This window comes from Litorilinea aerophila, from assembly GCF_006569185.2.
Lineage (GTDB): Bacteria > Chloroflexota > Anaerolineae > Caldilineales > Caldilineaceae > Litorilinea > Litorilinea aerophila.
The window spans coordinates 1-57,671 of sequence record NZ_VIGC02000032.1; the positions used below are offsets into that span (position 1 = coordinate 1).

Annotated in this window: 46 protein-coding genes and 1 pseudogene (1 of these 47 running past the window's edge); 22 read left to right on the plus strand and 25 right to left on the minus strand. The window is 64.3% G+C overall.

Features of this window, described 5'->3' with window-relative positions; translation table 11 throughout:
• Positions 1-251 precede the first annotated feature (251 nt).
• The gene (locus FKZ61_RS19550) at positions 252-899 is read left to right on the plus strand and encodes a 50S ribosomal protein L25 (protein ID WP_141611830.1); all 648 of its coding nucleotides are present in this window, start codon (positions 252-254) and stop codon (positions 897-899) included.
• Between the two features lie 129 nt (positions 900-1,028).
• On the opposite strand, the gene FKZ61_RS19555 is transcribed toward FKZ61_RS19550, so the two are convergent.
• The 7 genes from FKZ61_RS19555 to tilS form a co-directional block, all read right to left on the minus strand.
• Complete coding sequence (locus FKZ61_RS19555; RefSeq protein ID WP_141611831.1) at positions 1,029-2,336, minus strand: peptidoglycan DD-metalloendopeptidase family protein; 1,308 nt, start codon at positions 2,334-2,336, stop codon at positions 1,029-1,031.
• 32 nt (positions 2,337-2,368) lie between these two features.
• Positions 2,369-2,908, minus strand: a complete 540-nt coding sequence (hpt, locus tag FKZ61_RS19560) for a hypoxanthine phosphoribosyltransferase (RefSeq protein WP_141611880.1) — start codon at positions 2,906-2,908, stop codon at positions 2,369-2,371.
• A gap of 179 nt (positions 2,909-3,087) precedes the next feature.
• Positions 3,088-4,605 carry an endo-1,3-alpha-glucanase family glycosylhydrolase gene (locus FKZ61_RS19565; RefSeq protein WP_170200050.1) on the minus strand — a complete coding sequence of 506 codons (1,518 nt, stop codon included), beginning with the start codon at positions 4,603-4,605 and terminating at the stop codon, positions 3,088-3,090.
• 108 nt (positions 4,606-4,713) lie between these two features.
• Positions 4,714-5,370: an NUDIX hydrolase gene (locus FKZ61_RS19570; RefSeq protein ID WP_141611833.1), complete on the minus strand. Its 657-nt coding sequence runs from the start codon at positions 5,368-5,370 to the stop codon at positions 4,714-4,716.
• Between the two features lie 43 nt (positions 5,371-5,413).
• Complete coding sequence (locus tag FKZ61_RS19575; protein WP_141611834.1) at positions 5,414-6,652, minus strand: class I SAM-dependent rRNA methyltransferase; 1,239 nt, start codon at positions 6,650-6,652, stop codon at positions 5,414-5,416.
• Positions 6,642-6,920, minus strand: a complete 279-nt coding sequence (locus FKZ61_RS19580; RefSeq protein ID WP_141611835.1) for a hypothetical protein — start codon at positions 6,918-6,920, stop codon at positions 6,642-6,644. Before FKZ61_RS19580 ends, FKZ61_RS19575 begins: the two co-directional genes overlap by 11 nt.
• Positions 6,917-8,467 carry a tRNA lysidine(34) synthetase TilS gene (gene tilS / locus FKZ61_RS19585; protein ID WP_141611836.1) on the minus strand — a complete coding sequence of 517 codons (1,551 nt, stop codon included), beginning with the start codon at positions 8,465-8,467 and terminating at the stop codon, positions 6,917-6,919. Before tilS ends, FKZ61_RS19580 begins: the two co-directional genes overlap by 4 nt.
• A 265-nt stretch (positions 8,468-8,732) precedes the next feature.
• On the opposite strand from tilS, the gene FKZ61_RS19590 reads away from it, so the two are divergent.
• From FKZ61_RS19590 to FKZ61_RS19630, 9 genes are all read left to right on the plus strand, one after another.
• A complete protein-coding gene (locus FKZ61_RS19590) occupies positions 8,733-9,803 on the plus strand; it encodes a rod shape-determining protein (RefSeq protein WP_326838576.1) in 1,071 nt (356 codons plus the stop codon).
• Positions 9,804-9,951: 148 nt separating this feature from the next.
• The gene (mreC, locus tag FKZ61_RS19595; RefSeq protein WP_141611837.1) at positions 9,952-10,911 is read left to right on the plus strand and encodes a rod shape-determining protein MreC; all 960 of its coding nucleotides are present in this window, start codon (positions 9,952-9,954) and stop codon (positions 10,909-10,911) included.
• A complete protein-coding gene (gene mreD, locus FKZ61_RS19600; protein WP_141611838.1) occupies positions 10,908-11,423 on the plus strand; it encodes a rod shape-determining protein MreD in 516 nt (171 codons plus the stop codon). Before mreC ends, mreD begins: the two co-directional genes overlap by 4 nt.
• Before the next feature lie 64 nt (positions 11,424-11,487).
• A complete protein-coding gene (mrdA, locus tag FKZ61_RS19605; RefSeq protein WP_141611839.1) occupies positions 11,488-13,647 on the plus strand; it encodes a penicillin-binding protein 2 in 2,160 nt (719 codons plus the stop codon).
• Positions 13,648-13,819: 172 nt separating this feature from the next.
• Positions 13,820-14,911, plus strand: coding sequence for a septum site-determining protein MinC (gene minC / locus FKZ61_RS19610; RefSeq protein WP_141611840.1), 1,092 nt, complete (start codon positions 13,820-13,822; stop codon positions 14,909-14,911).
• Positions 14,912-15,044: 133 nt separating this feature from the next.
• The gene (gene minD, locus FKZ61_RS19615; RefSeq protein ID WP_141611841.1) at positions 15,045-15,836 is read left to right on the plus strand and encodes a septum site-determining protein MinD; all 792 of its coding nucleotides are present in this window, start codon (positions 15,045-15,047) and stop codon (positions 15,834-15,836) included.
• A gap of 63 nt (positions 15,837-15,899) precedes the next feature.
• Complete coding sequence (locus FKZ61_RS19620) at positions 15,900-17,060, plus strand: FtsW/RodA/SpoVE family cell cycle protein (RefSeq protein WP_141611842.1); 1,161 nt, start codon at positions 15,900-15,902, stop codon at positions 17,058-17,060.
• 222 nt (positions 17,061-17,282) lie between these two features.
• A complete protein-coding gene (locus FKZ61_RS19625; protein ID WP_141611843.1) occupies positions 17,283-17,507 on the plus strand; it encodes a hypothetical protein in 225 nt (74 codons plus the stop codon).
• Entirely contained in the window at positions 17,497-17,925 is a 429-nt protein-coding gene (locus FKZ61_RS19630) for a putative toxin-antitoxin system toxin component, PIN family (protein ID WP_141611844.1), read from the plus strand. Before FKZ61_RS19625 ends, FKZ61_RS19630 begins: the two co-directional genes overlap by 11 nt.
• Positions 17,926-18,147: 222 nt before the next feature.
• On the opposite strand, the gene FKZ61_RS19635 is transcribed toward FKZ61_RS19630, so the two are convergent.
• The 13 genes and pseudogenes from FKZ61_RS19635 to FKZ61_RS19690 form a co-directional block, all read right to left on the minus strand.
• Positions 18,148-19,611, minus strand: a complete 1,464-nt coding sequence (locus tag FKZ61_RS19635; RefSeq protein WP_141611845.1) for an NADH-quinone oxidoreductase subunit N — start codon at positions 19,609-19,611, stop codon at positions 18,148-18,150.
• Between the two features lies 1 nt (position 19,612).
• Positions 19,613-21,106, minus strand: coding sequence for a complex I subunit 4 family protein (locus FKZ61_RS19640; protein WP_229964326.1), 1,494 nt, complete (start codon positions 21,104-21,106; stop codon positions 19,613-19,615).
• 77 nt (positions 21,107-21,183) lie between these two features.
• Positions 21,184-23,076 carry an NADH-quinone oxidoreductase subunit L gene (gene nuoL / locus FKZ61_RS19645; protein WP_141611846.1) on the minus strand — a complete coding sequence of 631 codons (1,893 nt, stop codon included), beginning with the start codon at positions 23,074-23,076 and terminating at the stop codon, positions 21,184-21,186.
• Between the two features lie 131 nt (positions 23,077-23,207).
• On the minus strand, positions 23,208-23,510 hold the full coding sequence (gene nuoK, locus FKZ61_RS19650) for an NADH-quinone oxidoreductase subunit NuoK (RefSeq protein WP_141611847.1): 303 nt from the start codon (positions 23,508-23,510) through the stop codon (positions 23,208-23,210).
• 33 nt (positions 23,511-23,543) lie between these two features.
• Positions 23,544-24,062, minus strand: coding sequence for an NADH-quinone oxidoreductase subunit J family protein (locus tag FKZ61_RS19655; protein ID WP_141611848.1), 519 nt, complete (start codon positions 24,060-24,062; stop codon positions 23,544-23,546).
• 6 nt (positions 24,063-24,068) lie between these two features.
• Positions 24,069-24,539, minus strand: a complete 471-nt coding sequence (nuoI, locus tag FKZ61_RS19660) for an NADH-quinone oxidoreductase subunit NuoI (RefSeq protein WP_141611849.1) — start codon at positions 24,537-24,539, stop codon at positions 24,069-24,071.
• A 54-nt stretch (positions 24,540-24,593) separates the two neighbouring features.
• The gene (gene nuoH / locus FKZ61_RS19665) at positions 24,594-25,583 is read right to left on the minus strand and encodes an NADH-quinone oxidoreductase subunit NuoH (RefSeq protein ID WP_141611850.1); all 990 of its coding nucleotides are present in this window, start codon (positions 25,581-25,583) and stop codon (positions 24,594-24,596) included.
• Between the two features lie 113 nt (positions 25,584-25,696).
• Entirely contained in the window at positions 25,697-28,246 is a 2,550-nt protein-coding gene (gene nuoG / locus FKZ61_RS19670) for an NADH-quinone oxidoreductase subunit NuoG (RefSeq protein WP_141611851.1), read from the minus strand.
• A 181-nt stretch (positions 28,247-28,427) separates the two neighbouring features.
• The gene (gene nuoF / locus FKZ61_RS19675) at positions 28,428-30,398 is read right to left on the minus strand and encodes an NADH-quinone oxidoreductase subunit NuoF (RefSeq protein WP_141611852.1); all 1,971 of its coding nucleotides are present in this window, start codon (positions 30,396-30,398) and stop codon (positions 28,428-28,430) included.
• A 41-nt stretch (positions 30,399-30,439) separates the two neighbouring features.
• A complete protein-coding gene (gene nuoD, locus FKZ61_RS24530) occupies positions 30,440-31,615 on the minus strand; it encodes an NADH dehydrogenase (quinone) subunit D (RefSeq protein ID WP_407659961.1) in 1,176 nt (391 codons plus the stop codon).
• 111 nt (positions 31,616-31,726) lie between these two features.
• A pseudogene (locus tag FKZ61_RS24535) lies at positions 31,727-32,278 on the minus strand (NADH-quinone oxidoreductase subunit C); the annotation flags it as partial.
• A 49-nt stretch (positions 32,279-32,327) separates the two neighbouring features.
• Positions 32,328-32,885: an NADH-quinone oxidoreductase subunit B gene (locus tag FKZ61_RS19685; protein ID WP_141611854.1), complete on the minus strand. Its 558-nt coding sequence runs from the start codon at positions 32,883-32,885 to the stop codon at positions 32,328-32,330.
• Between the two features lie 485 nt (positions 32,886-33,370).
• The gene (locus FKZ61_RS19690) at positions 33,371-33,748 is read right to left on the minus strand and encodes an NADH-quinone oxidoreductase subunit A (protein WP_141611855.1); all 378 of its coding nucleotides are present in this window, start codon (positions 33,746-33,748) and stop codon (positions 33,371-33,373) included.
• 855 nt (positions 33,749-34,603) lie between these two features.
• Here FKZ61_RS19690 and FKZ61_RS19695 point away from each other — a divergent pair.
• From FKZ61_RS19695 to FKZ61_RS19745, 11 genes are all read left to right on the plus strand, one after another.
• Positions 34,604-34,960, plus strand: coding sequence for an NADH-quinone oxidoreductase subunit A (locus tag FKZ61_RS19695; RefSeq protein WP_141611856.1), 357 nt, complete (start codon positions 34,604-34,606; stop codon positions 34,958-34,960).
• Between the two features lie 139 nt (positions 34,961-35,099).
• On the plus strand, positions 35,100-36,323 hold the full coding sequence (gene nuoH / locus FKZ61_RS19700; protein ID WP_141611857.1) for an NADH-quinone oxidoreductase subunit NuoH: 1,224 nt from the start codon (positions 35,100-35,102) through the stop codon (positions 36,321-36,323).
• Positions 36,324-36,422: 99 nt separating this feature from the next.
• The gene (locus FKZ61_RS19705; RefSeq protein ID WP_141611858.1) at positions 36,423-36,944 is read left to right on the plus strand and encodes an NADH-quinone oxidoreductase subunit J family protein; all 522 of its coding nucleotides are present in this window, start codon (positions 36,423-36,425) and stop codon (positions 36,942-36,944) included.
• Positions 36,945-37,010: 66 nt separating this feature from the next.
• Positions 37,011-37,322: an NADH-quinone oxidoreductase subunit NuoK gene (gene nuoK, locus FKZ61_RS19710; RefSeq protein WP_141611859.1), complete on the plus strand. Its 312-nt coding sequence runs from the start codon at positions 37,011-37,013 to the stop codon at positions 37,320-37,322.
• 139 nt (positions 37,323-37,461) lie between these two features.
• Complete coding sequence (locus FKZ61_RS19715; protein ID WP_141611860.1) at positions 37,462-37,815, plus strand: outer membrane protein assembly factor BamD; 354 nt, start codon at positions 37,462-37,464, stop codon at positions 37,813-37,815.
• Between the two features lie 60 nt (positions 37,816-37,875).
• Complete coding sequence (locus FKZ61_RS19720) at positions 37,876-40,107, plus strand: NADH-quinone oxidoreductase subunit 5 family protein (RefSeq protein WP_141611861.1); 2,232 nt, start codon at positions 37,876-37,878, stop codon at positions 40,105-40,107.
• An 83-nt stretch (positions 40,108-40,190) separates the two neighbouring features.
• Entirely contained in the window at positions 40,191-41,801 is a 1,611-nt protein-coding gene (locus FKZ61_RS19725) for a complex I subunit 4 family protein (RefSeq protein ID WP_141611862.1), read from the plus strand.
• A gap of 100 nt (positions 41,802-41,901) precedes the next feature.
• Complete coding sequence (locus FKZ61_RS19730) at positions 41,902-43,401, plus strand: NADH-quinone oxidoreductase subunit N (RefSeq protein WP_141611863.1); 1,500 nt, start codon at positions 41,902-41,904, stop codon at positions 43,399-43,401.
• Between the two features lie 139 nt (positions 43,402-43,540).
• Positions 43,541-45,256, plus strand: coding sequence for a hypothetical protein (locus FKZ61_RS19735; protein WP_170200047.1), 1,716 nt, complete (start codon positions 43,541-43,543; stop codon positions 45,254-45,256).
• Between the two features lie 76 nt (positions 45,257-45,332).
• The gene (locus FKZ61_RS19740; RefSeq protein WP_170200052.1) at positions 45,333-47,012 is read left to right on the plus strand and encodes a UDP-N-acetylmuramoyl-L-alanyl-D-glutamate--2,6-diaminopimelate ligase; all 1,680 of its coding nucleotides are present in this window, start codon (positions 45,333-45,335) and stop codon (positions 47,010-47,012) included.
• Between the two features lie 382 nt (positions 47,013-47,394).
• The gene (locus tag FKZ61_RS19745; protein WP_141611865.1) at positions 47,395-49,077 is read left to right on the plus strand and encodes a hypothetical protein; all 1,683 of its coding nucleotides are present in this window, start codon (positions 47,395-47,397) and stop codon (positions 49,075-49,077) included.
• Between the two features lie 70 nt (positions 49,078-49,147).
• Here the strand turns inward: FKZ61_RS19745 and FKZ61_RS19750 are convergent, their stop codons facing one another.
• Together FKZ61_RS19750 and FKZ61_RS19755 are read right to left on the minus strand one after the other, a co-directional pair.
• Entirely contained in the window at positions 49,148-51,817 is a 2,670-nt protein-coding gene (locus tag FKZ61_RS19750) for an O-antigen ligase family protein (RefSeq protein WP_141611866.1), read from the minus strand.
• Positions 51,786-53,186, minus strand: coding sequence for a CHAT domain-containing protein (locus FKZ61_RS19755; protein WP_170200054.1), 1,401 nt, complete (start codon positions 53,184-53,186; stop codon positions 51,786-51,788). Before FKZ61_RS19755 ends, FKZ61_RS19750 begins: the two co-directional genes overlap by 32 nt.
• 52 nt (positions 53,187-53,238) lie before the next feature.
• Here FKZ61_RS19755 and FKZ61_RS19760 point away from each other — a divergent pair, with 52 nt between their 5' ends.
• Positions 53,239-54,210, plus strand: a complete 972-nt coding sequence (locus FKZ61_RS19760; protein ID WP_141611868.1) for a DUF5656 family protein — start codon at positions 53,239-53,241, stop codon at positions 54,208-54,210.
• On the opposite strand, the gene FKZ61_RS19765 is transcribed toward FKZ61_RS19760, so the two are convergent.
• The 3 genes in view from FKZ61_RS19765 to glpB are tightly spaced (at most 60 nt apart) and all read right to left on the minus strand, a layout consistent with a single transcriptional unit that may run on beyond the window.
• Complete coding sequence (locus FKZ61_RS19765; RefSeq protein WP_170200056.1) at positions 54,200-55,309, minus strand: ketopantoate reductase family protein; 1,110 nt, start codon at positions 55,307-55,309, stop codon at positions 54,200-54,202. The genes FKZ61_RS19760 and FKZ61_RS19765 overlap by 11 nt on opposite strands.
• The gene (locus FKZ61_RS19770; protein ID WP_141611870.1) at positions 55,306-56,598 is read right to left on the minus strand and encodes an anaerobic glycerol-3-phosphate dehydrogenase subunit C; all 1,293 of its coding nucleotides are present in this window, start codon (positions 56,596-56,598) and stop codon (positions 55,306-55,308) included. The genes FKZ61_RS19765 and FKZ61_RS19770 overlap by 4 nt, the downstream gene beginning before the upstream one ends.
• Positions 56,599-56,658: 60 nt before the next feature.
• Positions 56,659-57,671: the 3' portion of an anaerobic glycerol-3-phosphate dehydrogenase subunit GlpB gene (gene glpB, locus FKZ61_RS19775; RefSeq protein ID WP_141611871.1), read on the minus strand. The gene runs 241 nt beyond the window's last position; 1,013 of the gene's 1,254 nt are visible here — the last part of the coding sequence; its start codon lies off the right edge, out of view — the gene reads right to left on this strand; the stop codon is at positions 56,659-56,661.

Consider the following 57,671-nt stretch of genomic DNA (forward strand, 5'->3'; position numbering starts at 1 on the left):
GCGCACGGTCTTCCTGGCGGCCGGCCGGGTGGAGGGACGGATCTCCACTTTCCTGACTCCGTGGACAGCTTTTGCCGCGGGTGCAGGCCTGGGTGTTGCCCTCCTTTCCGGCAAAAGCCTGTTGGCCAGGCTATTCGCCCTGATTTTTAAGCGACGAAATGCATGACCGTTGGTGGTCGGCAGCAGTTGGCCGTTGGCAGAGGCCCATTTCAGGAATTTTTAGAAGAAACGTTGTTTAGAGGAGCCATTCCATGTCCGATTTAAAGTTAGATGCCCAACCTCGCACCGTGACCGGGCGTAAGGTACGGCAACTGCGCAACCGGGGGTTGGTGCCCGTGGTGGTCTACGGCAAACAGCAGAAGCCCATGAACTTGCAGGTCCAGGCCCGAAGTCTGGAGCGGGTGTTGCACCACGGTGGCACCTCTCAGCTGGTGCAGGTGCAGGTGGAGGGTGGCGAGTCCCTGAACATCCTGATTCGGGATGTGCAGCGGCATCCGGTCAACCACCAGTACCTCCACGCGGATTTCTACGCCGTGAACATGGCCGAGAAGCAGCAGGTGGAAGTGCCTGTGGTGGCTGTGGGGCGTCCGGAAAGCCTGGTCACCGGCCTGATGATGCTCCAGGCCCTGGACTCGGTTGAGGTGGAAGCCCTCCCGGCGGACATCCCCGCATCCATTGAGGTGGACGTGACCGGCCTCACCCCGGAAGAGCCCATCACCGTGGCCGACCTGCCCCGGCTGCCTGGCGTGGAGTACCTCAACGATCCGGAAGAGGTGGTCTTCACCATGATTGCCACCCGGGTTGAGGAAGAAGAGGAAGCCGAGGAGGAAGAGGCTGCCGAGCCCGAGGTGGTCGCCAGGGGCAAGCAGGAAGAGGAAGGCGAGGAAGACGAAGAGTAATCCTCTCGACCTGCCGTGTCCCCTGCCGTGGCAGGCCATGGACAACGCCTTTCCCGGGCCCTGGATCCAGCATCCGGGGCCTTTTGTTTTTCGCCCTCATTCACATCTCTGCCACATCTCCAATCGTCTTCAAGGGGACAGCCCGGCCAGGGGCTCCTCCACAAACTGCATGGGATCGACGGCCACGCCGTAGATGCGGAGTTCCCAGTGGAGGTGGGCACCGGTGCTCAGGCCGGAATTGCCCACCAGCCCCAGCAGATCTCCCTGCCGCACCATCTGGCCAGGGGTCACGTCGATCTGGCTCAGGTGCCAGTATCCGGTGAAAATGCCCCGCCCGTGATCTAGCAGAACGGCATTTCCCCGCACATCCAGGGGTTCGGCCAGGGCCACCACCCCATCCCCTGGGGCCACCACCGGCACCCCCTCGGGCGCGGCGAAGTCCTGGCCCGCGTGATAGCTGGCCACTGGCCCGCTGTTGTAGCTGCGGCGGGTGCCGAAGGGGCTGCTGGTCACATACTCCAGGGAGACAGGCCGGCTGAAGACATCCCGCCACAGGAGGGTCGGACTGACCTGGGACCAGACCGCCGTGACCTTCTCCAGCTCTGCCTGAACCAGGGTCGGCTCCAGCAGCTCTCCCCGATCGGGCGGCAGGACGATGTCCTGGGTCTCATAGTCGCCTGCCACCACCGGGATCTGCCATGTCCGGCTCAGGGGGAAGCCGTTGCGGGCCTGGTAGGTGATGATGAGGGGGTAGGGTTGAGGGGCCAGCAGGGCCGGCACGGGCAACAGAGCAAACTGCCGCAAGGGATCGGCGTCGGTGGGGGTGAAGACCACCGGCAAGCCGTTCCAGGTGGCGGTCAGGCTGAGGGGGCGCCGGGTGGTCACCCACAGCCGGCCGGTGCGCCCCTGGACCAGCGCGTCGGGCAGGGACATTGTGGCCACGGCGCCGAAGCGCAGGGGCGAAGGTGGCAACGTCTCCCGAGGGACCAGAACTGGCTGGCCGGGGAAGAGGGAAGTGTGCTCCTCCTGGCCATTCAAGGTCGCGAGCACAGCCGCATCCTGTCCATAGCGCAGGGCCACGGCTCGCAGACTTTCGCCCGGCCGGGCATAGACCACCGCCAGGTCCACGGCGGCGGTCCCCTCGCCGCCTCCAGGAATCAGGAGCACCTGCCCCACCTGAATCAGGTCCGGGTTTTGAATGCCGTTGAGCTGGATGAGGGATTCCAGGGAAACGCCGAAGCGCTCGGCGATGCCGGCCAGGGTATCCCCGGCCACCACGGTGTAGGTGCCCGCGTTCCCCTGGGCTGCGGCGCTTTCTGGGCGCCACCGAAAGGCTCCGGTCAGGCCCATCCACAGGGCCAGGGCCAGGACCAATGCCTGGAGCAGACCATACCACGGCCAGGTATGGCGAATGCCAGATTGTACCTCGTCCTTCACGGCTTCCCTCCGGAGCGGCTCCCCTTGCCGGCTTACGAGCGGTAAATGTCCGGCTTCAGGATGCCGATGTAGGGCAGATTGCGAAATACCTCGTTGTAGTCTAACCCATAGCCGACCACAAAGTCGTTGGGGATGGAAAAGCCGATCCAGTCCACGTGGATATCGACTTCCCGGCGGTCTGGCTTGTCCAACAGGGTGACGATGCGCAGGCTCGCGGGGCGTCGTTCCCGCAGGATGCGCACCAGGTAGTCCAGGGTGTTGCCGCTGTCGATGATGTCTTCCACGATGAGGATGTTGCGGCCTTCGATGGGGTGGTTCAGGTCTTTCAAAATGCGCACCACGCCGCTGCTCTGGGTCCCGGCGCCGTAGCTGCTGGTGGCCATGAAGTCAATTTCGTGGGGGATGTCAATGGCCCGAATCAGGTCGGCCATGAAGACGATGCTCCCCTTCAGCACGGAGACCAGCAGCAGATCCTGGCCCCGGTAGGCGTCGCTGATGCGCTGGCCCAGCTCACACACCCGCTGCTGCAGAGTCTGTTCATCCACCAGGACCCGCTCGATGGCGTCGTCCAGTGAACGGTGGTGGAGCGCGGCCATCAGGCTCTGGGAGCTGTGGGGTGGCGACATGTTTAAATCCTCCTCTTTGCCTTCAGAGAACGGTTGCAGATGATCCTCCGGGGGCATTCTGTACCGGCGGCTGTCGCGTCCAGCGCCGCTCGCCGGGGTAGCTGGACGGCGTCCATTGCCGGAAATCAGTGGGATAGCACCGGCTTCACCGGCGCCATGTCCGCAGCGTGTACCGGTGACATCTGGAATGCTAGCTGGAATGACGTCTGAGATGTGGTCTGAGCTAACGGCTGGGAGGGAAGCGCCTCGGTCGCCGGTTCAGGCGTTGCCGTCGGCGTTGGGGCCTGGGGCACCGCCTCTACTGGCAGGAGGGGTACCTGTTCCAGGGGGCCGGCCGTCTGCACCATGGGCGCGTAAACCCAGCCCGTTTGCCCTCCATATTCCACCTGCCACCACTCTGGCCAGGTGGGATGATGCCCGGTGATGGGCAGGGCTGTTCCCTGGGCCAGCTGGTCCAGGATGGGATAGTCGGTGCCGGGGCCGGCCCGCAGGTTGAGCAGGAAGACAGTCACGTAGGCGGTAGGCACAGCCGGCGTGGGAAGCGGTGTGGGGGTGGGTGGGGGTGGGGCCGGCACCTGGGCCGCAGCCACGGCGACGCCACCGCCTGCCTTGAATTGCCCGCTCCACTGTCCGGCGAGGGCCAGGTACTGCTCGCCGAAGGCTGCGCTGGGCTCGATGTAGGTGCCTTCGGGCCACTCGTTAAAGCTGTTAATGACGATCCAGTTGGGGTTGCTGGCCATGGCTGCCTGCCAACTGCGGGCGAAATAGTTGCCGCCCTCCCGATCCTGCACAAAGCCCACGCCCGGCCGAATGCGCACATCGTTGTAGCCGGGCATCACTGTGGCCACCCAAAATTTGTAGCTCCCAAATCGTTCTCGGGCCGCGGCCACCTGGCCGGCAAACTTCTGGTTGACACTGTACAGATCGGCTGGGGGATTCCAGGTGTTGCTGTAGAGGTGATGGCCATCAAAGACGGCCAGGTAGCTGGTGTCCACCCCTTCGCCGATCCAGATGCTGGTGTGTCCGGGATCCACCTGCTGGCGGATGGCCTGCCAGGTGTCGACGCTGTAGAGGGTCGGTCGCCAGAAAAAGAGGACCGGCCGTCCGTCGACCCGGAGATACGCCGGGTGGCTGGCATGGCGACTCAGCGCCTGCTGGAGGGCATCGGTCACGGCTCCCACGTTGCCCAGAAAGGGCGAATCTGTCTCGAAGAGGATGCCGATCCGAAAGCCTCGTGCGGCCGCTTCGTCCAGCATGGCAGCCAGGTTGGGCTCCGTCTGGTTGCTGTCGCCGTGGGGACCGTACCAGGCCACCAGGAAGGCGTCGATGCCTGCGCCTTGTGCCTGCTGGATATGACGCCCCATGACTTCCCGATCCCGGCTGGCATAGGGCTGGGCTGGCAGGTCGCTCAGGCGGTCATAGGTCCAGGTCTGCTCGTCGAACCAGGTGTAGTAGAAGGCCAGCACCAGGGGATCACCGCTGCTCTGGGCGGCGGGCCGGCTGGACGGCGCAGCCTTCAGCGTGTCGGGGGAAAGCCACAGGCCTAGCAGGGCCAGCAGACTCAACAGCACCAGGGTGAGGAAGATGCGCCAGCCGAGCCGTAGCTGGATGGGCGCATCGGGTGTCGAGCTTGCCAGGGGCAACGATGCCCCGAACGTGTTAGATGGGTGATTTGATTGCGTATCCACGAAGGCGGATCCTAACATGTCTGCTTCCATCCCGCCAAATCAGGATGGCCGCCTGGGTGGAGCTCAGTTGACCGCTTGCTTCAGCGCCTGGACTGCGGGCAGGGCCAGGAATTCCCCCAGGATCATGGCCGTGGCTCCCCATACCGTTTGCCCTTCTATATCGAAAAAGGGTACCAGGGCCACCCGATCCCGCAGTTGCCACTCCTCCTGGCGCAGGCGGCTCGGATCCAGGAAGGTCAACAGGGGGACTTCCAGCAGCCGGGCCACTTCGTACGGGTCGATGTGGAAGGCGGGCCGGTAGCCGATCCAGCCGACCGTAGGCTGGACCAAAAAGTTGCTGGCGTGGATGTAGAGGGGGCTCAGCCGGCCCAGCACCTCCACCTCCTCGGGCGGCACGCCGATCTCCTCGTGGGCCTCCCGCAGGGCCGTCTGGGTGAGATCGCCATCAGCCTCTTCATAGCCGCCGCCGGGCAGCCCCACTTGCCCACTGTGGACGCCGTCGTAGGTCTGGCGCAGGATCAGGGGCAGGTAGATCTGCCCTTCGCGCGGGTAGAGCAGGAGGAGTACCCCGCCCCGGCGAACGTGGGCGCCGGCCTGTTCAGGGATAATGTCCCCGGGACGAGGCCGCGGGGCCATCCGGTTTTGGGCCGGCCGTCCAGGGAGCGGGCCCTGCAGGTCGGCCCGGAGCTGTGCGAGAAACGAGCTGTGCGTTGGATCCATGGCTTCCTGGTTTCTCATACGCTGGGCTACGGAGCCCATGATGTCATCCGCTTGCGGCCATGGTGGCCTGCCCAACCCGGCAGAGAAATCCCTGCAGGTACTCCCCTTCGGGGAAGTGGAGGGCGACCGGGTGATCCGGCGCCTGGTGCAGCCATTCCAGGATCTGGACCTCCCGGCCCACGTCCAGGCTGGCGCCAAAGAGCACTTTCTGGAAGAGATCCAGGCTCACCAGGCCGCTGCAACTGAAGGTTACCAGAATCCCGCCGGGCCGGACCATCTGCATGCCCAGCATGTTGATGTCCTTGTAGCCCCGCAGCCCTCGTTCCAGGTTGCGTCGGCTCTGGACGAACTTGGGCGGGTCCAGAATGACCACGTCGAAGGCCGGCCGCCCGGGCTGATCGCGCCAGTCCCGCAGGATCTGGAAGACGTCGCCGGCGATGCTCTCTGCCTGTGCATCCGGGTCGAAGCCGTTGAGCCGCAGGTTAGCCTCGCCCAGTTCCAGGGCAGCCACGCTGCTGTCGATGTTGACCACGTGGGTTGCGCCGGCCGCCAGGGCGTGAACGGCGAAGGCTCCCGTGTAGCTGAAGGCGTTCAGCACCCTCGCCCCCTGGCAGTACAAGGCTACCCGTCGTCGGTTCTCACGCTGATCCGTGTAAAATCCGGTCTTCTGGCCGCCCAGGAGATCCACCAGAAAACGGAGCGGACCTTCGTGGACTTCCACCGGGCCGGTGGGGGCGGTGCCGGCCAGGAGGCCCGTGGCGTCGGGCAGCCCCTCCTGCCGCCGGGCGGCCATCTCACTCCGTTCCAGCACCCCCTGGCAGCCGGTCAGCGTCAGCAACATCTGTGCCAGGGCCTCTTTGCGCCGGTCGATGGCCAGGGTGCCGGCCTGGAGCACCAGGAACGGCCCGTAGCGGTCCACAATCAGCCCTGGCAGGCCATCGCTTTCACCGTTGACCAGGCGATAGGCGTCTGTCTGCCCCTGGATGGTGGGGTGTTGCCGTTGTCGCACCGCTTCCGCCAGGCGACGCTGCCAGAAGCGATCATCGATGGTTTCCCCGGGATCCCAGGTGAGGAGGCGAACCTGGATCTGGCTGGCGCGGTTCAGATACCCCCGAGCCAGCCAGTTTCCCTGGGCGTCCACCACATCCACCGGTTCGCCATCCACGGCTTCGCCGGCAATATGGGCGATGGCGCCGCTGAAGATCCAGGGGTGAAACTGGCGCACCGGTTTTTCCCGGCCCGGCTTGAGGCGGACCTGGGGCAGGGGACGATCAGTGGCCATGGTTCTTGTCTCCGGCAGCATCGTGGTCTTCGGCGGAAGGGGTGGCGGCCTCCGGATCATCCTCGTCCACTTCCCAGCCGTAGGCATTGATGAGAATCCGCTGGTCGGGCAGGTGGATGACCCGGCGCTGGGGATCGTACTGAAATGGGACCTGGCCTTCCGGCGTGGTCAGTACGCCGGTGACCTGTTCTGGGCGGCGCTCCTGGAAGCGGACTGTGTACCCTTTGTAGATGAGCCAGTGGGTGAGGGGTTTGACATTGGGTCTCATGGAAGTCGTTGCCATTGGAGTTGTAACACCTGTCGGGTTTGGTCGGTAATGCGCACCTGGTGGCTGATGGCCTGGCCGCAGATCCACACCGGCCGGCGCTCTGCCCGCTCGATGACCACGGGCCAGCCGGCGCGCAGGGCGGCGGGCACCTTGCGGTCGGTGAAGAAGTCCCCCAGGCTCTTGTGGCGGCCGCCCATGCCCAGGGGGGCAAAACGGGCCCCAGGCCAGGGCGTGGTCAGGGCCAGGGTGTGGACTCGATCCGCGTCCAGGAAGGCCCGCCAGGGCTCCCCGGGGGTGCGCCAGTCTGGGGGGAGATGCTGGATGGGGTAGCAGCGGCACAGGAGCTGCCAGTGCCTGCCCGCCTGGAGCTGGCCCGGGCAGGGGATCGGCGCCTCGCCCACCGTCTGGCGCCAGCCAGTCCCCAGGAAGGGGTGTTGGGGGGCGAAAGGCAGCTCATCGTCCCGGTGCAGGCTGAGCCGTGCCGGCGTCCTGTCCGTAGCGCCGGCCACGGTCCACACCAGGTGGTCGAGCAGGGGGTACGGGCCGCCGGCATGGGTGCTCTGTTCCAGCCGGGCCAGGATGTTGTCGATGTGGTGAAAGCCGACGGCCCGCAGGTCGGCCTGCATCTCGGCCAGGGCCTGGCGCAGCACCCCCCGCTGGGTGGCCGGGTCCTGGGCCAGGAGGCCGGTCAGATCCAGCACCACGCGCTCCGCTGGCGTCCGCTCCAGGGTCAGCTGGTCCAGCGCCTTTCGATCCCAGCGTTCGGCCCGCCGGGCTTCCTGGGCCAGGAGGTCGGCGGTGCGGGCCAGGGTTTCCACCACCCGGGGGTTGATGGTGGCCAGCTCCGGCAGCAGCTGGTGGCGGATGCGGTTGCGCAGGAAGGAGAGGTCGTGGTTGCTTGGATCCTCGCGCCAGGGCAGGCCAAAGGCCTCCAGATAGGCCCGGATGGCCGCCCGACGCACGCCCAGCAGGGGCCGAACCAGGTAAACCGGGGAGCGTGATGGATTCGTGGGGGAATCGTCAGGAAGTGGACCGACCCACGCCATGGCGCCCAGCCCGGCCAGGCCGCTGCCCCGGAGGAGGTTCATGAGCAGGGTTTCGGCCTGGTCGTCCTGGTGGTGGGCCACGGCCACCACCGGAGGTTGCCCCGGCGGCGTAATGGCCCGGGCCACCTCTCCCAGGAAGCGGTAGCGAAGCCGGCGGGCTGCGGCCTCTGGCCCTTCGGGGCGATGGGTCAGCTCCTGGGGGGAGAGGCGACGGCTGTGGCAGGGGAGTCCCAACTGGTCCGCCAGCCCGGCCACAAAGGCGGCATCCTCGGCAGAGTCCGGGCGCAGGCTGTGGTCCAGGTGGGCGACGTGGAGGTGAAGTTGCCAGAGGTCGGCCACCTGGTGCAGGGCGTGGAGCAGGCAGACGCTGTCTCCGCCGCCGCTGACGCCCACCAGGACCGTGGTCCCCGCGGAGGTGGCGGCGGGGAACAGTTGAAAGCGGGTTTGGGCGTCCATCAGCGCCGCGATCAGCGGGCGCGCCCCTGGTGGCCATGTGGCCATCCGCTGCTGAAACTCGGTCTTCACAGCCGCATTATACCACAGGAAACGCTGTCGGGGCCGGGTTGGAATGGTATGGGGAAATCGGGCTGCCCTTTTTTCACGGAAATTTGCTTGTGGTATAATGCGCTATGGTCTGCAATTTCAACGCAGAGGGACGGAGCGGCATCTGCGGGTGTTCGCTCCGCCAGCAGGCAGCACAAGTAAGCAACAATCATCAAGGACTGAGTGCGGGTGATTTTGTGACAATGGGGGCGATGGTACGTCTGTGATTAACCCGTTGGATTGGCTGTTAGGCCTTTTTTCATTGGACATCGGCATCGATCTGGGTACTGCCAATACCCTGGTTCACGTCAAAAACCGCGGTATCGTCATCAACGAACCTTCAATCGTCGCCATTGACCGATCCTCCCGCCGGCGGAACGCCGTCAAGGCCATCGGCAACGAGGCGAAGGAGATGGTGGGCCGCACCCCGGCCCACATTGTCGCCATCCGGCCCTTACAGGATGGTGTGATCTCGGACTTTGACGTCACCGAGCAGATGATCCACCACTTCATCGGCAAGGTCCACGGCAACCGGGCCTTTGGCGCTGCCCGTCCCCGGGTGGTGATCGGGATCCCTTCGGGGGTCACCGAAGTGGAAAAACGGGCTGTGCGGGACGCAGCCATCAGCGCCGGCGCCCGGGAAGCCGGCCTGGTGGAGGAGCCCATGGCCGCGGCCATTGGTGCCGGCCTGCCTGTCACCGAATCGGTGGGTTCCATGATCGTGGACATCGGCGGTGGAACCACGGAAGTGGCGGTGATTTCCCTGGGCGGCATCGTGGTCTCTCGCTCCATCCGGGTGGCCGGCGACGAGATGAACGAGGACATTGTCAACTACGCCCGGCAGAAGTACAATTTGCTCATCGGCCTGCGCATGGCCGAACGGACCAAGATCGAAATCGGCTCGGCCTACCCCATGGAACGGGAGCGGACCATGATCCTGCGGGGGCGGAACCTGGTGACGGGCCTGCCCGAGGCGGTGGAGGTCAGCTCGGTGGAGATTCGGGAGGCCCTGGCCGGCTCGGTGCAGGTGATCGTGGACGCAGTCAAGGCCACCCTGGACGAGACGCCGCCCGAGCTGGTGGCCGATCTCATGGAGTATGGCATCGTGCTGGCCGGGGGCGGGGCCCTGCTCCATGGCCTGGCCCAGCGCCTGCAGGATGAGACCCGCATGCACGTCTACGTGGCCGACAACCCCCTCACCGCGGTGGTGATGGGCACGGGCATGATCCTGGAAAAGCCAGAGTTCTATAAAGAGACGCTGACCAGCATGCAGCGCAAGAGCACGATTCGCTAGTAAATCCCGGCAGAAATTCGCCGATCGGGCCTCTGGCCCGCGGCTTCGCCGATCGTATCCACCAGAGCTAATGCCGCCGAATTTCTGCCGTGGTATTTACGCCAGACTGTACTAGGATTGGGAGGCGTCATTCGCCTTTACTGCCACCATGCGTAACACCGACAGAAGGCCCTGGACCCTGGGCGATGTGGCCATCCGGCTGGTGATCTTTGGCCTGGCCGCCGTTTTGTTGATGGCCCTGCAGTTGGGCGGCCATATCTCCACCTTGCAGAGCGGGATGACCCAGCTCACCTCTCCCGCGCAGCTGGGCACTGCCAGCCTGACAGAATCCATCGCCGATGCCATCGACTTCCTGGTGGAGCTGCGCACCCTGCGCCAGCGCAACGCCGAGCTGGAGCAGATCAACGGCGCGCTGCTGGTGGAGAATTTCCGCCTGCGGGAGGTGGAGCGGGAAAACCAGACCCTCCGCGCCTTCCTGGCCTTCGCCCAGACTCGGCCAGCCCTGGAGCTGCGTGGCGCTCAGATCGTGGCCCGGGTCATCGGCCAGGAAAGCAGCAATTTCCTGGACTACATCATGCTGGATTTGGGGCAGGCCCATGGCATCGCCGTGGGGATGCCTGTGGTCACCGACCAGGGCCTGGTGGGGCGCATCAGCGAGGTGACCGAAAACACCTCCAAAGTCCTCCTGATCACCGACGCCAGCAGCGCTGTGAACGCCATCCTTCAAAGCAGCCGCCTCCCCGGCGTGGTTCGGGGGTCACCAGGTGGCGACCTGGTGATGGACTACATTCCCCAGGGTGCCATCTTCAGCGTGGGCGAAGTGGTACTCACGTCGGGGCTGGGCGGGCGCTTCCCGAAAGGCATCCCCCTGGGCCAGGTGGTGGAGATCCGCCAGCGAGATATCGACGTCTTCCAGCAGGCGCTGGTCCGCCCGACGGTGGATTTCAGCCGCCTGGAGCTGGTTATGGTGATCACCAATTTTGAGCCGCTGGAGGATGTGTTGTCGGAGCCGGCCCTGGCGCCGGCCGCGCCTGCCGGGGAGGCCCCGGCTGCGCCTGCTGAGGGGGCCCCGTCAGAGGTGCCGGTGTCCCCTGAAAGTGGCCCATGAATCGCGGTGCCTTGTATTACTTGATGATCCCGCTGTTGGTGGTGGCCGGCCTGTTCCAGTCCTCCGCCGCTCCCCACATCAGCATCCGGGGGATCAAGCCTGACCTGGTGCTGCTGGTGGTCCTGGTGGGGACCCTGCTCTACGGCCACCGGCCCGGCATCACCTGGGCCTTCATCGGCGGCATCATCCTGGATCTCTTCAGCGGCGGCCCCATGGGCAGCTCCAGCCTGTCCCTGATGTTGGCGGCGCTGGTGGCCGGCATGGGGCATCGCACCCTGTCCCGGTTCAACCTGTTCGTTCCCCTGGGCGCGTGCCTGCTCGGCACCCTGGTCTACGCCACGGCCTACCTGTCCATCCTGGGCCTGTTGCGAAGCTTCAACCTGGCCAACTACTATCTTCCCTTCTGGACGACCCTGCAGCATGTGGTGGCGCCGGCCATGCTGTACAACGCTACCCTGATGTTGCTGCTGTTGCCTTTTCTGAACCGTGTTCCCGAAAGCCAGGACCTGTAGGAAGCCTGTGTCCGGGACGCCGACGATGGCCACGCCTGGTTGAGGTACCCTGTGATGAACCGCTATGTTTGAGCAACGCAGTCGAGACACATCCACCCTCGCCATGACCCTCTTCCGGCTGGGCCTGATCCTGGCCTTTTTGATCATGGTCGCACGCCTCTACCGGCTGCAGATTGTGGAGGGGCAGGACTTCCGGCAGCGGGCCGACGATAACCGTTTTGAGCTGGTGGAGTTGCCGGCGCCCCGTGGGGTGATCTACGACCGCACGGGTACCATCCTGGCCCGCAACCGCCCCAGCTTCGAGGTGGCCGTTGTGCCCGAGGATCTGCCCTTCGACGACCCCGAGACGCCGGAAGATGAGGAAGGGCTGGAAATTGTGAAAATCCTCCAGCTCCTGCGGGCCGATACCGACGAAGATGTGGCCCTGCGCATCGCCGAGCTGATGTTTTTGCGCCTGGGGCGGGCGGACTTCGCGGAAACGGTGGGCGAAGCCGGTGTGAAACTGAACTACATCACCGTGCCAGGCCCGGTACAGCTGGTGACCCCAGAGGATGGAGGTCCTCCCCAGGAAGTGGCGGTGCCCGTCCTGGTGCCGGATATCTCCCAGCCGTTGCCCATGCCAGGGCTGGTGGCCCTGGTGAAGCGGGTGGTGGCCCTGAGTGGCCAGGGTAGCGCTTCCCGCCCCGTGCCCATCCTGGACCTGGTCGACCGGATTCGTGCGGTGGAGCTAGCCGAGGAGAGCTACCGCATTCCCAGCGTGCGCATCCATGAAGTGCCCGTGCGGGACTACGTCTACGGTCCCTACATGAGCCACGTGCTGGGATTCATGGGGCCGATCCCTGCGGCTGCTGCCGAGGATTACCGGGCCCGGGGGTATACCAACCCCAACGAGAAGGTCGGCCTCAACGGCCTGGAGTATTCCTACCAGCAGGAACTGCGGGGCATCCCGGGGTATCGCAATGTGGAGGTGGACATCCTGGGCCGGGAGGTGCGCACCGTGGGCCAGGTGCTGGAGCCGGTGCCGGGTTCCAACCTGATCTTGAACATCGACCTGCGCCTGCAGCAGGTGATGTACGACACGCTGCAGGCCAAGCTGGAGGAAAAGAACACCCCCTGGGGCGTCGCCATCGCCATGAACCCCATGAACGGCGCCATCCTGGGCATGGTGAGCCTCCCTTCCTACGACAACAACGTCTTCGCCGAGCGGATCAATGAGGACTACCTGGCCCTGCAGAACGACGAGCATCGGCCCCTGATCAACTACGCCATCGGCGGCCTCTACCCGCCGGGCTCCACCTTCAAGCTGGTCACGGCCACCGCCGCGCTGGCCGAAGGGATCATCACCCCCCAGACCACCATTGTGGACAGTGGCCCCATCTACCTGCCCAACCGCTTCTTCCCAGACGACCCCAGCCAGGCCCAGGAATTTGTGAGCTGGAACCATGCCCGGGGCATCGTCCACGGGCCCCTCAACGTGGTCCAGGCCATGGCCCTCTCCAACGACATCTTCTTTTACTACCTGGGCGGTGGTTATCCGCCGGCCCAGTTTGTGGGGCTGGGCCAGCGCCGGCTGGCCGAATGGACCGAGCTCTTCGGCTATGGCGATCCCACCGGCATCGACATCCCCGGCGAAGTGGGTGCTCCCGTCCCCAATGACCGCTGGAAACGGCAGCTCTACGCCGAAAGTTGGACCACCGGTGACAGCTACAACATGGCCATCGGCCAGGGCTACCTCCTGGCCACGCCCTTGCAGGTGTTGGTGAGCACGGCTGCTGTGGCCAACGGTGGCACCATCTACCGCCCTCAGATTGTCTACCAGATTGTGGACGCCAAGGGCGGCCTGCAGCGGGATTTCACGCCCCAGGTGGTGCGCCAGCTTCCGGTGCCGCCGGGGACGATAGAATTCGTGCAGCAGGGCATGTGGGCAGCGGTGAACGCGCCGGGCGGTACGGCCTACGCCGCCAAGCTGGATAACGACATCACCGTGGCTGGCAAAACGGGGACGGCCGAGTTCTGCGAGTACATCCCCGAGGAGAACGACTGCCGCCGGGACGACAAGGGGCACCTGCCCACCCACGCCTGGTTTGTGGCCTACGCCCCCTATGAAGCGCCGGAGATCGCCCTGGTGGTCTTCATTTATGATGGCGGCGAAGGTTCGGAGGCCGCGGTCCCTGTGGCCCGCCAGATTCTGGAAGCCTATTTCAATGAGATTCACCCCCGCTAAATTTGAGCCGGTGTGGTAAGATATGGCGTATCCCATGTTGGGGCAGATGACCTCTGGACATGGATGACGGTTGACCGGCCCTTTCTCCCCCGGCTGCGGGGCCAGCCAACCGCCGTCTACTTCCTGTCACATAACACCTGCGGCCTGGGATGGATAGAGGTGGAGCGTACCTATGTCGGCCCGGCAAAACGATCGACGACAACCGGATATCACGTCCGACAATGGGGTGGCGGCAGAGGACTCCATGGTAGACACCGAGAACCATGGCGCAGCACCGGACGCGCCCGAGGCAGCGAATTCCCCAGGACAGGCCGTGGAGCAGCCGGCCAGCCCTGCCGCGCCAGGGGGGGAGGAGACCCGGTCCCAGGATGGTCGGACCATCGGCCCGGCTGATTTGCCCGACGTGGAAGCGGCGCCGGAAGCGGGGACTACCCCCGCAGAGGATAAAGAGTCGGCGCGATCCTCGGACGATGTAATGGCCCTGGATGTCATCGGCCATCTGCCTTCGCCCCCGCCCAGCGCCGTCAAGATCAAGGGGCGGGCCGGCGGCATTTTCGTGGAGATCGGGGAAGGCGTCTGGGCCGATTTGCTGGACACCCTGGGCGATCGGCTGAAATCGGCCGCCGGCTTCTTCCGGGGCGCATCGGTGATCCTGGATGTGGGGCACCGCTCCCTCACTTCCGAAGAGCTGCGCTACTTCATCAGCCTGCTGAAGGCCCATGAGATGGCCCTGGGCGTTGTCCTCTCGTCGGATGAGGGCACCCTCCAGCACGCGGCCGAGTTGGGCATCTCTACCAGTTCGACCCAGGAAGCCGCCCATCCCGGCCCCGTGGCCCCGGTTCAGGAGGCGGCACCGGCGAAGCCAGATTTTTATGTGCACCAGGGAAGTCTCCGGGCCGGCCAGGCGCTCCATCGCCAGGAAAGCATCTTCATCATCGGCGATGTCAACCCCGGGGCCCAGGTGAGTAGCGCTGGAGATGTCTACGTATGGGGGCGCATGCGGGGCGTGGCCCATGCCGGCGTTGAGGGCGATCAGACGGCCGTTGTGGCTGCCCTGGAGCTGACCCCCACCCAGCTGCGCATTGGGGATGTCATTGCTGTTCCGCCGGAGTCCAAAGGGGAGAACGGCAGCAACTGGTTTTGGAAGCGGCCGCCACCGCCCCGGGCCGAAGTGGCCCATGTGGTGGATGGGCGCATCCTGATCGAGCCCTGGGATGAAATTCGTACCGGCGGATGGAAAGCTTTCTCCCCGCCCACGGCCTGAAGCCCCAGGCCAGCACCCCCGCCATCAACCAACCGGGGACGTCCCGTTGGTGGGCCATTGGGCTATGAACCTGGTATGAGCCCGGGGGCGTACCCCATCAGCAAGGGAGCTTTCACAGGAGCGAGCATTCAAGATGCCCGGAACGGTCATTACCGTGACCTCTGGTAAGGGGGGCGTAGGAAAGACAACCACGGTGGCCAATGTGGCCTCGGCCCTGGCCATGTGCGGACAGCGCGTGGTGGTGGTGGATGCCGATATCGGGCTGCGCAACCTGGATCTGGTGATGGGGCTGGAAAGCCGCATCATCTACGACCTGGTGGATGTGGTGGAAGGTCGCTGTTCCCTGCAGGATGCTCTGGTGCGGGATCCCCGCCAGGAATCCCTCTACCTGTTGCCGGCAGCCCAAACCCGGGACAAGTCGGACGTAGGCGTGGACCAGATGGTAGCCATCTGCAAGAGCCTGGCCAAGGTAGCCGACTACGTGCTGGTGGACTCACCGGCCGGTATCGAACACGGCTTCAACAGCGCCGTCGCCCCGGCCGACCGGGTTTTGATCGTCACCACGTCGGATGTCAGCGCCCTGCGGGACGCCGACAAGGTGATCTACCTCCTGGAGCGGGACTGGAACAAGCCGCCTGGCCTGGTGGTGAACCGGTATAACGCCCGCCTGGCCCGGGATGGCGAGTTGCGGGATATTGACGATATTTTGGATATTCTGGCGGTGGATCTGTTGGGCGTGGTGCCCGACGACCATCGCATCATGTTGGCGACGGACCGGGGGATGCCGGTGGTCCTGGACACCAAGTTGCGGGTGAGCCAGGCCTACCGCAACATCGCCCAGCGCATCATGGGCAACAATGTGCCGCTGATGCGCTTTGACAGTGCTGGACCGCTTGCCTGGCTGATGAGGTTGATGGGCCGATGACGGGGCGCTCGTCCCGCCGGCATCCCTGGCCCGGGTGGGCGGCCTGGCGGAGTAAGCCAATCCATGGGTGAACGACAATACTGGCGTTATTTTGACTGGTCCCTATTGCTAGCGGTGTTGGCCCTGTGTGCCATTGGCGTGGCCATGATCTACAGCGCCACTTACAACACCGTGGACCTCAGCGACTACTGGTACCGGCAGGCCATCTTTGCCGGGGTGGGCCTGGTGGCCTTGCTGATCGTGGCCATGGTGGACTACCGCCACCTGGAACTGCTGGCGCCGCCGGCCTTTCTCATCTTCGTGGCCCTCCTGGTGGCCGTTCGTCTTTTCGGCGTCACCCAGGGGACCGGCTCCCAGCGCTGGATTGCTGTGGGCGGCACCCTGGTGCAACCCACCGAAGCCGGCAAGTTCCTCCTGATCGTTTTCATGGCCTGGTATCTGAGCTGGTATCATGACCAGCTACACCGGCTCCCCTATCTGTTGGGCGCCCTCTTTCTCCTCTTCGCCCCGCTGGTGTTGGTCTACCTCCAGCCCGATCTGGGTATGAGCATCACCTACGCCTTCATTGGTGGCGTGCTCATCCTGGTGGCAGGCATTCGCTTCTGGCAGCTGGGGATGATGGCCGGCGGCATGCTGGCGGCCCTGCCCTTTATGGGCAATACCTTGCAGGGCTACATGCTGGCCCGCATTTGCATCTACCTGGACGAGGACGGATTGGGCATGGTGCGACGCCTCTTCGACAACCTGCCGGAGGAGTGCATCAATCCCCAGGCGGCCCAGGCGGCCTCCTACAACGTGACCCAGGCCCTGATCGCCATCGGCTCGGGCAGCTGGCTGGGGCGGGGCTGGGCCCACGGGAGCCAGAACCAGCTGCACTTCCTGCGGGTGCGCCATACGGACTTTATTTTCAGCGTCATCGCCGAGGAGTTGGGCCTGGTAGGTGCCGTCCTGGTGTTGTTGCTGCTCTTTTTTGTCGTCTGGCGTCTGCTGCGCATCGCGGACCTGGCCCAGGATCACTTCGGCCGGTTACTGGCAGCCGGGGTGGCCTCGCTAGTCTTTTTCCAGACGGTGGTCAACGTGGGCATGAACATGGGGCTTCTCCCGGTGACAGGCCTGACCCTGCCCTTTATCAGCTACGGCGGTAGCAGTCTGATCTCCATGTTGCTGGCCATTGGCCTGGCCGAGAGCGTGGTCATGCGCCACCGCAAAATTGAGTTTCAATAGCAGGATCAAGCGACGTTGCCAAGAGCCTTACCTGATTCATCGGCGGTCTCTAGGGCATAAGGCCACATGGCGGGCATTGCTTGCTGCGCTTCTGCGGCGACATCCGATGGTGGGTTTCGGTGGGCGTGAGCTATACTTCTATTGCAACCACACCAGAGGCTCGCTGTTAGTTTGCGCCACATCACTCCAAGAGTGTGGTATTATCTCGTCTGGAGGTGTGAAATGACCACGACCATAACGATTTCTTTGGATACAGATACAGCAAGGCTTTATCGTCAGGCCCCTGCTGACCTGCAAAGAAAGGTTCAGCTGTTACTCAACATTTGGCTGCGGGAACTGATGGTATCACCGCGTCCCTTGCAGGTAATCATGGATGAAATCAGTCAAAAGGCCGAGGAGCGCGGCCTCACCTCCGAGGTTCTGGAGTCATTGTTGAATGCCGAATGAACCGCGCTTTGTTTTTGACACCAATGTTGTTATCAGCGCACTCCTGCTGAAGCACTCTGTCGCTCGTCAGGCCTTTGATAAAGCAACCCAGCAGGGAAAATTACTCATCTCGTATGCTACCATTGAAGAATTGAACGATGTTTTACATCGTAAGGGATTCGAAAAGTATGTGACCGAAGAAGAGCGGTTGGAATTCCTGGGCGCTTTTGTCAGGGACGGCATCCTGGTGGAGATCATGGAGCGCGTGGTTGCGTGTCGTGACCCTAAAGATGACAAGTTTTTGGAACTCGCTATTAACGGTGATGCAATCTGTATCGTGAGCGGTGACGAAGACCTGCTGATTTTGCATCCATTTCGTGGGATAGCCATCATGACACCTCGGCAATTTTTGGAAGAGCCGGTACAAGGCGATGGTTAACCCGGCACCGAAGTCGATAAACCCTCGTTTCCGTTTAGGGACGCCTTCTGGCTCCCAGGTCTCTGCGTTGTTTTTGCTGTTTCGGCGGATGGGTCGAAATATAGAAAGAAAAGCGAGCAGTTTTAATAGCCCCAAACAAAACACCGGGGCCAGCGCTACTCCAGGATAGCGCTGGCCCCGGTGCGTTATGCGGACAATAATCCCCTGTGTTCACCCCTCAGCTTAACTGCCAAGGCCGTTCCCGAAGAGGCCGGTCCAGAGGCTGGGATAGATGCCGATGAGAATGGTGAAGAGGGCCGCCAGGGCCACCCCTAGCTGGAGCGGGGCCCACTGTTTGCCCTGGGCGGCTGTCTCAGCGCCAGGCCGCTCGAAGTACATGGCCACGGTGACCCGCAGGTAGTAGTAGGCGGCGATGGCACTGTTCAACATGCCGATGGCCGCCAGCCACGTCCAGCCCCCGTCCACTGCTGCCTTAAAGACGAACAGCTTGCCGAAGAATCCGGCCAGGGGCGGAATGCCGCTCAGGCTGAACATGAAGATGGCCATGGCCATGGCCAGCAAGGGCCAGCGGTCGGCGATGCCGGCCGCCCGGTTCTGCAGCGCGTCGTCCTCCTCGGCCTGTTCCAGGGCAATCACGATGGCGAAGGCACCGATGTTCATGAAGGCATAGGTGAAGAGGTAGAAGAGGGCTGCATCGGCGCCGGCCGGGGTGCCGGGGGCCAGCCCCACCAGGATGTATCCGGCATGGGCGATGCTGGAGTAGGCCAGCATCCGCTTCAGGCTGGTCTGACGCAGGGCGGCCAGGTTGCCCAGGGTCATGGTGAGCACTGCCAGGATGGCCAGCGCCCAGCCCCAGCTCTCCTGCTGGCCGGGTACCGCTTCCAGCAGAAACCGGATGAAGGCGGCGAAGGCGGCAGCCTTGGTGCCCACGCTCATAAAGGCGGTGATGGGTGTGGGCGCCCCCTGGTAGACGTCGGGCGTCCACATGTGGAAGGGCACCAGCGAGACCTTGAAGCCGAAGCCAGCAATGAGCAGGGCAATCCCCGGATAGAGCAGGAAGAGGGAACCCTGGCCGCTGTTGAGCACTTCGGCGATGGCCGAGAGCTGGGTGCTGCCCGCCGCGCCGTAGACCAGCGCCGCGCCATAGGCAAAAAAGGAGCTGGCAAACGCCCCCAACAAGAAGTACTTCATGCTGGCTTCTGTGCTGCGGGGGTTCTGCTGGTGCAGACCGCTGAGGATGTAGAGGGCCAGGGACAAGATCTCCAGGGCCAGGAAGATGGCGATCAGATCCGTGGCGCTGCCCATCATCACCATGCCCGAGGCCGCCAGCAGCAACAGGGCATAGTATTCCCCCATCTGTTTGTTGACCAGGGGGATGTAGTGGACGCTCAGCAGAATGCCCAGGGCCGTGGCTACCAGCACAATCAGGCCGGTGCCCAGCGCGAAATGGTCGGTCACCGCCATGTTCTGGAAGGTGGCGGCAGGCTGATTCCAGAGCCAGGCACAGGCGGCTCCGGCCAGGATGACACCGACCAGGGCCAGCCAGGGCAACACCTGGCGCAGGGGCGACTGCTCCTCGTCGGCGAACATGTCCACCATCATGATGGCCATGGCCGTGACGACCAGGAGTAGTTCCGGGAGCAGGACGCTCCAGTTCAAGTCGGAGAGTTCCATGAGTGGCTGCATACTAACGCTCAACCTTCATGACAATGGCTGTGTTTTGGACCAGCGCCTCGACAGATGGGTTGATCTTCTCCAGGAACAGGTTGGGGAAGAGGCCGATTACGAAGAACAGGATTACCAGCGGCAATAACATGGCCACCTCGTTGGGACGGAGATCCTGCAGCCTGCCCACCTGGTTTTCCTCGTGGGTGATGGGCCCCTGGGCCACCTTGCGGAAGGCGGTCAGCAGATACCAGGCGGCCAGGATCACCCCCACACCGCCCAGCACGGCAAAGAAGGGCGTGTGTTGATACATCCCCAGGAGGATGGTGAATTCCCCCACGAAGCCATTCAGCCCGGGCAACCCCGCGCTGCTCATGGCCACCACCAGCAGGAAACCGCAGTAGATGGGCACGCTCTTCCACAGGCCGCCGAAGTCATCCAGCATGCGGGTGTGGCGTCGCTCGTAGAGCAGGCCCACCATCAAGAAGAGGGCGCCTGTGCTCAGCCCGTGGTTGACCATCTGCAGCACCGCGCCGCTGACGCCCTGGGGGTTGAAGGCCACAATGCCCAGCATGACAAAGCCCAGGTGGGCCACCGAACTGTAGGCCACCAGGGACTTGAAGTCCTTTTGCACCAGGGCCACCAGCGCGCCGTAGAGGATCCCGATCACCGCCAGGGCTGCCACCAGCGGGCCGAACTGGGCGGCTGCCTCCGGGAAAATGGGGGCTGCCAGCCGCAGGTAGCCGTAGGTGCCCATCTTCAGCAGGATGCCGGCCAGGATGATGGAGCCCGCGGTGGGGGCGTTGACGTGGGCGTCCGGCAGCCAGGTGTGGAAGGGGAAGATGGGCACTTTGATGGCAAAGGCCAGGGCAAAGGCCAGGAAAGCCCAGGTCTGGAAGGCGGGGCTGAGGGCGGCTCCTTGCAGCTCCAGGATGTTAAAGGTGCCCGTCTGGAAGTAGAGGGCCAGAATGGCCACCAACATCAGCGCCGAGCCAGCAAAGGTGTAGAGGAAGAACTTGAGGGCCGCGTAGACCCGGTCGCCGCTTCCCCAGCGCCCGATGAGAAAGTACATGGGGATCAGGCTGAATTCAAAGAAGACGAAGAAGAGAACCAGATCCAACGCCACGAAGACGCCGGTCATGGCCGTTTCCAGCAACAGCATCAGGATCAGGTAGGTGCCCACCTTCTCCTGCACGTAAAGGTTGCTGAAATAGATGGCGATGGGCATGAGGAAGGTGGTCAACAGCACCAGGAAAAGGCTGATGCCGTCTACCCCCAGATGGTAGTGCATGTTGAATTCGGGCAGCCAGGCGTAATCTTCCACAAACTGCATGCCGGCCTGGCCACCTTCCCACCCGGTCAGGAGCAGCAGGCTCACCAGAAAGGTGACCACGGTGGTCCCCAGGGCGATCTGCTTTTTGCTCCCATCATCGCCTACAAAGGCGATGGCCAGGGCGCCCAACAGGGGCAGAAAGGTAATGATGGATAACAGGTACGGGATAGAAGGTGACATCATCGAGTCTATCCTCTTGACACATGATAGGCGCGCAGGGCACCTGGCGATGGAAACCGATTCTCGTCGCGCGACATGGCTTACGCGCCGAAGACAAAGTAGGCGACCACAGCGACCACGCCCAACAGGATGCTCAGGGCGTAGGCCGGCACCACCCCGTTCTGCAGCCGCCGGATCTGCTCGCCCCAGGCCAGGCTCAGGCGTCCCACGCCATTGACCGCGCCGTCGATCCACTGCTTGTCCACCACCTGGGCGAACCAGTCGGCCAGCCTGCGCACCGGGTTGACCACCACGGCCATGTAGAATTCATCCACATACCATTTGTGCTCCACCACCGGCTGGAGAGCCGCAAACGGGGACGCCAGCCGCCGGGGCCAGGCTTCGTTGGTCTGGTAGCGGGCATAGGCCATCAAGAAGCCAAAGACGGCCACAATCACGCTCAAGGTGATGGCGATGAGCTCCAGGGTGAGCAGGGGCTCCTCGTGGTGCCCCAGGGCCGGCTCCAGCCAGCGCTCCAGGGTGAGCACAAAGGGCAGGTTCAGGACGCCGCCAAAGATGGAGAGGATGGCCAGCACCCACAGGGGCCCGGTCATCAGCGGGGGGCTCTCGTGGGCGTGGTTGTAAAGCCGCTGGTCACGCGGGGTGCCATGGAAGGGTACGAAGACGGCCCGGAAGCTGTAAAAGGCGGTCAACAAGGCTGTGAACAGCCCGATCGCATACAGCACCACATTCTGGCTCAGGGCCCCCAGCAGGATGGCATCCTTGGAGAAGAAGCCGGACATCAGCGGGATGCCGGCCAGGGCTGCCGCGCCAATCAGGAAGGTGCGGTAGGTCACAGGCATCTTTTCCCGCAGGCCACCCATCTTGCGGATGTCCAGCTCGCCATCCAGGGCGTGCATGACGCTACCCGCAGCCAGGAAGAGAAGGGCCTTAAAAAAGGCGTGGGTGACCAGGTGGAAGATGGCGGCACCGTACGCGCCCACCCCAACGCCCAGCATCATGTAGCCCAGCTGGGAGATGGTGGAATAGGCCAGGATTTTCTTCAGATCCACCTGGACCAGGGCAATGCTGGCGGCCAGCAGGGCCGTCAGGGCGCCGATCCAGGCGGCCGTGCCCGACGCGACCGGCGTCATGTGCCACAGCACGTTGGTACGGGCGATCATGTAGATGCCCGCGGTCACCATGGTGGCCGCGTGGATGAGGGCCGAGACCGGCGTGGGGCCGGCCATGGCGTCCGGCAGCCAGACGTAGAGGGGGATCTGGGCGCTCTTACCCGTGGCCCCCAGCAGCAGCAAGAGGCAGATCACCGTGGCCGTGCCTGCAGCCAGGCCATGCTCGGCCGCCTCGAAGACCTCCAGGAAGGTGAGGGAACCCAGGCTGGTCCACAGCATCAGCATGGCGATGATCATGCCGAAGTCGCCCACCCGGTTGACCAGGAAGGCCTTCTTCCCCGCATCAGCATAGTAGCCGTAGCTGTCGTCCCGCCGGTCGAACCAGAAGCCGATGAGCAGGTAGGAGGCCAGGCCCACGCCTTCCCAGCCCACGAACATGCCCAGGAAGCTGTCGCTCATGACCAGGACCAGCATGGCCAGGATGAACAAGTTCAGGTAGATGAAGAAGCGCTGGAAGCGCTCATCGTGCTCCATGTAGCTGATGGAGTAGATGTGGATCAGCGCGCCCACACCTGTCACGATCAGGGCCATGGTCACGCTCAGGGGGTCGATGAGCAGGGCCGCGGCCACATGGAAGGAACCGATGGTTATCCAGTCCCACAAGTGGACGGTGATGATCCGTTCCTCGGCGGGCAGGCCCAGCAGACCTGCCAAAAGGCCCAGGGCCACCAGAAACGAGCCGATCACCGCCCCTGACGCGATCCAGCCGATGGCCTGCCTGCTCAGCCGATGACCGATCAGCAGGTTGACCAGGAGACCGGCCGCGGGCAAGGCATACAAGAACCACGCGATGTCAAACATGAGTGCGTCCTTCGTTCATGATTCCCTGACTACGACTACAATCTGGCGTAAATGCCACGGCAGAAATTCCGGATGCCCTCTGGGCGCGCTACCTCTGGCGGAAACCATCGGCGAATTTCTGCCGGGATTTACTACCACTTCATCAAATTGATTTCATCGATGTTGGTCGTCTTGCTGTGGCGAGTGTGGGCCAGGACGATGGCCAGCCCCACGGCCACCTCCGCCGCAGCCACGGCCATGATCATAAACACGAAGATCTGGCCGTTCAGGTTGTCCCACTGGCGGCTCAACGCGATCAGGGTCAGGTTGACGCTGTTGAGCATCATTTCGACGCACATGAGGATGATGAGCGCGTTGCGTCGGAGTAGCACACCGGTGGCGCCGATCATGAAGATGACGCCGCTGAGGATCAGGTAGTAACTGGTTGGAACCACGGCTCTTCCCCTCGAATCAACAGAGATCTGGGTTTAGCGTTGCACTTCGTCCTTGGGCCGGCGGGCCAGCAGCAGGGCGCCCAACAAGGCCACCAGCAGGAGAACGGCTGCCAGTTCAAAGGGCAGGATGTAGCGGGTGAACAGGCTCATGCCCACTGCCTCGGGAATGCCGCCCTGGATGACCGTGGGGGCAGGTTCGACGCCCTGGAAGCTGGGCACCAGGGTGTAGACCATGGTGGCCACCATGATCAGGCCCAGGGTGATGCCCACAAAAGGCGTCCACGAGCGGTGGGCTGCCACCCCTTCGATCTCCTGGCTGCCGATGAGCATGATCACGAAGAGGATCAGCACCACAATGCCGCCGGCGTAGATGATAACCTGGGCCGCAGCCAGGAACTGAGCCTCCAGGGTGACGTACAGCACGGCCAGGGTGACGAAATGGGTCAACAGAAAGAGCGCGCTGTGCACAGGCTGGCGGCTGGCCACCACCCCAATGGCTGCCGCGAAGCTGAGGGCGCCCACCAGGATGAAAAAGAGCACTGGAAGGGACATAGGGCTTTACTCCGGGCGGATGATGACGTGCGGTTCGGGCGGGTTCAACAGCTGCTCCTTGGTCAGGATCAGGTCCCGCCGGCTGTAGTTGGCCATGGCAAACTCATGCCCCAGGACAATGGCCTCGGTGGGGCAGGCCTCTTCACAGTCGCCACAGAAGACACAGCGCAGCAGGTTGATCTCGTATACTTTCGCATAGCGCTCGCCGGGCGAAGTCGGGTGCTCTGGGTCATTCTCCGCTGCCTCCACGTAGATGGCGCCCGTGGGACAGGCGGCCTCACAGAGCATGCAGCCGATGCACCGCTCCAGGCCGTTTTCATACCGGCGCAGCTCATGGCGACCCCGGAAGCGAGGGTACAGGGGAGCCGCGTCCCGAGGGTATTCGATGGTCACCGGTTTCTGGCGCAGCGCCTTCAGAGAGACGCCCATCGCCTTGCCGATGTCAATTGCTCCCTTGATAAAGTCATGGATGGCCATAATCGTTCTTTTCCCCTGAAAACCGGCCAGCCTGTGGCTGCCCGGGCATCTCTGTTATTTGAACAACACCGTCAGCACCGCTGTGATGATCATGTAGGCCAGGCTCAAAGGCAGCAACTGTTTCCAGGTGAAGCGCATCAGCTGGTCATAGCGGGGCCGGCTGACACTGGCCCGCACCCAGATGAACAGGAAGAGCAGGGCGATCACCTTGGCTGCCAGGATGAACGGTCCCAAAAAGGGGAGAATTTCGCTGCCGATGCCAAAGGGCAGCTTGTAGCCCCCGAAAAAGAGGGTAGCCATGATGGTGCTGGTGGTGATCATGTTGATGTATTCGGCGATCATGAACAGGGAGAATTTCATCCCCCCATATTCCGTCTGATAGCCCGCCACCAGCTCATTTTCCGTCTCCGGCAGGTCGAAGGGGCTGCGGTTGGTCTCGGCCAGGATGCAGATGAAGAAGAGGGGGAACATGATCCACAGCCAGAGCCATTCCCACCAGGCCCGGGGGGTTTCCACCAGCTCCACCAGGCTAAACCCGCCCGCCAGGATCAGGATGCTGACCAGAAAAAGGCCCAGGGGCAGTTCGTAGGAGATCATCTGGGCCGACGAGCGCAGGGCGCCCAGCAGGGAGTAGTTGTTGTTGCTGCTCCAGCCAGCCAGGATGACGCCGTAGGTCTCCACGCCGGCAATGGCCAGGATCCAGAGGAAGCCGATCTTGACGTCGGCCACCGCTGGCACCCCCTTGGCCACCGGGATCACCGCCCAGATCACCAGGGCCGGCATCAGGGCCAGGGCCGGCGCCAGCAGATAGACCGGCTTGTCCACATGCCGGGGCACAATCTCCTCTTTGAACATGGCCTTCACCGCGTCCGCCGCCGGCTGCAGCAGGCCAAAACGGCCGGCCCGGTTGGGGCCATAGCGGACCTGAAAGCGGGCCAGCAACTTGCGCTCGAACCAGGTCAGGTACGCAGCGCCGGTCAAGAGCACGAAGGCCAGGACGATGGAGCGAAGGACCGGTAAGATGACAAGGTTCAGCCAATCCATAGCACGTTCCAATCTTACTTGTACAATCTGGCGTAAATACCACGGCAGAAATTCCGGGTGCCCTCTGGGCGCACTACCTCTGGTGGAACCTATCGGCGAATTTCTGCCGGGATTTACCTGGTTTTGACCCGGACAGTTTCCACGTCGCTGCCGTTGAGCAACGCCCCCACAGGCGCCCCGGGCAGGCTTTCCGGAATCCAGACTGTGCCCGGCTGCACCTGGGCATGGCGCACGGCCTTCAGGGTCAGCTGCCCGTGGTCGTTGCCCACCTGGACCTCTGCCCCGTCCTGGATGCCCAGCCGCTCGGCGTCGGCGGGGTTGAAGCCGGCCACCGGCCCAAAGGCCATGTTCTGCATCTGGGTGGTCAGCCGGAAGAGGGTGCCGCCATCGTAGAGGACGGTGCCCGTCACCAGGGTGAACTCGTCCCCGTCGGCTGCCGGGAGCGGAGGCTGCTGCACTTTGCGGTAGGCTGGCCGCGGGCGAACTGCCGCAGCGTCCCACTGCAAGCCCTGGTCGCCCAGCGCGTCCCAGGTGAGCCCCCCGTAGAAGGGGATGGCCTGGCTGATCTCCCGGGTGATGGCCTGCTCGTCGGCGTAGGGCCAGTTCACCCCCATGCGCACAGCCAGATGATCCAGGATCATCCAGTCGGGCGCGGCCTTGCTGTGGGGGTTCTGGACAGCCTTGGGCGCCCGCTGGACCCGGCGCTCCAGGTTGGTGAAGGTGCCGTCGCATTCGGCCCAGCTCACCGCGGGCAGGACCACGTCCGCCTTCTGGGCGGTTTCGGTGAGGAAGAGCTCCTGCACCACCAGGAAGTCCAGCTTGTCCAGGTTGGCCGCCCAGGTGGGCCGTTCGCTGGCCGGGTTGGCCCCCATGATGTAGAGGGCCTTGATGGCCTGGCCGGCGCCGTCCAGCATCTGGCGGTAGGTCAGGCCCGGGTCGGTGGGAAGCTGGCAGCCCCAGAGCCGCTCCAGGCGCTGGCGGGCCTCCGGGTCATCCAGGCTGGCGTAGCCGGGCAGCTGGTTGGGCAAGACGCCCATGTCCCGCACGCCCTGGCTGTTGGCCTCCAGGCCCACGTAGGCCAGTCGTTCGTAGTGGCCGGTGGCCATGGCCAGGTTGATCAGCCCGTTGACCACATTCTGGCCGTTGGCGCCTCGGGCCACCATGGGCCCGTAGATGATCAGGGCCTGCTTGCTCTCGGCCAGCAGGCGGGCCGCTTCCTGGACAGTGGCCGGGTCCACGCCGCACAGCTCCTGAAGCTGCTGCTCGGTCACGTCGGCCACCATCTGTTCCACCCGGGGCTTTTCACCTTCGTTGACGGCCAGGGCAGCCTTGGTCAGGCCGTTGAGCAGGGTCGCTTCGGTGCCGGGCCGGTAGCCCAGGTAGGGGCCGTTGTAGCGGGTCAGTTCGATCTTGCGGGGGTGGGCGATGATCAGGCGGGCGCCACCCCGGCGCACGGCCCGCTTCAGGTGCAGGTCCAGGATGGGCAGCTCTTCCGACGGGTCCACCCCGAAGAGGAAGATGGTATCCACCTTGGGGTCGGGGCCGTACTGGGGCTTCATCACATCGGCCAGCGCGGGCAGGCCGGTGGGCAGGGCAGCCACTTCGGCCCCGTCCCGGTGGTCGATGTTGTTGGTGCCGATGAGCTCCCGCATGAAGCGCTGGAAGAGGTAGTTGCTCTCGTTGCTCAGCTTGGCACTGCCGATGCCGCCGATGGCGTTGGGGCCGTGCCGTTCCTTGATCTCCCGCAGGCGGTCGGCCACCGTCTGGATGGCTTCTTTCCAGGAGGTGGGAACCAATTCGCCATTCTTGCGCACCAGGGGCATGGTGAGGCGTTCCTGGCTGTTGACCCAGGCGTGGGCGAAGCGCCCCTTGTCGCAGATCCACTGGTCGTTGACCTGCATGTTCTCCCGCCCCACAATGCGGCGCACGGTATGGGTCCGGCTGTCCAGGCGGATGTTGCAGCCGATGGAGCAGTGGTTGCAGACGCTGGGGGTGCGCTCGATCTCCCACGGGCGGAAGGCGAAGCGGGCCACCCGGTTGGTGAGGGCGCCCACCGGGCAGATGTCGATGATGTTGCCGCTGGTCTTGGCGTCCACTGGCTTGCCATCCTGGATGTCGATGATGGTGGCGCCGCCCCGTTCAAAGAGGCCCAACTGGGGCTTGTCCTCCCACTCCTCCAGGTAGCGGATGCAGCGCCAGCAGATCACGCAGCGCTCCTGATCCAGCACGATGGTATCGGAGATCAGGTAGTGCTTTTGCTTGTGGCGCTTGGGTTCCACCAGCTGGCTGATGCCAGGGCCGAAGCGCATGGTCTGGTCCTGGAGGGGACATTCGCCGCCCTTGTCGCAGATGGGGCAATCCAGCGGGTGGTTGAGCAGAATGAAGGCCAGGTTGGCCTCCTGGGTGGCCTTCACCTGTTCGGTGTTGGTGCGAACCACCATGCCGTCCCGAACGGGGACCGAACAGGCCGTCTGGAGCATGGGGCCCCGGGGGCCGTCGATTTCCACCAGGCACATGCGGCAACAGGCTACCGGGTCCAGCTTGGGGTGGCTGCAGAAGACCGGGATTTCGATCCGGAGTTTGGCCGCCGCGTCCACCACCAGAGTGCCGGCCGGTACGGTCACCTCCTGGCCATCAATGGTAAGGGTTACTTGTTCGGTCATAGGGGTGCATCACCTGTCGTTACACTGGCTGATCTACCACCCGGGTGCGCAGGTCCACCGGCTCGTGAGGATGGACATCGGCCACGCACCTGTGGAAGATGTTCGTGACACTCGTCGATGGATGCGTCCCTGTTTGGCGGGTACTGGCTGGCAGCCAAACGGGGACGCATCCCTTTGTTGATTAGTCTCCAACCACGTGGTCCCGCAGCAGCGGCGACTCTCCCAGCGGCTTGAGGGTGCTGTCCCGCAGCTTGCTGGGCTGTTCCACATCCGGCCGGTAGATGGGGCGGATGGGAATGGCCGGGCCGATGTTGTCCGGGTTGGTGCGGTCGATGTACTCGATGAACTCATGGCGGAACTTGGCCAGGTTGCTCTGCAGACCCCAGACCGCGGCATCCCCAAAGGGGCAGAAGCTTTTGCCTGCGATGAAGCGGGTGATGTACTCCATCAGCTCCAGGTCCTGGTCCCGGCCGCCGCCGTTCTGGATGCGCATGAGGATGCTTTCCAGCCAGCCGGTGCCTTCTCGGCATGGGGTGCATTTGCCGCAGCTCTCCTCCCGGTAGAAGGCAAGGGTGCGCAGGGCCACTTCCACCATGGACTGGCGTTCGTCGATGACGATGACCCCCGCGGAGCCCAGGAGGGATCCAGCCTCTTGCATGCTTTCGTAGTCCAGGGGAGTGTCGATCTGGTCCGCGGTGAGCAGTTTCATGGAGAGGCCGCCGGGCACGATGGCTTTGATGGGCGCGCTGTCGTCCTGGGGGCCGCCGCCGTACTTGTGGATCAGCTCGGAGAGGGGCGTGGCGTGGGGCAACTCGTAGAGGCCCGGGTACTTCACGTTGCCGCTCAGGCAGAAGATGCGCATGCCCGGGCTCTTCTCGGTGCCGAAGCTCCGGTACCACTCCACGCCGTGGCGCATGACGTGGGTCACGTTGCAGATGGACTCCACGTTGTTGACGATGGTGGGTTTGGCGTAGAGCCCTTCCACCGCCGGGAAGGGGGGCTTCATGCGGGGATGTCCCCGGTAGCCCTCCAGGCTGGTCAGGAGGGCTGTCTCCTCGCCACATTCGTATGCGCCGGCGCCCCGGTGGACCACAATTTCCAGGTTTTTGTCGGTGCCGAAGATGTTTTTACCCAGGTAGCCCTTTTCCTTGGCTTCCTGGACGGCCTCCACCAGGCGGGTGTAGGCGAAGTAGTATTCCCCCCGAATGTAGATGAAGGCCAGCTCGGCCTGGATGGCGTAGGCACTCAGGATGATGCCCTCGATGAGCTGGTGGGGGTCATACTCCATGATGATGCGATCTTTAAAGGTGCCGGGCTCCGATTCGTCGGCGTTGACCACCAGGTAGCGGGGGAAGGCCGGCGCCAGGAACCCCCACTTGACGCCGGTGGGGAAGCCGGCACCACCCCGGCCCCGGATGCCGCTGGCTTTGACCTGTTCCACCACCTCTTCCGGCTTCATCTCGGTCAGGACCCGGCGGGCCGTGGCGTAGCCTCCATCGGCCTCGTAGGTATCGATCCGGTGGCTGTTTTCCTGATCCACCCGGGCCATCAGGAAGCGGGGTTCCATGCCGCCGTGGCGGTAGGGGCCGGCGCCCTTGCCCTCCAGCTCGGGGTCTCCTTCGGGGGTCCAGCGTTCCACCGTCTGGAAGGCCTTGCCGCTCTGGATCAGGTCGAGCACCCGCTGCACATCTTCGGCCGAGTCCAGGTTTTCAAAATAGCGGATCTTGCCGGTTTTCATCTCGGTGACCATAGCCATGGGGGCCGTGCCGCAGGAGCCCAGACATTCCATGTGGTCCAGGGCGAACTTGCCGTCGGCCGTCTTCTCGCCGTGGTGGATGCCCAGCTTTTCCTCGAAGTGGTGCATGCACTGTTTGGCCCCCCGCAACATACAGGGCACGTTGGTGCACACCTCCACGTGGTAGTCTCCCACGGGCTCTTCGTGGAACATGTTGTAGAAGCCCACCACCGCGCCCACTTCGGCCGGCTCCAGGCCCAACATCTCCGCCAGCTCATTCTGGGCTTCCACCGGGCAGTAGCCAAATTCCCGCTGGATCACATACAGGGCCGGCAGGATGGCCGAACGCTGGCGCCCTTCCGGATAGAGGGCCATCCACTTTTGGATTTCTGCTCGAACAGATTCAGAGAGCATCATTGGCTTGCTTCCTCACGCTGATGGGTGCGTAGTGCGTGGCGCTAGCGATCCACTTCACCCAGCACGATGTCGATCGTCCCGATATTGGTAATCACGTCCGACAGCATCTCCCCCTTGCACATCTTGCTGATGGCGAAGAGGTTGTTGAAGCTCGGCCCACGCACATGCAGGCGATAGGGGACGGCCGAACCGTCGCTGTAAATGTAGAAGCCCAGTTCACCCTTGCTGGCTTCGATGCCGTGATAGACCATCCCCGGCGGCACCCGGAAGCCTTCGGTCATCAACTTGAAGTGATGGATCAGAGCTTCCATGCTGATGTCCAGCTCGGCGCGCGGGGGCGGCGTCACCTTGCGGTCGTCGGTGCGGTAGAGGCCGTCCGGCAGGTTGTTCAGCGCCTGCTCGATGATGCGCAGGCTCTGGCGCATCTCTTCCATGCGCACCAGATAGCGGCTGTAGCTGTCCCCTTCGTTGAAGACCGGGACTTTGAAGTCGTAATTCTCATAGCCGGAGTAGGGCATGTCCCGGCGCAGATCCCAGTCCACGCCACTGCCCCGCAGCATGGGGCCGGTCAGGCCCATGTCGATGACATCTTCTCGGCTGAGAACACCGATCCCCTCCAGCCGCTCCTGCCAGATGGGCGATTCGGTGAGCATGGCCTCGTAGTCGTCGATGTAGCCGGGCATCACCCGCAGGAAGTCCCGCAGGTGCTCGATGAACGCGGGCGGCAAGTCCTTCCAGACGCCGCCGATGCGGATGTAGCTGAGGGTCAGACGGGCGCCGCAGACCATCTCAAAGAGATCCAGGATCCGTTCTCGCTCCCGGGTGGCGTACATGAGCAGGCTCATGCCGGTGCCGGAGACGTCCAGCACGTGGGTGCCCAGCCAGAAGAGGTGGGAGGCGATGCGCTGGAGCTCGGCCATGATGACCCGGATCACCTGGGCCCGCTCGGGGATCTCCAGCCCCAGCAATTTCTCCACAGCCAGCACATAGCCCAGGTTGTTGCTCATGGACGAGAGGTAGTCCATGCGGTCGGTGTAGTAGACGAAGTCCTTGTAGCGCTTGTTCTCGCCCGTCTTTTCAAAGCCGCTGTGCAGGTAGCCCAGGTCTGGGTCTACATTGACCACCGTCTCGCCGTCCAGCTCCACCACCAGGCGTAGAACGCCGTGGGTGCTGGGGTGGTGGGGGCCCAGGTTGATGATCATGTTTTCCCGGTGCATGCCCGGCGGGACATGGGGCTTGATGCTCTCGGCCGGCAACACCTGCTTGCCCAGGGTTTCGAATTCGGGATCTTCCCAGGTGAGGGTGAAGGGCACTTCCTCGCCACCCAGGGGGATGTCCTTGCGCAGGGGGTGGTAGGGCCAGTGCTCGGGCATGAGGATGCGGCGCAGGTCGGGGTGGCCGGTGAAGCGGATGCCCATCAGGTCATAGACCTCCCGCTCCGGCCAGTTGGCCCCCTGGTAGACGGCCGTCAGGCTGGGCACGGCTGCGTTTTCGTCATCCCCCGGCACAGGGCAGATGACCATCAGGTGCTGCTTGCGCCGGTAGGAGCGGAACTGGTAGACGGTGTGGAAACGTTCCTCGCCCTGGGGAATGGGCAGTTTGAGCCGGTCCACGGCAGTGACGTCGATGAGGGCTTCGTAGGCCAGCTGGGGATCCGTTTTCAGGAATTGGGCCAGCTCCACCAGCCTGTCGGCGGTGACGTAGACCATCTGCTGGCCCCGGTGTTGGCCGGCGGCCAGGATGGCGTCGCCGAAGCGCTCGACGATGCGCCGGGTGTCCTCCGTCTCCCCGGTGGGCAGGGGAGCCAGGGCCGGGATAGACGGGTCGTTGAGGCCGGGGAGCGTTTCATAGGGTCGGTGAATCGGAGAGACGTTCAGCATGGGTTTCTCCAGACAGATGGTGTGCGATACCGGGGAGACCAGGCTTCGGCTAGGCGGCCTCTTTTTGCCGCAGGGATTCCAGGGATTCGATCTCCTCTGGGCCGACCATGGCCCGGGCGATTTCCGCCCGCCGATACTTGGCAAAGGTCTCCCGTCCTTGTTTTTCCCGCAGCTTGTCCAGGCCATAGAGCAGGGCTTCGGGCCTGGGTGGGCAGCCGGGGATGTAGACGTCCACCGGGATCAGCTTGTCCACGCCCTGGATGATGGCGTAGTTGTTGAAGGGGCCGCCGGCGCTGGCGCAGATGCCCATGGCGATCACCCATTTGGGCTCCAACATCTGGTCGTAGATCCGCTTGACCACCGGCGCCATCTTGTTGCTCACCCGGCCGGAGACGATCATGAGGTCGGCCTGGCGGGGGCTGGCCCGGAAGAGCTCTGAGCCATAGCGGGCGATATCGAAGCGCGCGGTGCTGGTGGCGATCATCTCCATGGCACAGCAGGCCAGGCCAAACAGGAGGGGCCAGGTGCTGTTCTGTCGGCCCCAGTTGACCAGGCTTTCTAGCCTGGCGGTGAGAATCCCTTCTGGCAATTTTTCTTCAAGGCCCATGGTGAAATTTCCCTCGTCTTGACTTGACGTCATCTTGACTTTTACGTCTTGATGTTGCGCTCTACTTGATGTTGCGCTCTACATGCTGCGCCTGTTGTCGACGGCGTAACCTCGACTGGATGGCACAGCTGGACTTGGGCTTGTCCCCTTTGGTTTGTCCTTGTTGCTTGTTCCCGGCCATCGGGCCGCGATGGCGGATGGCAACGGGCGGGGGTCAACCATTAACCCTATCGAATTCAGACATCCCTGTCAATGTTGGCATGCCTGTCAACGTTGGATGGTGAGATAACAGCTTCCGGGAGGGGGCAGCCGAGCCGAGCCACGCTGATCGTCCCGCCCTCCTCCCGGAAGCCAGTCTGTTTTCATGCTGGGCGGGCCTCCGTGGTACCCGGGGCACCGGGCCCGTCCCTCTCTGTCGCCGTCTGTCACCCTGGCGCTTCAACGGACCGTAGCCCGTTGCTTGCGCCTCTGCCCGGCGCTGGCTGTCATTTCTGCCCCCAGTCCAGCGCACCTTTCTTCCACTCGTAGATCAGGCCGACGATCAAAACGAGCAGGAAGAAGCCCATGGGCAGCAGGGCCAGGGCGGCAGAGTAGGTGTCCCGGAGATCCCGGATGATGGCGGCCCAGGGGTAGAGGAAAATGACTTCGATGTCAAACAGGATGAAGAGCATGGCCACCAGGTAATACTTAACCGGGAAGCGCCGTCGGGCATCGGCAAAGGGAATGATGCCGGACTCGTAGGGTTCCAGCTTCTGCTTGTTGTCCCGGCGGGGGCCCAGCAGGCTGGGCAGGATGATGGTAATGGCCGATAGAACGCTGGCGACGATCAGGAAGATGAGTAAGGGCAGATAGTCAGTTGCCACGGCTGTCTATATCTCCTTGGGATCTCCTTGGGTCCGGTGTATGGCTTTGGCGTATGGCTTCAGCGCCCAAACGCCTATCCTGTTGCCGGTTGAAGACATGACAAAAGATAGACTCAACACCTGGGTGTTGAGTCGTCAGACAGGGGCACAGCCCGGCTGAGCGGGCACCGGTATAGCCTGGTGTAGAGGCCACACCAGAGATTCAGCAGATACCCTCTGGGAGGCACCCTCAATGAGTTGCGTTTCTGCCGGGCTTGGCAGGCGCCCCTGGTAACAGCGGCAGGCTTCATGGATCTGGCACCATGGATTTCACCATGGATTTGGCGCCGGTTTGGCGCAGCCGAATCATACTGTGCCCTGTGTGTCGTACCGCCGTGTAATTCGCAGCCAAACTAATTGTTAATTCTATCACGAGCGTATGGGCGTGTCAACATTTGGCGGCTGCGCCAAATCAATGGGGCGTTTCCTGGACCCGGCGCATTGGTAGTTGCTGGGGGGCGGGCAAGTCGGGCCATGCAGGGCGTGTGCGCCCGGTGGCTTTATGCTTTTTGCTCTGGCTTTGTAAAGCATGCTACAATCTCAGCTGCTGTCCTCCTGCTCTGTTCTGATGATGCTGTTGGCCTGGGTTGCAGGCATAAGCCGATTTCCCGCCGGGCAAATTTTCCGATAACCTTGTGGGTATGCTACCATACGTCGGTGTTTGTTACGTTCTACACAAACGCAGCGGGCTCTGTCCCGTGGCCCGCCCTTTATCGCGACCTGGATTTATCGCGACCTGAATCTTGGACCGGGTGATTACACAGGTTGATGATCCTTCTCTACCAGTCTCTACCAGTTGGCGAGGAGTAACCCCGCATGTTGCAACAATATGCCTTTGTTCTAATTTTGAGCGTGCTGGCCTTTTTGTTGCCCACCATCACCATTATCCTGGGCATGATTTTGGGGCCCAGGCGCCCGGATCCGGTTAAGGTGGACATCTATGAGAGCGGTATGGAGACGGTGGGGGATACCTGGGTGCAGTTCCGGGCCCAGTATTACCTGATCGGCCTGATCTTCCTGATCTTCGATGTGGAAGTCATCTTCCTCTTCCCCATCGCCGTGGCCTACCAGCGGCTGTCGTTCTTTGGGGTGGTGGCTACCATCACTTTTGTGGTCATCCTGCTGTTGGGCCTGTTCCTGGAATGGCGCAAGGGCGCCTTGGAATGGCAGTAGTTTGGAATGGCAGTAATGCAGTAGTAAATGCAGTAGTTTGGATGGCGGTAGTAAGAGTAAATCCTGGGGGATGCTGCCCTGGTTCCTGGAAACCGTCTGTGCTCCTTGAAGCACCCAAAAGGCTGAGGTGGAGGTTTTGATGCAGCTGTGGAGTGAGACCCTATCAAACTGGCTGGCGGGCCTGGGTTTGCCCGAGCCTGTCGCCCTGACCGTCGCCTATCTGGTGGGCGCGCTGGTCCTGGCCACCTTTGCGCCACTGCTGGCCCTGATCCTGATCTGGATCACCCGCAAGGTGATCAGCCGCCTCCAGGACCGGATTGGCCCCAATCGGGTGGGCAAATATGGCCTGCTGCAGACGGTGGCCGATGCCCTGAAGTTGCTGTCCAAAGAGGACATCCGGCCGGCCAATGCGGATCCCATTTCGTACAACCTGGCCCCCATCCTCTCGGTCTTTGGGGTCATCATGTCCCTGGCGGTGGTCGCCTTTGCCCCGGGCCTCATCGGCGCAGACCTGAATGTGGGCGTGCTCTACCTGGTGGCCCTGGGTTCCATTGGTATCATGGCCGCGCTGATGGCCGGTTGGGGCAGCAGCAATAAGTATGCGCTGCTGGCAGGTTTCCGGGTGGTGGCCCAGCTCCTGAGCTACGAAATCCCCATGGTGCTGTCCATGCTGGCGCCGGTGTTGTTGGCGGGTACCATGCGCCTGGGGGGGATCTCGGAAGCCCAGGCGCTGCGCATCTTCGGTTTCAACATCGGCCTGGGCTGGTTCGTCTTCATCATGCCTGCCGCCTTCCTGATCTTCTTCATCAGCGCCCTGGCGGAAGGAGAACAGACGCCCTTTGACCTGCTGGAGGCGGAGTCGGAGCTGATCGCCGGCTTCCACATCGAGTACTCCGGCATGAAGTTCGCCATGTTCTTCCTGGCCCAGTTCCTGAACAGTTTCTTCCTGGGCGCCATCGCCGTCATGCTCTTCCTGGGTGGCTGGCAGGGCCCCCTGGTGGACCAGATTCCGCTGCTGGGGCTGGTCTATTTCCTGGCCAAAACGTTCGCCGTCTATGTGGTGGTCCAGTGGATCAAGGGGACGTTCCCCCGGGTTCGCATCGATCAGATGATGGCCTTTGCCTGGAAGGTCCTGGTGCCCCAGGTGCTGGCCCTGATCCTCTGGCAGATGCTGGTGATGAAGCTGCCGGCGCCCACCTGGGTCCAATATGGGCTGATCCTGGTGGGGAATCTGGCGGTGATCGGAGTGGTCGTCCGGATCCTGGGCCGCTACTTCCAGCAGGAGCAGGTGCGCAGCAAGCGGGCCTTCGAACCCCGCTCCCTCATCGGCACCATGCAGCCGGCCCCTTCATCAGGGGATTGAGGCGTCCGGGCGCATCCATCTGTCTGGTGTGTATTCGACCCATGACCTTTGTTTTCGACGATTCCTGGTTTGCGAGTCTGTAGCGAAGGGGCAAGATTTATGCCAGCCATTCTTGACCATCTGCCCACTGTGCAACAGGTGATCTTCATCCTGATTGGCCTCTTCACTGCCGTCAGCGCCCTGCTGGTGGTGGTGGCGCCGAACCTGTTCCACAATGCCCTGGCCCTGGTGGCCACCTTTTTCGGCGTCACCGGCCTGTATGTCCTGCTGGAGGCGGAATTCCTGGCCGTCAGCCAGGTCCTGATCTACGTGGGGGCCATTTCCACGCTGATCACCTTCGCCATCATGTTGACCCGGGGCATGATGTACGGGAGGACATCGCCCACCAACCAGCAGCGGTTGGCCGCAGCCATCATGGCTGTCCTCTTCTTCCTGGTGTTGGCGGGGTTGCTGGTGCATGTGCCCTGGCCGGTGGTGGGCGCCGAACTGAAGGCGGGCGAGGCCATCATCGCCGATCTGGGTGAGCTCTTTGTCACCACCTATCTCATCCCGTTCGAATTGATGGCCCTGCTGCTGTTGGTCGCCCTGGCCGGCGCGCTGATGCTGGCCCGAGATCGCTGATGGGGTGTTGACCGGCGTTGATGAGATTGCCGTTGAAACTGTCGATGGAGGAGGCGTAGGGGTTTCATGGTTCCACTGAACTGGTACTTAATTCTGAGCGCGTTTGTCTTTTCCTGCGGCCTGTATGCCGCCCTGGCCCGGCGCAACGCCATTGCCGCCCTGATGGGTATTGAGCTGATGCTGAACGCGGTCAATATCAATCTGGTGGCCTTCTGGCGCTATGGCAATGCCGTGGAGGCCCTGGCCGGCCAGGTGTTCGCCATCTTCGTCATCGCGGTGGCGGCCGCCGAGGTGGCCGTGGGGCTGGCGCTGATCATCTCGGTCTATCGCCTGCGCCGGACGGTCAACCTGGACGAGCTGGACACGCTGCGGGGCTAACCCCTCCGCCGGCGCTGGTCCGTTCGGGATACCCGGTGAAAGACGGGCCTGCTCCATGGAAGTCGGGGACGGTCTGGCCGCCTTGATGCCTTGACGGGAGGCCTCGAGTGAGGGCCAGGCAGAGGAGTGTGCCACATCCATGCCGAAGCAGATGTTGACCGGCACCCTGGATGAACAGTGCGAGTTTCTCTACCGGGTGGCCCAGGAGAAGATGGCCCAGGGAAACTACACGGGTGCTGTCCACGCACTGAAGGAAATTGTCAAATACGCACCGGACTACCGGGATGCCCAGGCCCTGTTGGCCGAGGCCAGGCAGCGCAAAGCGGCCCAGTCGGCCCTCCTCTGGTGGGGGCTGGCAGGCGGGGCCCTCTTCATCGGGGTAGGCACGGTGTTGCAGGTGAGCAATGATCTGATCTTTCTGCTGTTGGCACTGGTGGGTGCCCTGGTCGGCTACGGAGTCGGCACTTTTTTTGTGCGGTTACGGGTTCGTTGAACGCAGGCCCCAGTCGCCCACGAGTCAATTTAATCTGGCCATAAAAGCGAGGATGATCTAATGGAGGGATTTCTCAACTTAGCCTGGTTTGTGCCGATACCGCCCTTTCTGGCCTTTGTCGCCATTATCCTGTTCCTGAACCGGAACAAGGAGGTGAGCGCCCTGACGGCCATCGGTGGGGTGGCGCTCAGCTTTCTCTTGAGCTGGCCCATTGCCTTTGCCGCCTTCACCACCGATCACTTCGGCGCGCATCCGGTGGAAGGCCAGCTCTTCAGCATCCCCACCGGTGCCAGCCGGCTTTGGGTGGGCTATCAGGTGGACCCGGCCAATGCCCTGATGTTGTTCATGTCCTCTTTCCTGCTGTTGATGATCTTCATCTACTCCAGGGGCTACATGACCTTCCCGGGGCATCTGAATCCGGCCATGTATCCGGTCTCCTATGAGCAGGGCAAGGATCCCCGCTACAGCCGCTTCATGGCCTACATCAGCCTCTTCGCCACCGGTATGTTGGGCCTGGTGGTCTCCAACTCCCTGCTGACCTTCTTCATCTTCTGGGAGATCATGGGGCTCTGTAGCTACCTGCTCATCGGCTTCTGGTACGAAAAGCCCTCAGCCCAGGCCGCCTCGCTCAAGGCGTTTGTCACCACCCGGGTGGGCGATGTCATCATGCTCATCGGCATGATGTTCCTGTACGTGCACAGCGAGCCCAGCAGCCTCCTGTTCGCCGATATTCTGAACCCGGAGAACCTGCACCACCTGGCCGAGATGACGGTCACCGTGCCCCTGGTCAATGTGACCGTGCCCTGGGTGGCGCTGATTGCCTTCCTCATCTTCTTCGGCACTGTGGGCAAGAGCGCCCAGTTCCCCCTCCATGTCTGGTTGCCGGACGCCATGGAAGGCCCCACCCCGGTCAGCGCCATGATCCATGCGGCCACCATGGTCTCCGCCGGTGTCTTCTTGCTGGTCCGCATGTTCCCCCTCTACTACGTGGCGGGGGAGGCAGCGCCGGGCGTCTTAAACTTTGTGGCGTTTATCGGCGCCTTCACCGCCCTCTTTGCCTCCACCATCGCTGTGGCCCAGTGGGACATCAAGCGGGTGCTGGCCTACTCCACCATCAGCCAGTTGGGCTACATGGTGGCGGCCATCGGCATCGGCGCCTACGTGGCGGCCCTCTTCCACCTGATTACCCACGCCTTTTTTAAGGCGTTGCTCTTCCTGGGCTCCGGCAGCGTGATCCACGGGGTGGAGCATGGCCACCACCATGTCCATGAGCACGGCGGCCATGGGCACGGCGAGGAACACGGCCACGAGGTTCATCCTATCCAGCGGCCGGATGGCGTCCTGGATCCCCAGGATCCCCAGGACATGCGCAACATGGGTGGTCTCCTGAATCGGATGCCCCGAACGGCCTGGACCTTTATCATCGGTGGCCTGGCCCTGAGTGGCTTCCCCCTGGTGACTGCCGGCTTCTGGTCCAAGGATGAGATCCTGGCCAGTGCCTGGTATGGTCAGCACTACGGCGTCTTCTGGACGCTGGCCATCGCGGCCTTCCTGACTGCTTTCTACACCGCCCGCCAGATTGGCCTGACCTTCCTGGGCGAACCTCGCACGGAGATGGCCTCCCATGCGCCGGAGAGCGTGCCCAGCATGACCTGGCCCCTGATTCTGATTTCGCCCTTTGCCATCGGCCTGGGCTGGTTTGGCATTCCGGCCTCCTTCCCCGGCCTGGGCGCGCTGGTGCCCAACTGGCTGGAGCACTTCCTGGAGCCCTTTATCGAATACATGGAAGTTCACGTGCCCCATCCGGGCTTCGACATCGTGCCCCTGGGCGTCTCTTTGCTGGTGGCCCTGGGCGGCCTGGCTGTGGGCTTCGCCGTCTACGGTCGTGGGTTGGGTGCCGAACAGATCGATCCCCTGCGGAAGTTGCTGGGACCCATCTGGGTTCTCTTCCATCGCAAGTATTATGTGGATGAGTTCTACCAGTACACAGTGATCGCCTTTGCCCGTGGGCTCTCCCGCTTCCTCTACTGGGTGGACGACGTGTGGGTCATCGATCCCATCGTCGATGCCATCGGCCGCCTGGCCGTCCGGTTCGCCCAGGTCTGTGCGGCGGTGGACCGCTTTGTGGTGGACGGCATTGTCAACGGCGCCGGCTGGCTGACGGACTGGTCCGGCCGGGCCCTGCGCAACGTCCAGGACGGCCATGTCCAGGCCTATCTGCTGCTGGCAGCGGCCACGGTGACCATCTGGCTCCTGCTCAAGGCGCTGCCGGTCATCCTGACGCTGGTCTAACCTGTAGGGTATATCCATAGCCTGCATTGATTTGATTATTGACTGTTTGATTTCCAAGCCAGGTGTCTGCGGAGGAAATATCCATGGAATTTCTTGATCAGTGGGTGTTGCCAATTATCCTGTTCTGGCCGGTGGTGGCCGCTGTGGTGGCGCTCCTTATGGACGATGAGCGGAGCATCAAGTGGTGGTCCGTGATCGCCAGCCTGCTGCCCCTGGGGTTGAGCACCTATATGCTGCTCACCTATGACTTCCAGGCAGGGGGCATGCAATTTGAGGTGAATGTGCCCTGGATCGAAGCGCTCAACTCCAGCTTCCATCTGGGGGTGGATGGGCTGAGTGTTCCCCTGGTCTTCCTGACGGCCCTGCTCTCCACCCTGAGCATCTACTATAGTGCAGGCACCATTCGCCACCGGGTCAAGGAATACTTTGTCATGTTCCATCTCCTGGAGATGAGCATGCTGGGTGTCTTCCTGGCCCTGGACTACGTGCTCTTCTATGTCTTCTGGGAGATCAGCCTGGTGCCCATGTATCTGCTCATCGGCATCTGGGGCGGCCCGAACCGGAACTACGCGGCCATCAAGTTCTTCATCTACACCCTGGTAGGTTCGGTGGCCATGCTGCTGGCCATCCTGGGCACCTACTTCGCCACCGGCACCTTCGACATTCTGGGGGCAGCGGCAGCCAAGCCCTTCATGGATCTGCCGGGCGATAAGGCGCTCCTCTTCACCAGCCTGGCCTTCTGGGGCTTCTTCCTGGGCTTCGCCTTTAAGGTGCCCAGCTTCCCCTTCCACACCTGGCTGCCCGACGCCCATACCGAGGCGCCCACCGCCGGGAGCGTCATCCTGGCCGGCGTCCTGCTGAAGTTGGGCGCCTACGGCTTCCTGCGCATCGTGCTGCCCACCTACCCCACGGCCAGCCAGTACTGGTCCCTCTGGGTGGTGGCCCTGGGCGCCATCGCCATCGTCTACGGCGCCTTCGTCTGTGTCGCCCAAACTGACTTCAAGCGCCTCATCGCCTATAGCTCGGTGAGCCACATGGGCTACGTGATGCTGGGCATCGGCGCGGCGGCCAACGTGTTGACGCCGGAGGGCGCGGCCCGGGCTGCCGAGGCCTTCGGCCTGAGCACCGAAGCGGTGGCGGATAGCGCGGCCATGGCCATCAACGGCGCCACGTTGCAGATGTTCAACCACGGCATCATTACCGGCGCCCTCTTCCTTTTGGTGGGCGTCATCTACGAACGGGCCCACACCCGGGAACTGGCCCGCTTCGGTGGCCTCAGCTCCAAGACACCCTGGTACTACGGCATGATGATGGTGGCCGGCTTCGCCAGCCTGGGGCTGCCCGGCCTGGCCGGCTTCTGGGCCGAATTTTTCACCTTCCGGGGCGCTTTTGCCCTGGTGCCGTACTGGGCTGCCTTCGGCACCATCGGTATCGTCATGACCGCGGTCTACATCCTTTGGCGCATCATCCAGAACGTCTTCCTGGGTGAATACGACCCGAACAAGCTGCACCACTGGACCACGGTCGACGGGGTGGAGACCGACGGGCCAACCGACATGGTGGGCTTCGAGAAGCTGACCCTGTGGCCCTTGATCATCGGCATGTTCCTCCTGGGCGTCTATCCGCCGCTCATTCTGAACTATTTCAACCGCTCCGCCGTCGAGCTGTTGCAGTTCGTCCAGGGCTTACTCTAGTAAATCCCGGCAGAAATTCGCCGCGGGCTCTACAAGAGTCGTACCGTCGAATTTCTGCCGTGGCATTTACGCCAGACTGTACTAGGTAAAGGGGGCAACCTTGAACGATATCGGATTCGGTTCTCTGGGCTCCATCCTGCCCGAGATCATCCTGCTGATCGGCGGCCTGCTGATCCTGCTGTTGGACATGGCCCAACAGGATACCCGCGACTCCGGGCGGGGCTACATGGCCATTTCCATCATCTTCCTGGTCGGTGCGCTGGTGGGGGTGCTCCTGGAGCGCAACGCGGAGCCCCAGACCGCCCTGGCCATGGTGGAAATCGATCCCTTTGCCATGTTCCTCAAAATTACCATCCTCACGGCCATGACCCTGGTGGCGGTGGCGGGCGGCAGTTACATGAACAAGCGGGCCCTAGGACGAGGAGAATTTTGGTCCCTCTTCCTCTTCGTCACCCTGGCCATGAGCATGGCGGTGGGGGCCAACAACCTGCTGCTCCTCTTCCTCTCCATTGAGTTCCTCTCCATCACCAGCTACATCCTGGTGGGGTTCCTGCGGGAGGATACCCGGAGTACGGAAGCGGGTGTGAAGTATTTCCTGTACGGTTCAGTTGCATCCTCGGTGATGCTTTACGGCATGAGCCTCCTCTATGGCGCAACAGGTTCCCTCCAGCTGGCGGAGATCGGCCAGGCCTTCCTGGACAACCCGGACCTGGCGCCAGTGGTCATGCCGGCCACGGTGTTGGCCCTGGTGGGGCTGGGCTTCAAGGCCAGCCTGGCGCCCTTCTACCAGTGGGCGCCAGATACCTACGAAGGCGCTCCCACACCCATCACCGCCTATCTCTCCACCGCATCCAAGGCGGTGGGGCTGGCCGTCATTGCCCGCATCTTCCTGGTGGCCCTGGGCGCCTACCGGGTGGAGTGGGTCCCGGTTCTGGCCGGCCTGAGCATCCTCACCATGACCCTGGGCAACCTGGTAGCCCTGCGCCAGACCAATGTCAAGCGCATGCTGGCCTACAGCTCTGTGGCCCAGGCGGGCTACATTCTCATGGGGCTGGTCGCTGTGGTCTCCAGCGCCCAGGCTGATGTGACGGCCCTGTCCATCAACGGCCTGAATGGCCTGCTCATCTACCTCTTCGCCTACCTGTTCACCAACGTCGGCGCCTTCATGGTGGTGCAGGCGGTGGAGGAATTTGCCGGCAGCACCGATATCCAGGCTTTCGACAACCTGGCCCGCCGGGCGCCGGGGCTGGCCTGGGCCATGTTCATCTTCTTGCTGAGCCTGACGGGCATTCCCCTGACGGGCGGCTTTATCGGCAAGTTCTACGTCTTCGGCGCTGCCATCCAACATCAATACTTCTGGCTGGCGGCCATCGGCCTGGTCAACGCCGGTGTGGCGGCCTTCTACTACCTGAACGTGGTGCGTGCCATGTTCTTCGCCGCGGAGCCAGAGACTGCGCCGACTCCCATGCCCGTGGCCATTTCCGTGCAGATCATCCTGTTGATCTGTGTGGGAGCTACCTTGTGGATAGGCATTTATCCGCCAGACATCATCAACTGGGCCAACAATGCTTCCCAGTATCTGTTGACCATTCCTTTTTGAGCACGCTGATCCTCCCAGGCCTGTCACGTCAAGGGGTGGAACTTTCTCCATCCCTTGACGTTTCTTTCAAATTGTGGGGTCACGTTTGTTGCAGATGGGCAAAGGTCCGGCCTCCTTCGCCGGGATGAAGAACCTTCGTGTGAGCTGGCGCTACATCCTGGCCGCCCTCTTGCTGGTGGTGCTGATGGCCGTCAGCGGGCTGCCATCCTGGGTGTGGGCGCAGGCGTCTGCTGTGCCCACACGCAATGTGGCCATCAGCGTGGCGGTAGCACCCGGCCAGCCTAACGTGGTCCTGGCCGGGACCCTCAACGCCCCTGAGTCCGTCAACGTCTTCCGGAGCACCGACGGCGCTGTGGGCTGGGTGGGGCTCACCAACGGCCTGCGTCCCAACATCAGCGCGGCCGGGATCGCCTTCGACCCACAAAACCCCAACCTGATCCTGATCGGCGATGGCGGCTTCGGCTACATGTTTCGCAGCCAGGACGGCGGCACCACCTGGGAAGAGCTGGCCGGCTTTCGAGAACTCCTGAGCGAAAATAGCGCTGTGGGCGAACTCTACGCCGCGGTGCAGGATGGCGTCACCGTCTTCTTCGCCTGTACCCGCTTCGATGGCGTCCTGCGCAGCCCCAACGCCGGCAACATCTGGCAAAAGCTGGACGCCGGGCTGGAAGGGGAAGCCCGGCGGGTGCGGGAGGTGGCCCTCTACGGCAACGACCTCTACGCCGGCACCCACGCCGGCCTCTACCGCCTGCGGGCCAGCGCCTCCGTGTGGGAACCGGTCCCCGGCATCCCCGCCGGCAACATCGTCTTCAGCCTGCTCACCGACGGCGACACCCTATACGCCGGAACAGGCATCGGCCTCTTCCGCAGCCCGGACGGCAACACGTGGGAACAGGTGCCCAACTTTCCCAGCACCATCGTCTACGACATGGCCAGCACCGGCCGACTTCTGGTGGCGGCCACCGAGAACGGCCTCTGGACCGGAGCGGGGGATAGCTGGCAACAGGCCACCATCAACGGAGTGCCTTACGGCGGCGTCGCCTACGCCATCGCCAACATTCCCCAGGCCCCCCGCACCCTCTACGCGGCTACGGCCACCGACTGGATCTTGCGCAGCGACGACGAAGGGGTGACCTTCTACCTGCCTGCCAACATGCCACCGCTGGATGTCCAGGCCGCGCTGGCCACCGCCACCCCCACCTTTACGCCGTCGCCCACGCCCACGGACACCCCAACGCCCACCGCGACGGCCACGGAGACGCCCACGCCCACCCCCACCTTCACGCCGTCCCCGACCCCCACGGAGACGCCGCTGCCGACCGATACGCCCACGGCCACCGAGGCCCCTCTGGACGTGCCCCCGACCCCGTCCATCGAATCCTCTGCCCCCCTGACGGGGACAGGCATCCTGACCATCCCGGTGCCCCTGACGGCGACCGCTCCCATCAGCATCCCCCTGCCGCTGCCTGGGGAATCGCCTGCCGCACCCGAGTCGACGCCGGCCCAGGTGGCGCCCGGTCAGGCCATTACCGAAGGGGTGACATTGCCGGAGGTCCCGCTGCCCACGCCCACCGCAGCGCCCCAGGAGGCGTCGACCGCCTCGCCCACGGCGACGGACACCCCCTCCCCGGTGCCCACTGCCACGCCCACCGCGACGGCCACGGAGACGCCCACTGTGACGCCCACGGCGACACCTACCGTGACGCCCACGGCCACGCCGACCCGGGTGCCCATCGACGTGGTGGCCACCATCTACGCCAGCCTGCCACCGGTTTTTGTCGGGGCCGGCCTGCTGCTGGCCCTGGTCGTCCTTGCCGCCGGCTTTTCCATCATCCGCGGACCCCGCGATATCTGAGCGATTTCTAACGCCGGCCCTGACGTTTGAAGTGGGGAGATTGAAGTGGGAAGATTGAAGTGGGGAGATGCCACCCATGAAGCTGGAAGCGCATCCTGAAAGTTCACCCACAGCCCAGCGGGCTACCATGACCCTGGCCCAATTGCTGGCCCATCTGCCGGACGCGCAGCTCCATGTCCCGGCGGATGCCGCCACCGTGCGCATCCAGGCGGTGACCCACGACAGCCGAGCTGTGGAACCAGGTACCCTCTTTGTGGCTGTGCGGGGCGAAACTCTGGATGGCCATCGCTTCCTGCCCGATGCCTGCGCGCGGGGGGCCGTGGCCGGGCTGGGTACCCGTTCTCCCGCAGAGCTGCAGGCCGAAGGGGTTGACCTGCCTGCGGACTTTCCCTATGTCCAGGTAGCCAACAGCCGAGAAGCCCTGGCCACCTGCGCCGCCGTCCTCCATGACTTCCCCAGTCGTCGCCTGACGGTGATCGGCGTTACCGGCACCGACGGCAAGACCACGACCTGTACCCTGCTGGAGAGTATCCTCCGCGCGGCCACCCGCGAGGAGGGCGATCCCGCGGGCCGGGTCGGCGTCATCACCACCGTGGCGGCCCGTATCCGGGGTCAAGAAAGCGACACCGGCCTCCACGTGACCACGCCGGACGCGCCTGCGGTGCAGCACTACCTGGCCCAGATGGTCCAGGCTGGCTGCCGTTACGCGGTGGTGGAGAGCACCAGCCATGGGCTGGATCAGGGACGGGTCAGCGCGGTGGACTTCGACGTGGCGGCCGTGACCAACATCACCCACGAGCATCTGGACTATCACCGGACCCGAGAGGCCTACGTCCAGGCCAAGGCCCGTCTGTTTCGTTTTCTCTACCTCTCACCGCCCAAGCCCGGGGTTCCCCGTTGCGCGGTCCTGAACGCGGATGACCCCGGCAGCTTTGCCGCGCTGCAGTCGGTCCTGGCCATGGAAGCGGAACGGCGTGGCTTTACGGTGCCGGTGCGCACCTATGGCCTGGCCGGGCAGGGTAGTGGCCACCCAGACGTGACGGCCGCGGACCTCCAGGTGGAGCCGGCCCAAACCCGTTTCCAGTTACACTGGTGGGGCGGCGCCTTTCCGGTGGAAACCCGACTCATCGGCGAATTCAACGTCTACAACATCCTCTGTGCCGCCACCGTGGCGTTGGCCCTGGAGGTGCCGGTCCCGGCCATCCAGGCCGGCATTGCCGAGCTTTCCGGCGTCACCGGGCGGATGGAGCGCATCGATCGGGGACAACCCTTCCTGGCCATCGTGGACTTTGCTCATTCGCCCGCCAGCCTGGAGCGTGCCCTGCGGGTGCTTCGCCAGCTCCTGGAACAGCGCGCCAGCGGGGCCCCGGCTGGTCGCCTGATCGCCGTCTTCGGCAGCGCCGGCCTCCGGGATCGGGAGAAGCGACGGCTGATGGGGCAGGTGAGTGGCCGCCTGGCCGACTTCACCGTCATCACCGCGGAGGATCCCCGCACCGAGGACCTGGATGCCATCAACCGGGCCATTGCCGAAGGGGTGCGGGAGTACGCCCCGGAGACTGCCTTTGCCATCGTGCCAGACCGGGCGGAAGCCATCCAGTTTGCCGTGGACATGGCCCGGCCTGGGGATATCGTGGCCGCCTTCGGCAAGGGGCATGAGCGCAGCATGTGTTTTGGTACCACCGAGTATCCGTGGAGTGATCAGGAGGCCATGGCCGCCGCCCTGGAACGGGCCATGGGCCGCCGCCCGGCAGGGTGACCTGGGCGCTGTCCATCCATCCGTCCGGGGGCAATCAGGATGGGCGAATCATGATTGCCCCTACATCTTCCAACGGCAAATTTGAGGAGGGATCCGAAGAGGGCGGCCCGCCGTTGACGGCTTCTCCCTCTGGGTATGGGATGGCTGGAAAGGGCTCCGTTCCCCAGGTGTAGATAGTGCTTGTGTCCTGCGGGAAGATGTTGTATGATTGACGCCAGTTGTCAAACACCTTCCTATGGCGGAGTACGTATCCCAGGCTGGATCTCACCGCAGCCAACAGAGATCGCACTCCCGGATGCCTGATTCTCATGTCATGGTTCTCATCAGCCGTGTAACGCGGCTTTTATCATCAGCTATCAACCCACCTCAAAGGAGACTGGACATGCAGGCGAAACCAAAGATTCTTCGGATCTTAGTTGTCGCACTCATTGTCAGTCTGGTATTGGGCGCCTGCGGCGGGGGAAATACGGGTAAGACGTGGTTCAACCTACCGTCGATACCGGTACGGGTCCAGAGCAATGGTGTAGCCAGTGTCTTTGGCTTCAACATTGGCCCGGTGCTCCAGCCATCGCTGATCCAACAGTTGCAGTCGGCCAATGTCCAGAAGCTTGAAATCCGCATCGGCTACAACGGCATCCATGTCTACGCCAACGGCCGGGATCTGCCCTATATCAGCTGGGACCAGGAATCGGTCGCAACCCTGCAGGATGTGCTGACCCGCCTGCCCAACGTACCCAATGGGGCGACGATTGCTCGAGTTTTGCCCTGGCTGCGGACCATCGGCACCGGCGTGGCCCTGAACCTGCCCCCGGCCCAGGGCGCTGCCCCGCTGGATATCCCCCGCTGGCGTGGCGAGACGACGGTTTCGCCTGAATCCCCGGCAGAGACGACCATTGGCCCGTTCAACATCGCCAGCCTGGTCTTCGATCCCCAGGGCAACGCCATCATCGAGGGCGTCCCGGTGTCGACCCTGGAGCAGGCGTTGGGGATGGCCCTGCCCCTCCGGCTGGATCCCAACACCCTGGGCCTGCTGCAGTCCATCGGCGCCGAGAAGGTCACCATCGCCACCCACCCCAACGGCATCAACCTGAGCCTGAACGACCGGCCGCTGCCAGGCATCGCCTACGACAGCGCTTCCCTGAACCAGCTGTTGGAGCTGGCCCCCGCCTTTGTCGCCGACCCGGCCCTGCTGGCCACCCTGCAGGATCTGGTGCCCCAGCTGCCGGGAGCCCAGATCAGCGTGGTGGTCTCCTTCACGGGCGAGGCGGTAGCCGAGACCGAGCTGGCACCCATTTCCATTTCGGTGGAACCTGACGGCTCCCTGCGGGCCTTCGGCCTGCCTGTGGTCCCAGAACCCGTGGTGCCAGCGGATGTGATCCAGAAGCTCCAGGCCGCCAACCTCCAGCGGCTGCGGGTCCAGGTGGCCTCGGATGGCCTCTTCATTGCCGCCAACGAGCAGACCCTGCCCACCATCACCTGGACCGATGAATCCCTCACCCGCCTGGCCGGCCTGGTGGGCCCCCTGGCGGACGTGAGTCCCGACCTGGTCACCAGCGCCCTGGACATCGTGCGGCGAACGGGCATCAGCCTGGATGTTCAGCTTCCCCTGGCCGAAGGCGCGACCCCTGTGGAGGTGCCCGCGGAAATCGACCGCACCATGGAGCCCCCGTCACTGGATGGCTTCACACCGCCGGTACTCCATGCCAGCTTCGCCTACAGTCAGCAGCAGCTGGCCGCCATCAACCACCTCACCTCCGAGGACCTGGCCCAGGTGGGTGTAACCCTGCCCGGCCTGCCGCCAGAGCTGGCCACCGTGATGCAGACTCTGGGCGTGCGCCAGCTAGCCCTGGTGACCGACCCCGGCCAGTTGAACGTCCTGCTGGACGGCCAGCCCGCGTTGACGGTGAACTATGACGCCGCTGCCCTGCAGAAGGCCCTGGACCTGGCCGAGCCCTTCCTGACGGACACTCCCCTGGCTGATCCTGGCGTGGAGACCTTGCTGCGGGAACAGATCCTGCCCCTGGTGCCCGGCGCCGATGTCAACGTCGCCGTGAACGTGCAGTGAACGGGTACGAATCTCGCCCACTGAACATCGTAAATAACAAAAGGGGCCGCCGATGTCGGCGGCCCCTTTTCTATCGACTCTCCCGGGGGCAGACCGGCCAGGGAGGCACCAACAGGGCCAGAGCCAGCCAGTTCCAGGCCGCCAGATCGGCCAGGGCCATGAAGGCATCCACCTGGGCATGGGCCAGGGCCGCCATCAGGCCGGCCAGGAGGCCACTTGCCACGGCCGGGGAGAGCCTGTGCCCCGGGGCGCCGGAGAGACCATTGCCGGCCCGGGTGGCTCGGACTAGGAAGAGGCCCGCTACCCCGAACCAGAGCAGCCCAGCCACGCCCCAGAAGGCAGCCAGCTCCAGCCAGAGGTTGTGGGGGTGGCGCAGGTTGGGATCCACGCCACTGGCCCCGGCCAGGTAGGCCGGAAAACGCCAAAAGAAGCCTCCCGGCCCCACGCCCAGCCAGGGCACATCCTGCCACAGCCGCAGGGTGCGTTGCCAGACCAGCAGCCGTTCGGCGACGGTGGCGCTGTTGCCCAGTCGCTGCGCCAACGGAAAAGCCGCCAGCGCCAGGAGCGTTGCTAGCAGGGCCGCCCCCATCCAGCGCTTTCCGCCCCCCAGGCCGGACCGCAGCCACGCAGAGCGGCCCAGCCAGGCCAGGGTCGCCAGGCCAGCCGGGATGCCCAGGAGGATCGCCCCTCGGCTGGCCGTCAACGCCAGAGCAACCGCCACCATGGCGCTGGCCAGCCAGCCGCCCACTCGCCGCCAGCCCGACTGCCATGTCCAGGCCAGGCCCAGCCCCAGGAAGAGCGTTCGCACCAGGTAGAGGGCCGTGTGGTTGGGGGAGAAGGTCGCTCCCACCAGGCGGCGCACGCCATCGGCCGTGGTGCCCCCACCGGCCAGCCAGCTACCCAGCCCCACCAGCGCCGCCAGCAGACCACCCCCGAAGAGGGCCAGGGCCATCCGGTGTCGTTCCCGTGGGGTGGTGGCCAGCAACCGCACCGCCCAGAAACCCGCCAACGGCATCAACGCCAGATCCCACAGGCCCCGCCCATAGGCCGCCCAGTGCCACACGTTCAGGCTGGCAGCCAGGTTGATGCCGAGCCAGGCCAGCGCCAGCCCATCCCAGCGATCCAGGGGCCAGGCCTTTACCTGGCGCAGACGAGCCATCAGCCCAGGCACCAGACCCAGGAGCGCCGCCTGAGCCGGCGGCAGGATCAGGCGCTGATCCACCAGGGTGATCTCTTTGTGCTGGAAGTAAAAGGGCAGGAGGGCTGCCACCAGCCAGAGGCCCGCCTGGGGATGGACGCTGGCCAGAAAAGCCAGGGCCAGGAGGCACAGGGCCAGCAGGGGCGGCCAGGTGGCCAGGTAGTAAGTCCCCAACACGCAGCCCCACAGCAGGAGCTGGAGCGATAACGGCCAGCCACCCAGTTGCCGTCGCCAGTCCGCCCAGGGGAGCAGGGCCGCTGCCGCCCATCCCCGCCAGAGCACCACGGCGAAGCCCGCCAGCAGGAGGCACCAGGGGATCCAGTCCAACAATGAAAACGAGGGGGAAGGCGAAGCGACTGCTACGGCCGCGTTTCGGGCCTGGGCGGCCTGGCCCAAGGTCCGGGCCAGGGTCGGCGTCAGGGCAAAGCCCCAGGCCGGATCTGTCTGAGGGGTGGCTGGCCGTTCCAGGGCCCAGCCCATGGCGACCAGCCACGGCCAGCGGCTGGCCGCCAGCTCCACCGCCCGGGCGGCAAATTCCTCCTGGAGCTCTGGCCGCACGGTGCCCCACAGGGAGTCGGTACGGCGGTTCCAGCCGAAGCGTATCGCCCAGATGGGGGTGGTGCCGTCGCCCGCGGCCTGCATGGCCCGGCGGATCAGGGCCACACGCTGGAAGTTCAGCACATCCAACCGCTGGCGAGGATCCTCTGGCGTATGGCCAAAGCCGAAGGGCTGGACTGCCACCGCGTCGAAGGAGGGGGCCGCGCCCGCAGCATAGAGGCGCTGGAGGAAGTAGATCTCGTCCACGGCCGTGTGACCCCGATCCTGGGTCGGGGCCAGGGCTGCGGTCAAGATCACCGCGTCCGGGTCCTGGGCCCGGATGGCCTGGGCCGCGGCCTGGAGCAGGTAGGCGTAGGCGACCGGCTCGATGTGGCGATTGCCCCAGTGGGGCGCGATGTTGGGTTCGTCCCAGATCTGATAGTAGCGGACCTGGTCGCCGTAGCGCCGGGCAAAGGCACCGGCAAACGCGGCCAGGGTGGCCGGATCCTCGGGGGGGGCCAGAGGGTTGTCGTGGATGCCCTGATCCGTGGGGCTGCGCGACCAGGCCGGGCTGCCATCCAGGACGACCACCGGCACCAGGCCGGCCTGGCGGATGGACTGGAGGATGGCGTCGCTTTCCTGCCACCGGTAACGTCCGGGCGCCGGCTCCATTTGCCCCCAGTCGAAACGTTGGCGCACCCAGCCGAAGCCGGCCTCCTGGAGCTCGGCCAACACCTGTTGCCGGGCCTGGGCGTTGTACTGCTCCAGCGCGACGGTGACGCCCAGGAAGGGCGGCGCTGCTTCCGTGGCAACGGCAGGAGTGTCCAGGCCCCAGCCGGCCTCCTGCATCGTCCGGCGTTCCAGGCCGGCCAGCAGTACCAGGTGGCAGAAAATGCTGAAGAGCAACGCCAGACGGAGCGCGGCCAGGCCCCGCCGGAGCCGGGCGCTCAGGGCTCCCTGGCCTGGCCGAGGGCTACCCACCGTGGCCGCGGATGGCGTCTTCAAGGGAGCTGCGGAGTCGCTCCATCCGTTGCTGGTGCGCCCGATACTGGGAGACCTTGGCGGCGTATCGGGGCTCATCCCCCTGTTGCTCCAGATGCCGGAGCTGGTACAGGAGGCTGCGGCATTCTTCCACGGACTCCTCCCAGCTGCGGGCGATGAAGCGCAGCTGGCCGGGCAGCCGGGTCAGGTCCAGGCCGGCCACCAGCTCGGCCAGCCAGGCCTCTTCCTGGCTGAGATCCAGGTGGACAGGAGCGGGGTGGGGTCTGGCCATGCTTGGTCTGGCGGTGGATGCGCTGCCGACGCTTCCCCGGGGCAGGCGCAGGATGCGCCCATCTTCGGCGTTCAGCCAGAGGATGGGGGTGCCGTAGCTGAAAGTGTGGGGCGCCAGCATGTAAAGGGTGCTGCGGGCGCCGGCCACAGCCATGTCGATGGCGCCAGGACAGGGCCCGTTGAGCAGTTCGTCAAACAAGTGGCGGGCAAAGTCCACTGCCACCTCGTCTGGGATCGGGTACTGCATGGCGATGACCGCGGGGACACCGGCCTGGAGGAGCTGGCTGCCCACGCTGGTGAAACGGGCCTGGGCGGAACCCTGGCCGGCCAGGCAGGCGTTGAGGAAGACCAGCTTCACCGATGTGGCCCGTTCCAGGGTGACCCGCAGGCTTTCACTGGTGGCCAGATGGGGGACGTCCTGCTGCCAGAGGAGGATGCCATCGGGTTCGCCGTGGCTGGCCACGTAGAGGATGTCCGGCCGATGGGTCTGCAGGGCCTGGTGGAGTTCCAGAATGCCGAAGCGGCCCTCCAGGGTAGTGACTTGCATCTGAGCCGGCCCCAGCCGCTCCGCCATCTGCCGGACGAGCTGGATCTCCGCCTGGGCCGCCATGAGGCCGGTGGGATCTTCTGGCGCAGCCAGGAGCAGGTGCAGGGGGAGGCTCGCCTGGATCTCCCGGGAGGGCCCCACGTGTTGGAACAGATTTTCCACCCGTACCAGGGGCGTCCGCCCGCTGGCGCCGAAGGCCATGTTGCGGTCGGGGTCGTAGAGGCTTTCCCAGGGAAGGGCGGCCACGGCCGGGGGGTATAGGGCCAGGCGCAGGCGCACGCCCTCTGCCTGGCCTGTCTCCAGGTCCGAACGAGCTCGAATCCAGAGATCGCGCACCTGATCCCGGAAAAGGTCCTGGAAGATTTGGCTGCCCACGTGGCGGATGAAGGCCGTGCCGGGCGCTTCATCCACCTGGCCCAGCCGTCGACACTGCTCCTGCCAGGCCTCCTGGGTGAGATCCAGGGCAAAGGCGCCTTCCGCGGTGCGTTGCCGGTAGCTGGCCGTGACCGAGTAGGGGGCTGCCGACCCGCGAATGGTGATGTCAAAATTGAGCAACTGACACACGGATTCCGAGTTCTGACTTTCCATGGTGTACAATGGTGCCGCTATGAGAATCCCTGACACCTCGACCGATGTGCGTGCGGCCTTGGGCCGGTGGACAAGTGCAACAGAGCAGGCTCTTCAGCTGGGCGTGGCCTGGGCAGAGGCCGTCTGGATCCGCTGGCGGGTTCGAGTGCGCCAGGGACAGCGGACGGGCGATTACCGGGACCGGATCAGTGTGGCGACCTGGCTGCTGGTCCTGGGGCTGGGGGCCAGCCTGCTGATCCAGTTCCCCAGCATCACCATCAGCTTCTGGGCCCTGGGTTCACCCATCAGCCTGCCCTTGACCGACACCATCTGGGCCTCCATCTTTCTGGCGGTGATGGCCGCGGCCGGTACCGAGAGCGTGATCCAGGTCCACCCTCGGGTGGCCGAACGGCGTCGCTCCCGGATTTCCACCTGGCCCTTCTGGGCGCTGCCCATGGCCATCATGGTGATTTCGGCGGTGTTGCTGCCCGTCGCGCCCACGCCCTTCCTCCAGGTGTTGGGGCTGATGCTCAGCGGGCTGCTGCTGGGCGTGGCTTTTTTCGCGCTCTATGCGACCGTGGAGCGGCGCTCTGGCTTCCGCCGTGCCCGGGTCGTACTGGACGCCCTGGCCTACGGCGCGGCCCTGCTCCTCTTCCTGTTCGTCTATCAGACCCGCACCCGCAGCCTTCTTTCTGGGACCCTGGTTGCCATGACGGCCATGTTGCTGGCCATCGAGATCCTGCGGACCACCAGCGACCGGCCGGATGCGGCCTTGCGCTATGGCGGTATCATCGGCCTGATCCTGGGGCAGGTCACCTGGGCCCTGAACTACTGGCTGTTGCCGGGGTTGACCGGCAGCCTGATCTTGCTCCTGATCTTCTACCTGTTGGTGGGCATCGCTCAGCAGGACATGCTGGATCGCCTGAACCGGCGTGTCCTGTTGGAATTTGCCCTCTTCGCAGCGGTCGCCCTGGTCTTGATCATCCTGGTGGGGCCGGGTTTCAGCCTGTAGCGCCTGACGTCGCCTCCCTGGCCCGGTACTCCGAGGCCGTCAAGGCCAGGCGTAGGTGGTCGTGGCGCCAGAGTGCCCGTTGCTCCTCATCCTCCACCAGCCGGAGCAGCACCTCGGTGAGCATGCGGTTGATGGGGGTCCCTACGCCCACTTCCTCTCCCTGGCGCACCACCGCGCCGTTGAGCCATCGAATCTCACTTTTGCGCCGGCCCCGTTCCAAATCGATGTGCAGGCTGGGCATCTTGCCGCCCCGGGCCTGCCCGATCTTAGCACGAAGTACCGGCCGCAACCAAGCCTTGGGCAGGGTGCGCACCAGGGGGGCCAGCAGGCTGAAGGGGTAGCTGCCCAGGTTGACAGGGGACACACCGGCCGCCCGCATGACGGCCAGCGTTTCCCGCCACGCTTCGATCTCCAGATCCACCAGCGTCGGATCCCGGAACACTTCTTCCGGCGGCTCATCCAGGATGGCACAGGTGGCGTTCCCCATCATGTTCATCAGGAGCTTGGTCCACTTCATGGCCCGGGGATCTGGATAGAGGACCACGTTGAAGCCGGCCTGCTGGAGCGCCCGGTGCAGGGCGCCCAGAAGTGCCCTGGAGACGGCCGGGTGCCAGGGACTGATGCCCAGGGTGTAGCTGGGTTTGTCCACCTGGATGACCCCTGGGCCGGAGACCGTTACCGGGGTGGTGATGGTGCCGGCAATGACGCAGGCGCCGGTCAGGCGGGCCGCGATGGCCTCCTCGTTGCCCACGCCGTTTTGCAGGCAGAGGACCGCCGGCCTGTCCGCGCCCTGGGCGTCCAGGGCATCCACCAGCTCCTGGAGCGCGGTTTCGGTGTCGTAGCTTTTCACCGTCATCACCGCGACGTCGTAGCCGCCAGCCTGGCCGGGGGGCGATTGGAATGCCTCGGCGATGCTGCCCACCGGGTTGACTGCGGTGATGTGATGGGCGCCTCGCTCGTCGGTGAGTCGAAGGCCCTGCTCCCGCACCGTGGCGGCAAAGGCCGGCCGGCCCACCAGGGTCACCGACTGGCCCTGCAGGGCTAGCTTGCCCCCGACCAGACAGCCGATGGCGCCGGCGCCGATGATCAAGATGTTCAAGATTGTGCCTCTCTCACTAGCCGGCGCTGCTCCAGGTCGTAGAGCCCGTACGCAGCCGCAAGCACTTCGATGGGGTGGCGGCTGGGCAGCCCGGTGCCGTGCTCCAGCTGCCAGCGACAGGTCTCCGAGTCGCACGCGCTGTACGGGACGGCTTCCCCCTGGGCCTGGACAAAATCGAAGAGTTCCTGCCCCACGTCCATGGCGATCTGGTACTTCTCTGTTTTGTAGCCGTAGGTGCCGGCAATGCCGCAGCAGCGGGCGTGGCTCTCCCGCAGGTCCAGACCCGGGATCAGGGCCAGGATCTCCAGGGCCGGCTTGCCCACGCGATGGGCCCGGAGCTGGCAGGGGGCATGGTAGGGCAGGACCAGGGAGGCCCCGGACGAGGGGATGGGTTGGAAGTCGGTGCGCAGCTCCCCTTGTTCGTGTAGCGCGCGCAGCCATTCGAAGATGTCCCACGTGGCCTGCCGGAGCGCCGCGGTCCCCTCATCCTCCCGGTCCAGGAGCTCGGGGGCTTCCTCCTTCAAGGTCAGGGTGCAGCTGGTGCTGGTGCCCACGATGGGCAGGCCAGCGCGCGCGAAGCCGGCCAGGCGGGCCACGTTGCCCTGATGATAGCGCTCGGCCGCGGGGAATTCCCCGTTGCTCAGGAGGGGCAAGCCGCAGCAATTTTGGGGAGGCACGATCACCTCGTAGCCCTGATGCTCCAGGACGGCCACGGCAGCCTGGCCGATGAAGGGTTCATAGTACATGGTGGCGCAGCCGTGGAAGTAGACCACCTTCTTCTCGCTGCGCAGCCGGCGGTGGGCCGTACGACGCAGCCAGTCGCCGAAGGTGCCCCGGGTGCTCCAGGTGGGCAGGGGCGCGTGGCGGGCAATGCCCAGGGTCTTTTCTGCCAGCAGGCGGCTCAGCGGATTGTGGAGGGCCAGGTTGGCCGCGGCCGGGGCCAGGCTGCCCAGCTTGCCCAGCAGCTCGTTGCGGCCCAGCAGCCGGTTGCGCAGGGGCAGCCCCCGCTCTGCCACTATCTGCGCCCGGGCCCGGGCGTTAATCTCCGCGATCTTGACCCCGGTGGGGCAGACTTCATTGCAGACCCGACAGCCGGAACAGTAGTCCACCGAGTCGTCGGGCGAATGGGGCTGGTGAGGCGAGCGGAAGCGCTGGGCCTGGGGCCCCACGTACTTGGGTCCGGGAAAACGGTCGGTCACCGCGGAGACGGGGCAATAGCTGGTGCAGATGTTGCACTTGATGCACTCATCCAGGGAGTGGTCCACCGAATGCCAGGAAATGGAATGCATGAATCCTCCAGCTCAACGAAATTTGGGCGGCCTTTGAATTCGTACAGCCTGCCGGGGGGACTAGGCCAGGAGCGCTTCGGCCGCGGCCATGCCGGTGATGACGGCCAGCCCTTCCACGCTACGCTCCTGGATGGCGTCCACGTGGGCCAGCAGGTTCCCGGCAGCCCACAGGTTCTGGTACAGGGGGGTCCCGTGGCCGTCCACCGGCCGGAAGCAGCCATCCACCGCCAGCCCTCCCCGGAAGACGGGATGTCCTTCCGGGGCGAGGAAATGGGGCCGAAACCAGGCGTTGCGATCCTGGGGGACGGTCAGGGGCAGGTTGAAGACCACCTCCCAAAAGCGCCCCTGGGGATCGCTGTTGAAGCCGCCGCCCAGGATGCCGCCCGTGGCCAGCAGAAAGCCCTCGGCCTGGTGGCGCCAGGGGCGGGCGCTGCTCTCCGTCTCCACGGCCAGGATGCGACCCCGGTCGGCCTGGAAGCCAATGGCCGTCAGCCCCACCTGGATCTGGACGCCCTGGGCCTCCAGGTGGCGTGTCAGGGCCCGGTGGAGGCGAATGCCCGGGACGCTGGGCGGCAGGGTCGGAATCTCGAAGACGGGCGCATCCAGCGCGGTGGCCAAACCCTGCCAGATGGCCTGGTGCCGTTCCAGGCCCAGGATGGCCGGCAGGCCCACCCGTTCCCCGGGCCGGACCAGGGGGCGCAGGGCGGCTGCCAGCTCCTGGACGCGGCCTGGCCGCTCCAGCTCCTGGGCCAGGTGGAGGGTGTTGCTGTCCTGGCGGCGGGTGATGACGGCCAGGGACAGGGTGGCCGCCCGGGCCGCGTAGCCCTGGCGGGTCAGGTTCTCTGCGATGAGGTGGGGATAGAAGTCCCGCATGCCCTGGAAGCCCACGATGAGCATGGGCTCGGCCTGGGACAGGTCGCCGCCGGCCTGGGCCTCTGTGGCCAGGTAGGTGGGCCGTACGGCCCCCGCGGGCGACGGCAAGAGCCAGTTGCTGCGGGCCGGTGTCGCGGGGCGGTAGGCCAGGCCGGCCGCCCCCAGGGCCTTCTGCCACCAGGAGAGGCAGTGGCCGATAC

Coding starts and splice junctions, on each gene's coding strand:
- FKZ61_RS19550 (WP_141611830.1), top strand. CDS start 252: ATGTCCGATTTAAAGTTAGATGCCCAACCTCGCACCGTGACCGGGCGT.
- FKZ61_RS19570 (WP_141611833.1), bottom strand. CDS start 5,370: ATGGATCCAACGCACAGCTCGTTTCTCGCACAGCTCCGGGCCGACCTG.
- FKZ61_RS19575 (WP_141611834.1), bottom strand. CDS start 6,652: ATGGCCACTGATCGTCCCCTGCCCCAGGTCCGCCTCAAGCCGGGCCGG.
- FKZ61_RS19580 (WP_141611835.1), bottom strand. CDS start 6,920: ATGAGACCCAATGTCAAACCCCTCACCCACTGGCTCATCTACAAAGGG.
- tilS (WP_141611836.1), bottom strand. CDS start 8,467: ATGGCCACATGGCCACCAGGGGCGCGCCCGCTGATCGCGGCGCTGATG.
- mreC (WP_141611837.1), top strand. CDS start 9,952: ATGCGTAACACCGACAGAAGGCCCTGGACCCTGGGCGATGTGGCCATC.
- mreD (WP_141611838.1), top strand. CDS start 10,908: ATGAATCGCGGTGCCTTGTATTACTTGATGATCCCGCTGTTGGTGGTG.
- mrdA (WP_141611839.1), top strand. CDS start 11,488: ATGTTTGAGCAACGCAGTCGAGACACATCCACCCTCGCCATGACCCTC.
- minC (WP_141611840.1), top strand. CDS start 13,820: ATGTCGGCCCGGCAAAACGATCGACGACAACCGGATATCACGTCCGAC.
- minD (WP_141611841.1), top strand. CDS start 15,045: ATGCCCGGAACGGTCATTACCGTGACCTCTGGTAAGGGGGGCGTAGGA.
- FKZ61_RS19620 (WP_141611842.1), top strand. CDS start 15,900: ATGGGTGAACGACAATACTGGCGTTATTTTGACTGGTCCCTATTGCTA.
- FKZ61_RS19625 (WP_141611843.1), top strand. CDS start 17,283: ATGACCACGACCATAACGATTTCTTTGGATACAGATACAGCAAGGCTT.
- FKZ61_RS19630 (WP_141611844.1), top strand. CDS start 17,497: ATGCCGAATGAACCGCGCTTTGTTTTTGACACCAATGTTGTTATCAGC.
- FKZ61_RS19635 (WP_141611845.1), bottom strand. CDS start 19,611: ATGCAGCCACTCATGGAACTCTCCGACTTGAACTGGAGCGTCCTGCTC.
- FKZ61_RS19640 (WP_229964326.1), bottom strand. CDS start 21,106: ATGATGTCACCTTCTATCCCGTACCTGTTATCCATCATTACCTTTCTG.
- nuoL (WP_141611846.1), bottom strand. CDS start 23,076: ATGTTTGACATCGCGTGGTTCTTGTATGCCTTGCCCGCGGCCGGTCTC.
- FKZ61_RS19655 (WP_141611848.1), bottom strand. CDS start 24,062: ATGTCCCTTCCAGTGCTCTTTTTCATCCTGGTGGGCGCCCTCAGCTTC.
- nuoI (WP_141611849.1), bottom strand. CDS start 24,539: ATGGCCATCCATGACTTTATCAAGGGAGCAATTGACATCGGCAAGGCG.
- nuoH (WP_141611850.1), bottom strand. CDS start 25,583: ATGGATTGGCTGAACCTTGTCATCTTACCGGTCCTTCGCTCCATCGTC.
- nuoG (WP_141611851.1), bottom strand. CDS start 28,246: ATGACCGAACAAGTAACCCTTACCATTGATGGCCAGGAGGTGACCGTA.
- nuoF (WP_141611852.1), bottom strand. CDS start 30,398: ATGATGCTCTCTGAATCTGTTCGAGCAGAAATCCAAAAGTGGATGGCC.
- nuoD (WP_407659961.1), bottom strand. CDS start 31,615: ATGCACCGGGAAAACATGATCATCAACCTGGGCCCCCACCACCCCAGC.
- FKZ61_RS19685 (WP_141611854.1), bottom strand. CDS start 32,885: ATGGGCCTTGAAGAAAAATTGCCAGAAGGGATTCTCACCGCCAGGCTA.
- FKZ61_RS19695 (WP_141611856.1), top strand. CDS start 34,604: ATGTTGCAACAATATGCCTTTGTTCTAATTTTGAGCGTGCTGGCCTTT.
- nuoH (WP_141611857.1), top strand. CDS start 35,100: ATGCAGCTGTGGAGTGAGACCCTATCAAACTGGCTGGCGGGCCTGGGT.
- FKZ61_RS19705 (WP_141611858.1), top strand. CDS start 36,423: ATGCCAGCCATTCTTGACCATCTGCCCACTGTGCAACAGGTGATCTTC.
- nuoK (WP_141611859.1), top strand. CDS start 37,011: ATGGTTCCACTGAACTGGTACTTAATTCTGAGCGCGTTTGTCTTTTCC.
- FKZ61_RS19715 (WP_141611860.1), top strand. CDS start 37,462: ATGCCGAAGCAGATGTTGACCGGCACCCTGGATGAACAGTGCGAGTTT.
- FKZ61_RS19720 (WP_141611861.1), top strand. CDS start 37,876: ATGGAGGGATTTCTCAACTTAGCCTGGTTTGTGCCGATACCGCCCTTT.
- FKZ61_RS19725 (WP_141611862.1), top strand. CDS start 40,191: ATGGAATTTCTTGATCAGTGGGTGTTGCCAATTATCCTGTTCTGGCCG.
- FKZ61_RS19740 (WP_170200052.1), top strand. CDS start 45,333: ATGAAGCTGGAAGCGCATCCTGAAAGTTCACCCACAGCCCAGCGGGCT.
- FKZ61_RS19745 (WP_141611865.1), top strand. CDS start 47,395: ATGCAGGCGAAACCAAAGATTCTTCGGATCTTAGTTGTCGCACTCATT.
- FKZ61_RS19760 (WP_141611868.1), top strand. CDS start 53,239: ATGAGAATCCCTGACACCTCGACCGATGTGCGTGCGGCCTTGGGCCGG.
- FKZ61_RS19770 (WP_141611870.1), bottom strand. CDS start 56,598: ATGCATTCCATTTCCTGGCATTCGGTGGACCACTCCCTGGATGAGTGC.